51 protein-coding genes, 2 tRNA genes and 2 pseudogenes (1 of these 55 running past the window's edge) are annotated in these 55,676 nt (G+C 68.0%); 14 read left to right on the forward strand and 41 right to left on the reverse strand.

Annotation, left to right across the window (positions count from 1 at the left end; translation table 11 throughout):
- The first annotated feature begins 300 nt into the window (after positions 1-300).
- Positions 301-699, forward strand: coding sequence for a Dabb family protein (locus Q0379_RS21985; protein ID WP_299016755.1), 399 nt, complete (start codon positions 301-303; stop codon positions 697-699).
- Positions 700-707: 8 nt separating this feature from the next.
- Here Q0379_RS21985 and upp read toward each other — a convergent pair whose 3' ends face one another.
- The 3 genes from upp to Q0379_RS22000 are packed head-to-tail and all read right to left on the reverse strand — an operon-like array spanning position 708 to position 4,031.
- Complete coding sequence (upp, locus tag Q0379_RS21990; protein WP_299016757.1) at positions 708-1,337, reverse strand: uracil phosphoribosyltransferase; 630 nt, start codon at positions 1,335-1,337, stop codon at positions 708-710.
- A 55-nt stretch (positions 1,338-1,392) separates the two neighbouring features.
- Complete coding sequence (locus Q0379_RS21995) at positions 1,393-3,567, reverse strand: xanthine dehydrogenase family protein molybdopterin-binding subunit (RefSeq protein ID WP_299016758.1); 2,175 nt, start codon at positions 3,565-3,567, stop codon at positions 1,393-1,395.
- Entirely contained in the window at positions 3,567-4,031 is a 465-nt protein-coding gene (locus Q0379_RS22000; RefSeq protein WP_299016759.1) for a (2Fe-2S)-binding protein, read from the reverse strand. The genes Q0379_RS21995 and Q0379_RS22000 overlap by 1 nt, the downstream gene beginning before the upstream one ends.
- Before the next feature lie 174 nt (positions 4,032-4,205).
- On the opposite strand from Q0379_RS22000, the gene Q0379_RS22005 reads away from it, so the two are divergent.
- The 5 genes from Q0379_RS22005 (at position 4,206) to Q0379_RS22025 (ending at position 8,173) form a co-directional block, all read left to right on the forward strand.
- Complete coding sequence (locus Q0379_RS22005) at positions 4,206-4,850, forward strand: DUF47 domain-containing protein (RefSeq protein WP_299016762.1); 645 nt, start codon at positions 4,206-4,208, stop codon at positions 4,848-4,850.
- 6 nt (positions 4,851-4,856) lie between these two features.
- A complete protein-coding gene (locus Q0379_RS22010) occupies positions 4,857-5,858 on the forward strand; it encodes an inorganic phosphate transporter (RefSeq protein ID WP_299016765.1) in 1,002 nt (333 codons plus the stop codon).
- The gene (locus Q0379_RS22015; protein ID WP_299016907.1) at positions 5,846-6,421 is read left to right on the forward strand and encodes an NUDIX hydrolase; all 576 of its coding nucleotides are present in this window, start codon (positions 5,846-5,848) and stop codon (positions 6,419-6,421) included. Before Q0379_RS22010 ends, Q0379_RS22015 begins: the two co-directional genes overlap by 13 nt.
- A 249-nt stretch (positions 6,422-6,670) precedes the next feature.
- Positions 6,671-7,396, forward strand: a complete 726-nt coding sequence (locus Q0379_RS22020) for an endonuclease III (RefSeq protein ID WP_299016768.1) — start codon at positions 6,671-6,673, stop codon at positions 7,394-7,396.
- Between the two features lie 30 nt (positions 7,397-7,426).
- Positions 7,427-8,173 (forward strand): DUF72 domain-containing protein, encoded by a 747-nt coding sequence (locus Q0379_RS22025; protein WP_299016770.1) that lies wholly within the window; start codon positions 7,427-7,429, stop codon positions 8,171-8,173.
- 133 nt (positions 8,174-8,306) lie between these two features.
- Here Q0379_RS22025 and Q0379_RS22030 read toward each other — a convergent pair whose 3' ends face one another.
- Positions 8,307-9,281: a M15 family metallopeptidase gene (locus Q0379_RS22030; RefSeq protein ID WP_299016772.1), complete on the reverse strand. Its 975-nt coding sequence runs from the start codon at positions 9,279-9,281 to the stop codon at positions 8,307-8,309.
- Between the two features lie 31 nt (positions 9,282-9,312).
- Here Q0379_RS22030 and Q0379_RS22035 point away from each other — a divergent pair.
- Positions 9,313-9,456 (forward strand): annotated as a pseudogene (locus Q0379_RS22035) (hypothetical protein); the annotation flags it as partial.
- On the opposite strand, the gene Q0379_RS22040 reads toward Q0379_RS22035, so the two are convergent.
- The 8 genes and pseudogenes from Q0379_RS22040 to Q0379_RS22075 form a co-directional block, all read right to left on the reverse strand.
- The gene (locus tag Q0379_RS22040; RefSeq protein WP_299016774.1) at positions 9,437-10,933 is read right to left on the reverse strand and encodes a CoA-acylating methylmalonate-semialdehyde dehydrogenase; all 1,497 of its coding nucleotides are present in this window, start codon (positions 10,931-10,933) and stop codon (positions 9,437-9,439) included. The pseudogene Q0379_RS22035 and the gene Q0379_RS22040 overlap by 20 nt on opposite strands.
- A 76-nt stretch (positions 10,934-11,009) precedes the next feature.
- Positions 11,010-11,534: a flavin reductase family protein gene (locus tag Q0379_RS22045; RefSeq protein ID WP_299016776.1), complete on the reverse strand. Its 525-nt coding sequence runs from the start codon at positions 11,532-11,534 to the stop codon at positions 11,010-11,012.
- A gap of 54 nt (positions 11,535-11,588) precedes the next feature.
- A complete protein-coding gene (locus Q0379_RS22050; protein WP_299016778.1) occupies positions 11,589-12,083 on the reverse strand; it encodes a GAF domain-containing protein in 495 nt (164 codons plus the stop codon).
- Between the two features lie 68 nt (positions 12,084-12,151).
- Positions 12,152-12,781: a hypothetical protein gene (locus tag Q0379_RS22055; RefSeq protein ID WP_299016781.1), complete on the reverse strand. Its 630-nt coding sequence runs from the start codon at positions 12,779-12,781 to the stop codon at positions 12,152-12,154.
- A gap of 3 nt (positions 12,782-12,784) precedes the next feature.
- On the reverse strand, positions 12,785-12,958 hold the full coding sequence (locus Q0379_RS22060; protein WP_299016784.1) for a hypothetical protein: 174 nt from the start codon (positions 12,956-12,958) through the stop codon (positions 12,785-12,787).
- A 54-nt stretch (positions 12,959-13,012) separates the two neighbouring features.
- Positions 13,013-14,413: pseudogene (locus Q0379_RS22065) on the reverse strand (HAMP domain-containing methyl-accepting chemotaxis protein); the annotation flags it as partial.
- Positions 14,414-14,651: 238 nt separating this feature from the next.
- Entirely contained in the window at positions 14,652-16,988 is a 2,337-nt protein-coding gene (locus tag Q0379_RS22070; RefSeq protein WP_299016787.1) for a glucan 1,4-alpha-glucosidase, read from the reverse strand.
- Positions 16,989-17,025: 37 nt separating this feature from the next.
- Complete coding sequence (locus Q0379_RS22075) at positions 17,026-18,522, reverse strand: MFS transporter (protein WP_299016789.1); 1,497 nt, start codon at positions 18,520-18,522, stop codon at positions 17,026-17,028.
- 321 nt (positions 18,523-18,843) lie between these two features.
- On the opposite strand from Q0379_RS22075, the gene Q0379_RS22080 reads away from it, so the two are divergent.
- Positions 18,844-19,854 (forward strand): LacI family DNA-binding transcriptional regulator, encoded by a 1,011-nt coding sequence (locus Q0379_RS22080; RefSeq protein ID WP_013080033.1) that lies wholly within the window; start codon positions 18,844-18,846, stop codon positions 19,852-19,854.
- 189 nt (positions 19,855-20,043) lie between these two features.
- On the opposite strand, the gene Q0379_RS22085 is transcribed toward Q0379_RS22080, so the two are convergent.
- Both Q0379_RS22085 and Q0379_RS22090 read right to left on the reverse strand, forming a co-directional pair.
- Positions 20,044-21,684 (reverse strand): alpha-amylase family glycosyl hydrolase, encoded by a 1,641-nt coding sequence (locus tag Q0379_RS22085; RefSeq protein ID WP_299016796.1) that lies wholly within the window; start codon positions 21,682-21,684, stop codon positions 20,044-20,046.
- Positions 21,660-23,459 carry an alpha-amylase family glycosyl hydrolase gene (locus Q0379_RS22090; RefSeq protein WP_299016799.1) on the reverse strand — a complete coding sequence of 600 codons (1,800 nt, stop codon included), beginning with the start codon at positions 23,457-23,459 and terminating at the stop codon, positions 21,660-21,662. Before Q0379_RS22090 ends, Q0379_RS22085 begins: the two co-directional genes overlap by 25 nt.
- A 303-nt stretch (positions 23,460-23,762) precedes the next feature.
- Here Q0379_RS22090 and Q0379_RS22095 point away from each other — a divergent pair, with 303 nt between their 5' ends.
- The gene (locus Q0379_RS22095) at positions 23,763-26,489 is read left to right on the forward strand and encodes a TonB-dependent receptor (RefSeq protein WP_299016801.1); all 2,727 of its coding nucleotides are present in this window, start codon (positions 23,763-23,765) and stop codon (positions 26,487-26,489) included.
- A 70-nt stretch (positions 26,490-26,559) separates the two neighbouring features.
- Here the strand turns inward: Q0379_RS22095 and Q0379_RS22100 are convergent, their stop codons facing one another.
- The 15 genes from Q0379_RS22100 to Q0379_RS22165 form a co-directional block, all read right to left on the reverse strand.
- On the reverse strand, positions 26,560-26,796 hold the full coding sequence (locus Q0379_RS22100; protein WP_299016804.1) for a hypothetical protein: 237 nt from the start codon (positions 26,794-26,796) through the stop codon (positions 26,560-26,562).
- A 27-nt stretch (positions 26,797-26,823) separates the two neighbouring features.
- Complete coding sequence (locus Q0379_RS22105; protein WP_299016806.1) at positions 26,824-27,372, reverse strand: lysozyme; 549 nt, start codon at positions 27,370-27,372, stop codon at positions 26,824-26,826.
- A 33-nt stretch (positions 27,373-27,405) separates the two neighbouring features.
- Entirely contained in the window at positions 27,406-27,840 is a 435-nt protein-coding gene (locus tag Q0379_RS22110) for a hypothetical protein (protein ID WP_299016808.1), read from the reverse strand.
- A 27-nt stretch (positions 27,841-27,867) separates the two neighbouring features.
- Positions 27,868-29,004 carry a hypothetical protein gene (locus tag Q0379_RS24335; RefSeq protein WP_366519344.1) on the reverse strand — a complete coding sequence of 379 codons (1,137 nt, stop codon included), beginning with the start codon at positions 29,002-29,004 and terminating at the stop codon, positions 27,868-27,870.
- Between the two features lie 2 nt (positions 29,005-29,006).
- A complete protein-coding gene (locus tag Q0379_RS22115) occupies positions 29,007-29,402 on the reverse strand; it encodes a hypothetical protein (RefSeq protein ID WP_299016810.1) in 396 nt (131 codons plus the stop codon).
- A 3-nt stretch (positions 29,403-29,405) separates the two neighbouring features.
- On the reverse strand, positions 29,406-30,176 hold the full coding sequence (locus tag Q0379_RS22120; protein WP_299016813.1) for a hypothetical protein: 771 nt from the start codon (positions 30,174-30,176) through the stop codon (positions 29,406-29,408).
- A gap of 4 nt (positions 30,177-30,180) precedes the next feature.
- Positions 30,181-31,329, reverse strand: a complete 1,149-nt coding sequence (locus Q0379_RS22125; protein ID WP_299016816.1) for a hypothetical protein — start codon at positions 31,327-31,329, stop codon at positions 30,181-30,183.
- Positions 31,329-36,080, reverse strand: a complete 4,752-nt coding sequence (locus tag Q0379_RS22130) for a hypothetical protein (protein WP_299016818.1) — start codon at positions 36,078-36,080, stop codon at positions 31,329-31,331. The genes Q0379_RS22125 and Q0379_RS22130 overlap by 1 nt, the downstream gene beginning before the upstream one ends.
- Before the next feature lie 63 nt (positions 36,081-36,143).
- Positions 36,144-36,605 carry a hypothetical protein gene (locus tag Q0379_RS22135; RefSeq protein WP_299016820.1) on the reverse strand — a complete coding sequence of 154 codons (462 nt, stop codon included), beginning with the start codon at positions 36,603-36,605 and terminating at the stop codon, positions 36,144-36,146.
- On the reverse strand, positions 36,491-36,934 hold the full coding sequence (locus Q0379_RS22140) for a hypothetical protein (protein ID WP_299016822.1): 444 nt from the start codon (positions 36,932-36,934) through the stop codon (positions 36,491-36,493). Before Q0379_RS22140 ends, Q0379_RS22135 begins: the two co-directional genes overlap by 115 nt.
- Before the next feature lie 88 nt (positions 36,935-37,022).
- Complete coding sequence (locus tag Q0379_RS22145; RefSeq protein WP_299016824.1) at positions 37,023-38,237, reverse strand: phage tail tube protein; 1,215 nt, start codon at positions 38,235-38,237, stop codon at positions 37,023-37,025.
- 82 nt (positions 38,238-38,319) lie between these two features.
- A complete protein-coding gene (locus tag Q0379_RS22150; protein ID WP_299016826.1) occupies positions 38,320-38,724 on the reverse strand; it encodes a phage tail terminator-like protein in 405 nt (134 codons plus the stop codon).
- 291 nt (positions 38,725-39,015) lie between these two features.
- Positions 39,016-39,699 carry a hypothetical protein gene (locus tag Q0379_RS22155; protein ID WP_299016828.1) on the reverse strand — a complete coding sequence of 228 codons (684 nt, stop codon included), beginning with the start codon at positions 39,697-39,699 and terminating at the stop codon, positions 39,016-39,018.
- A 22-nt stretch (positions 39,700-39,721) separates the two neighbouring features.
- A complete protein-coding gene (locus tag Q0379_RS22160) occupies positions 39,722-39,862 on the reverse strand; it encodes a hypothetical protein (RefSeq protein ID WP_299016829.1) in 141 nt (46 codons plus the stop codon).
- Positions 39,863-39,933: 71 nt separating this feature from the next.
- A complete protein-coding gene (locus Q0379_RS22165; protein WP_299016831.1) occupies positions 39,934-40,371 on the reverse strand; it encodes a hypothetical protein in 438 nt (145 codons plus the stop codon).
- A gap of 178 nt (positions 40,372-40,549) precedes the next feature.
- Here Q0379_RS22165 and Q0379_RS22170 point away from each other — a divergent pair, with 178 nt between their 5' ends.
- Positions 40,550-40,894 (forward strand): helix-turn-helix transcriptional regulator, encoded by a 345-nt coding sequence (locus tag Q0379_RS22170; RefSeq protein ID WP_299016832.1) that lies wholly within the window; start codon positions 40,550-40,552, stop codon positions 40,892-40,894.
- Positions 40,895-40,902: 8 nt separating this feature from the next.
- On the opposite strand, the gene Q0379_RS22175 is transcribed toward Q0379_RS22170, so the two are convergent.
- Entirely contained in the window at positions 40,903-41,136 is a 234-nt protein-coding gene (locus Q0379_RS22175) for a hypothetical protein (protein WP_299016834.1), read from the reverse strand.
- A gap of 237 nt (positions 41,137-41,373) precedes the next feature.
- A tRNA-Ile gene (locus Q0379_RS22180) sits at positions 41,374-41,449 on the reverse strand.
- 149 nt (positions 41,450-41,598) lie between these two features.
- Between Q0379_RS22180 and Q0379_RS22185 the strand changes: the two genes are divergently transcribed.
- Positions 41,599-42,360: an SIMPL domain-containing protein gene (locus Q0379_RS22185; RefSeq protein WP_299016836.1), complete on the forward strand. Its 762-nt coding sequence runs from the start codon at positions 41,599-41,601 to the stop codon at positions 42,358-42,360.
- Positions 42,361-42,486: 126 nt separating this feature from the next.
- Here the strand turns inward: Q0379_RS22185 and Q0379_RS22190 are convergent, their stop codons facing one another.
- The 9 genes from Q0379_RS22190 to glmU all read right to left on the reverse strand — a co-directional run bounded on the left by Q0379_RS22190 (position 42,487) and on the right by glmU (position 52,564).
- Positions 42,487-42,948, reverse strand: coding sequence for a hypothetical protein (locus Q0379_RS22190; RefSeq protein ID WP_299016838.1), 462 nt, complete (start codon positions 42,946-42,948; stop codon positions 42,487-42,489).
- 3 nt (positions 42,949-42,951) lie between these two features.
- Positions 42,952-43,308 (reverse strand): aspartate 1-decarboxylase, encoded by a 357-nt coding sequence (gene panD / locus Q0379_RS22195; protein WP_010920154.1) that lies wholly within the window; start codon positions 43,306-43,308, stop codon positions 42,952-42,954.
- Positions 43,309-43,474: 166 nt separating this feature from the next.
- On the reverse strand, positions 43,475-45,265 hold the full coding sequence (locus Q0379_RS22200) for a long-chain-acyl-CoA synthetase (RefSeq protein WP_299016849.1): 1,791 nt from the start codon (positions 45,263-45,265) through the stop codon (positions 43,475-43,477).
- A 96-nt stretch (positions 45,266-45,361) separates the two neighbouring features.
- Positions 45,362-46,273 (reverse strand): aspartyl protease family protein, encoded by a 912-nt coding sequence (locus Q0379_RS22205; RefSeq protein WP_299016851.1) that lies wholly within the window; start codon positions 46,271-46,273, stop codon positions 45,362-45,364.
- Positions 46,274-46,334: 61 nt separating this feature from the next.
- The gene (locus Q0379_RS22210) at positions 46,335-47,714 is read right to left on the reverse strand and encodes a class II 3-deoxy-7-phosphoheptulonate synthase (protein WP_299016853.1); all 1,380 of its coding nucleotides are present in this window, start codon (positions 47,712-47,714) and stop codon (positions 46,335-46,337) included.
- A 112-nt stretch (positions 47,715-47,826) separates the two neighbouring features.
- Entirely contained in the window at positions 47,827-49,062 is a 1,236-nt protein-coding gene (locus Q0379_RS22215) for an O-antigen ligase family protein (protein WP_299016856.1), read from the reverse strand.
- Entirely contained in the window at positions 49,059-50,459 is a 1,401-nt protein-coding gene (gor, locus tag Q0379_RS22220) for a glutathione-disulfide reductase (protein ID WP_299016858.1), read from the reverse strand. The genes Q0379_RS22215 and gor overlap by 4 nt, the downstream gene beginning before the upstream one ends.
- A gap of 42 nt (positions 50,460-50,501) precedes the next feature.
- Positions 50,502-51,188 carry a ribose-5-phosphate isomerase RpiA gene (gene rpiA, locus Q0379_RS22225; RefSeq protein WP_299016860.1) on the reverse strand — a complete coding sequence of 229 codons (687 nt, stop codon included), beginning with the start codon at positions 51,186-51,188 and terminating at the stop codon, positions 50,502-50,504.
- Positions 51,185-52,564, reverse strand: a complete 1,380-nt coding sequence (gene glmU / locus Q0379_RS22230; protein WP_299016862.1) for a bifunctional UDP-N-acetylglucosamine diphosphorylase/glucosamine-1-phosphate N-acetyltransferase GlmU — start codon at positions 52,562-52,564, stop codon at positions 51,185-51,187. The genes rpiA and glmU overlap by 4 nt, the downstream gene beginning before the upstream one ends.
- Positions 52,565-52,633: 69 nt before the next feature.
- Here glmU and Q0379_RS22235 point away from each other — a divergent pair, with 69 nt between their 5' ends.
- From Q0379_RS22235 to Q0379_RS22245, 3 genes are all read left to right on the forward strand, one after another.
- Positions 52,634-53,347 (forward strand): HAD-IA family hydrolase, encoded by a 714-nt coding sequence (locus Q0379_RS22235; protein WP_299016864.1) that lies wholly within the window; start codon positions 52,634-52,636, stop codon positions 53,345-53,347.
- Between the two features lie 47 nt (positions 53,348-53,394).
- Positions 53,395-53,469, forward strand: a tRNA-Val gene (locus tag Q0379_RS22240).
- 282 nt (positions 53,470-53,751) lie between these two features.
- Positions 53,752-53,973: a hypothetical protein gene (locus tag Q0379_RS22245; protein WP_299016866.1), complete on the forward strand. Its 222-nt coding sequence runs from the start codon at positions 53,752-53,754 to the stop codon at positions 53,971-53,973.
- Positions 53,974-54,195: 222 nt separating this feature from the next.
- Here Q0379_RS22245 and Q0379_RS22250 read toward each other — a convergent pair whose 3' ends face one another.
- Positions 54,196-55,676, reverse strand: the 3' portion of a protein-coding gene (locus tag Q0379_RS22250) for a carboxylesterase family protein (RefSeq protein WP_299016868.1). It continues 85 nt past the right edge of the window; 1,481 of the gene's 1,566 nt are visible here — the last part of the coding sequence; its start codon lies beyond the right edge, outside the window — the gene reads right to left on this strand; its stop codon occupies positions 54,196-54,198.

Genomic DNA, 55,676 nt, shown 5'->3' on the forward strand with positions numbered 1-55,676 from the left:
AGCTGGCCCCCTCCGGCCCTCTGGGCCACCTCCCCCGCATCGCGGGGGAGGATCATGGAATGCGCGCCCTCGCCCATCAGGAACCCCGTCCCCCGAGACGGGAGCCATCCTTACATCTCACGGCGAGACGATCGCAGGGCTGATCAGGTCACTCAAGGATCGCCTCCGGCGACCGCGCCGCGGCGACGCGCAGCGTCGTCCTTGACTGACCTGATCAGTCCTGCACGCTGCAGCCTCCAAGAGATTTAAGGATCGCACCGACCGTGGACGGTCGACGGCGAACAGAGGAGAATCCCGCCCATGCCGCCTTTCGACCGCCGCGTCCTGCTCTCCGGCGGCCTGGCGGCCGGCGCCGCCCTGGCCACGCCCGCGAGCGCCGCGATCGACGCCCCGCTCCTGTTCCACCAGGTCTTCTTCTGGCTCAAGAACCCCGGCGCCCAGGCCGATCGCGAGAAACTGATCGCGGGCCTGAAGGCGCTGAAGGCGATCGACGTCATCCAGCAGTTGCACGTCGGCGTGCCCGCCTCGACCGAGAAGCGCGACGTGGTCGACAACAGCTACGACGTCTCCGAGCTGATGGTCTTCAAGAGCGTCGAGGACCAGAAGCGCTATCAGGACCACCCGCTGCACCAGAAGTTCGTCGCCGACTGCGGCCACCTCTGGAGCAAGGTCGTGGTCTACGACAGCATGGCGGTCTGAGGCCGCCCTTACCGCGTCCCGAACGTGCGGTCGCCGGCGTCGCCCAGGCCCGGCACGATGTAGCCGTGCTCGTTGAGCTTCTCGTCGATCGCCGCCGTCCAGATCGGCACGTCGGGGTGGGCCTCGCGCAGGGCGTCGACCCCGGCCTGGGCGGCCAGCAGGCAGACGAAGCGCAGGTTGGTGACGCCGTAGTGCTTCAGGCGCGAGATCGCGGCGATGGCCGAATGGCCGGTGGCGAGCATCGGATCGACCACGATCACCAGGCGGCCCGAAATGTCCTCCGGCGCCTTGAAGTAGTACTCGATCGCTTCCAGCGTCTCGTGGTCGCGATAGAGGCCGATGTGGGCCACGCGGGCTGACGGAACCAGGTCCAGCATCCCCTCGCACATCCCCAGGCCCGCCCGCAGGATCGGGGCGAAGACCAGCTTCTTGCCGGCGATCTCATAGGCCGTGGCCTTGGCGACCGGCGTCTCGATCTGGACCTTGTCCATCGGCAGGTCGCGGGTGACCTCGTAGCAGAGCAGGGTCGCCGTCTCGCGCATCAGGGCGCGGAAGGTCTTGGTCGAGGTCGACCTGTCCCGCATCCGGGTCAGCTTGTGCTGGACGAGCGGATGATTGACGACGGTGACCTGGGACATGGCGCGGCTCAGCTAGGAACGGGGGAACGCCCCGTTCCTAGCAAGCCTAAGGATTTCAAGCCAGTTGGTCGCCGATCGGCAGGCTGCGGATGCGCTTGCCGGTGGCGGCGAACAGGGCGTTGCATAGCGCCGCCGGGGTCGGCGGATAGGCCGGCTCGCCCAGCCCCGTCGGGTTGTTGTCCGACAGCTTGAAACGCACCTCGACCGGCGGGGCGTCGGCGATGCGCAGCAGCGGGAAGTCGCCGAAGTTGCTGTTGACCGCCGCGCCGTTCTCGAAGGTCATGCCCTGGTAGAGGGCGCTTCCGATCGCGTCGAGGACCGAGCCCTGGACCTGCTGCTCGGCGCCCGCCGGATTGACGATCTGGCGGCCGCAATCGACGGCGGCCCAGGCCTTGTCGACCTTGATCGCGCCGCCCTTGACGCTGGCCTGGATGACCACCGCCACATAACCCAGGTGACTGTAGTGACAGGCCACGCCCAGGCCCGTGCCCTTGGGAACCTTGCGGCCCCAGCCCGACATCTCGGCGGCCAGGTCGAGGACGTCGCGCATGCGACCAGTGTGGAAGCTGTCGCCCTTGCCCGGCTCGCCCAGCAGGCGCGGCGCGCCCAGCATCTCGCGGCGGAAGGCGATAGGGTCCTTGCCCGCGGCGAGGGCCAGCTCGTCGGTGAAGCTCTGGATCACGAAGCCGAAGGCGTTGTTGCCCGGCGCGCGCAGATAGCCGGTCGGGAAGCCCAGCGGCATGACCGAGATGTCGTGGCGGTAGTTGGCCACGGCCCGGCACGGGAACTGGGTCGAGTTCATGCCGGCCGAGGTGTTGAAGGTCTCGCCCTCGCCGAAGGTGACGAAGTGGTCCTTCCAGGCCACCACCGCGCCGTTGGCGTCGAGGCCGGCGGTCAGGTTGTGCCAGCCGGCGGGCCGGTAGAAGTCGTGCTGGATGTCCTCCTCGCGGGTCCAGACCAGCTTGACCGGCGCGGCGACTTTCGAGGCGATCACGGCGGCCTCGACCATGTAGTCGTTCATCAGCCGTCGACCGAAACCGCCGCCACAGCGGATCAGGTGGATCGTGATCGCCGAGGGATCGACGTTCAGCGCCTTGGCGACCAGGGCGCGGCCGGCCTCGGGGTTCTGGGTCGGCGCCCAGATCTCCACCTTCCCGTCCTTGACCTGGGCCGTGCAGTTCTGCGGCTCCATCGGCGCGTGGGCCAGGAACGGATAGCTGTAGGCGGCGCTGACCGTCTTGGCCGCGCCCTTCAGCGCCGCGTCGACGTCGCCGTCATGGTAGGCGGTGCGGTGCGGCGGGGCCTTGGCGAGCTCGGCGGCTTTCGCTTCGAAACCCTTGCTGCTCTGGGCCGACGTCGGGTGGTCGGCCCACTTGATATCCAGCGCCTCGCGGCCCTTGCGCGCCGCCCACCAGCTGTCGGCCACGACCGCCACGCCGGGTACGATGCTCTGCAGGTTGTCGCCGCCCTCGACGACGAAGGCGTCCTTGACGCCCTTGACCGCCTTGGCGGGGACGAGATCGACGCTGGCGACCTTGGCGCCATAGGTCGGGGCCTTGGCGAAGGTCGCGTACAGCATGCCCGGCAGGCGCATGTCGATCCCGAAGGTCGGCGCGCCCGTGGTGATGGCGTCGAGGTTCTGGCTCTTGTGGCTTTGGCCGATGATCCGGAAGGCCTTGGGGTCCTTGAGGGCCAGGCCCTTGGGATCGGGAGGGGTCAGCTTGGCGGCGTCGGCGGCCAGCTCGCCGTACGACGCGCGACGCTTGCTGGCGGCGTGGACGACGACGCCGGGCTCGGTCGAGAGGCTGTCGGCGGGGACGCTCCAGCGCGTCGCGGCGGCCTGGATCAGCAGCGCCCGGACGCTGGCGCCGACCCGGCGCAGGCCGTCGTATTCCAGGGTGGTGGCCATGCTGCCACCGGCGACCTGGCGGCCGTAGATCTTGCTGTCGGCGATGGCCTGCTCGACCGTCACGGCCGACCAGTCGACATCCATCTCCTCGGCGATCAGCATCGGCAGTGAGGTCTTGATCCCCTGCCCCACCTCCGGGACCTTGGAGGCGATGGTGACCTTGCCGTCCGGCGCGATGCGGACATAGGCGTTGACCTGGGCAGCGCCAGCCGCATGGCCCTCGGCGGTCATGGTGAAGCTCAGCAGCAGGCCGCCGCCGACGGCCGCGCCGCTCTGCAGCACGAAGCGACGGGTCGGGTCGCGCAGGATCTCGCCGTCCATCACGCCTTCTCCTGGCCGGCGGCGACCTTGATCGCCTTCTTGATGCGGATGTAGGTCGCGCAGCGGCAGAGGTTGCCGTTCATCGCTTCGTCGATGTCCGCGTCGGTGGGCTTGGGCTTGCTGGCCAGCAGCGCCGAGGCCGACATGATCTGGCCGGCCTGGCAGTAGCCGCACTGGGGCACGTCGATCGCCTTCCAGGCCTCCTGGACCTTGGCGCCGACCGGCGTCTTGCCGATCCCCTCGATGGTGGTGACCTTCCTAGCCCCGATCTCGCTGATCGGAGTCACGCAGGACCGGATGGCCTCGCCGTCCAGATGCACCGTGCACGCGCCGCAGAGCGCCGCGCCGCAGCCGAACTTGGCGCCGACGAGGCCCAGCGTGTCGCGCAGCACCCACAGCAGCGGCGTGTCGCCGTCCACGTCGGCGACGCGCCGCTCCCCATTGACGGTCAGCGTGAAGGCCATCGGCGTCTCCTTCCCTAAGGTGGAGCGATCCTGCCTCAATCGCGTCGTTCGCGCGAGAACTGTCACATAAGTTTCACAGATAGGATTTGACGGCCAAATCCTTCCGTGGTTCCGGTGCGCCGCGCGGCGATCCGACCACGGACGAACGCGATCTCGCAAGGAAAGACCGACACCATGCTGGGCTTGTTCAAGGCCGTCATGCCGAAGGAAGACGCGTTCTTCGACCTGTTCTCCGCTCACGCCCGCACGCTGATCGACGGCGCCGAGGCGCTGCGCGACATGACCGAGGGCGGCGACGCCGTCGAGGAAGCCAGCGCCAGGGTCTACCGGCACGAGGAAGAGGCCGACGACATCACCCGCCAGGTGATGCTGGCCGTGCGCCGCAGCTTCATCACCCCCTTCGACCGCAGCGACATCCAGGACCTGACCACCTCGCTGGACGACGCCATCGACCAGATGCGCAAGACCGCCAAGGTCGTCAGCCTGTTCGAGGTCAAGAGCTTCGAGCCGCAGATGAAGGAGATGGCGGGCGTCATCGTCGAGGCCGCCAAACTCACGGCGGAAGCCGTCGCCCTGCTGCCCAAGATGCGCCAGAACGCCCACAAGCTGGGCGAGATCTCCGTGCGCATTCGCGAGATCGAGGAGCAGTCCGACCACATGTACGACCAGGGCCGAAAGGACCTGTTCCTGGCCAGCCGGAACGGTGACGCCATGGCTTTCATCGTCGGCATCGACATCTACAGCCACCTCGAGAAGGTCATGGACCGCTTCGAGGACGTCGCCAACCGCATCAGCGGCATCGTCGTCGAGCAGGTCTAGAGTCCCGTGGACCCCACGCTCCTGATCCTGGGCTTCCTGGTCGTCGTCGCCCTGGCGTTCGACTTCCTCAACGGCCTGCACGACGCCGCCAACTCTATCGCCACCATCGTCTCGACGCGCGTGCTGTCGGCGAAGTGGGCGGTGCTGTGGGCGGCCTTCTTCAACTTTATCGCCTTCATGTTCTTCGGCACGGGCGTGGCGAAGATGGTCGGCTCGGGGATCATCGATCCGCATATCGTCAGCGACCGGCTGATCTTCGGCGCGCTGGGCGGGGCGATCAGCTGGAACCTGCTGACCTGGTGGGCCGGCATCCCCTCGTCCAGCTCGCACGCCCTGATCGGCGGCCTGGTCGGCGCGGCCATCGCCAAGGTCGGCGGCATCGGCGCCATCCAGTGGGCGGGCCTGTCCAAGACCGCCGCCGCGATCGTGGTCTCCCCCACCCTGGGCTTCTTCCTGGCCCTGCTGCTGGTGCTGGTCGTCTCGTGGACGTTCCTGAAGAGCTCGCCGTTCTTCGCCGACCGGATCTTCCGCAAGCTGCAGTTCGTCTCGGCCGCCGCCTACAGCCTGGGCCACGGCGGCAACGACGCCCAGAAGACCATGGGCATCATCGCCGCCCTCCTGTTCGCCCACGGCGCTACCCACCAGGCCGGCCACATCCCGCTCTGGGTGATCCTGGCCTGCCAGACGGCCATGGCGCTGGGCACCCTGTTCGGCGGCTGGCGCATCGTCCACACCATGGGCAGCAAGATCACCCGCCTGACCCCGATGCAGGGCTTCTGCGCCGAGACGGGCGGGGCCATCACCCTGTTCTTCTTTACCCATCTTGGGATTCCAGTCTCGACGACTCACACGATCACGGGCGCTATTGTCGGCGTCGGCGCCTCGCGCCGGGCCTCGGCGGTGCGCTGGGGCGTGGCCAAGGACATCGTCATCGCCTGGATCGTCACCTTGCCGGCGGCGGCCCTGACGGCGGCGCTGTTCTACTATCTCGGGTTCTGGATGACGTGACCGCCTCGCGAGGCAAGCAGGAAGGACGCAAGTCCGGCGGCGGCGGCAAACGCCGCCAGGTCGCCGCCCTGCCCTGGCGCGGCGAGGGCCAAGCCATGCGCATCCTGCTGGTCTCCTCGCGCGAGACCCGCCGCTGGGTGATCCCCAAGGGCTGGCCGATGAAGGGCAAGTCGGACTTCGCCGCCGCCGCCCAGGAGGCCTATGAGGAAGCGGGCCTCGACGGGGTGATCGCCGACAAGCCGATCGGCGAATACGAGTACCTCAAGCGCCTGAAGAGCGGCGCGGCCAAGCTGGTCAAGGTCGACGTCTTCCCGCTGCAGGTCACCGGCGAGCACGAGACCTGGCCCGAGAAGGGCCAGCGCACCCTGCAGTGGATGACGCCGGTCGAGGCGGCCCTCGCCGTTCAGGAGCCGGCCCTGCGCGACCTGATCGCCCGCTTCGCCGGGGTCGAGCTCTCGGAAGAGGACCACCCGACCCCCGCCCCCGCCCCGACGCCCGTGCGGGTGACGTTCCAGCGCCTGCGCCGCCGGATCACGGCGCTGTGGGGGCGGTACGGGCGGTAGGACAGCTTTCCTCCAAGCCCTCCCGAAAACCCGCCTTCCTCGCCCTTGTGGCGAGGACCCATGACGCCGCCAGGCTCAACGCAGACGGACGCCCGCCGTGGGCGTAGGCGTGCTCACGACAAAGACAGCAAAGCGCTGAACGCTGGGCCCTAGGCACAAGGCCTAGGGAGGCGGGGTGAGTTCAAGCCTGTGGACAACCGCTCACACCATGCATAATGTTCCCATTATGTTCTCGCGCGGCGATATCCCATGCAGTTGTCCCTAAGCCTCGCCCGCTCCCCGCTCGAAGGCGTGCGCGACGCCCTGCTCTGCGAATTTGGTCCGCAGCGGCCGGTCACGCGGATGGATCCGATCTCGCAGCTGGTGAAGTCGTCGATCAGCAGCCGCACCCTGGACGCCGTCTCCTGGGCCGCCTTCCTGCGGCTGCGGGCCGCGTTCAAGTCGTGGGACGACCTGGCCGACGCCCCGGTCGCCGCCGTGACACGGATCATCGAGGACGTCACCTTCCCCGCCGACAAGGCTCGCCACCTGACCACCGCCTTGAAGATGGTGCGCGACAAGGTCGGCTGGCTGTCGCTGAACCACCTGAAGACCCTCACGGTCGACCAAGCGCGGTGGGAGCTGCAGGCCCTGCCTGGCGTCGGGGTCAAGGTCGCCGCCTGCGTGCTGAACTTCAGCGACCTCGCCATGAGGGCCCTGGTCGTCGACAGCCATGTCGACCGGGTCGCCAAGCGCATCGGCCTGGTCGGCGCGGGCGATACGACCCACAGCTACCACGCCCTGATGGCGCTCGCGCCAGACGCCTGGACCGCCGACGACCTCTTCGAGCTGCACTGGCTGATGAAGCGCGGTCTGGGCCAGATGCTGTGCCCGCACGAGGGCCCAAAGTGCGGGGCGTGTCCACTGAAGGCCATGTGCGCCAAGGTCGGGGTCGGCCACAGCGCCGATGTGCTCGAATGGCGGCCGCGCGCCTGAACCTGTCGCAAGCTTGTGCGCTGATGGAGCATGACCATCCGCATCGGCACGGCCGGCTGGAGCCTCTATCGCGCGGGCGAAGCCTTTCCCGCCGAGGGGACGGTGCTGGAGCGCTACGCCGCACGGTTCAACGCGGTCGAGATCAACACGTCGTTCTATCGACCACATCAGCGCAAGACCTACGAGCGCTGGGCGGCCTCGACGCCGGAGGACTTCCGGTTCGCGGTCAAGGTTCCCCAGGCGATCACCCACGAGCGTCGGCTGGTGGGCGTCGACGACCTCCTGGCGCGGTTTCTGGACGAGACCGACGGCCTGGGCGCCAAGCGTGGCCCGCTGCTGATCCAACTGCCGCCCAGCCTGGCGTTCGAGGCCGAACGGGTCGCGGCGTTCCTGGAGATCTGGCGTGCTCGCACCGACGCGCCGACCGTGCTGGAGCCCCGTCACGCCAGTTGGTTCGAGGCGGAAGCGGATGGCTTGCTCGTCGCGCGCCACGTCGCCCGCGTGGCGGCCGATCCGGCGGTCGTTCCTGTCGCGGCGGAACCCGGCGGCTGGCGCGGTCTGAGCTACCACCGCCTTCACGGCTCGCCAGTGATGTACGCCAGCGCCTATGAGCCTGAGGCGCTGGATGGCTTGGCGACGCGATTGCACGGAGAATCCGAGCCCTGGTGCGTCTTCGACAACACCCGCTTCGGCGCGGCGACCTGGGACGCGCTGGCGCTCGCAAAATCCCTCTCTCTTAGAGAGAGGGAGGGGCCCAAGCGAAGCTTGGGAGGGTGAGTGGTTACGCCGCCAGCCGGAGCGCCGGCACATTGCCATCGGCGTGATGCAAAGACGTCTGAGGGCTTCGCCTACCCTCTCACCCTCCCACGCCTGCGGCGCGGGCCCCTCCCTCTCTCCATGAGAGAGGGGTTCAAACTGCGCCGCTCGCCAGTTCCGTGAACGTCTTCGTCCCGATCGGATACCGCCGCCAGTCCTTGAAGTCGAAGTGCCACCACTCCTCGGCATAGACCTCGAAACCCTGGGCGGTCATGGCCTCGCGCAGGACCGCCCGTAGCGCCCGCTGCTTCGTCGTCCCGCCCACGAAGTCGGCATGGGCGCGGCCGGAGAACTCGTCGTAGCGACTGGGCATCTCCACGACCTTTCCCGTCTTCAGGTCGTACAGCGTCAGGTCCACCGCGCAACCGCGGTTGTGGCGCGAGCCCTTGGCCGGGTTGGCGACGAACATCCGGGCGTCCGGGGGCGTCGCCTCCCAGAACATCCAGGTGACGAACCAGGGTCGATAGGCGTCATGGATCAACAGGCCATAGCCCTGGGCGGCCAGGGCGTCCTGCGCGCGCTTCAGCGCCTGGGCCGCCGGTCGCTGAAGGTAGGCCGCCGCCCGCTCATAGAGCGGGATGCCCATGAAGTTGTTCGAGCCCGCATAGCGGATGTCGAGGCGGATGCGCGGATCGACGGTGGTCAGATCGACGAGGTCGGCCGGCAGGAAGTCGCCCGTCTCGACTGGCGGCGTCGCGGCCAGAGCTTGGCGGCGCAGCGCCTCCGGATCAGCCCGCACGCCCGCGCGGATGGCGGCTTCCGTCTCGGCGCCGAAGTCGTGGAAGGCCAGGCGCGTCCCGTTCAGTCGCACGGCCCCCGGCTCGAGGATCAGCTCGCCGCCGCCGGCGATGACGTAGCCGCGGCCGCTATTCGACGTCAGCCGCGCCGAGGCGTGGCCCATCCCGTCGATTTGTAGGAAGCCGTCCTTCTCGAACACCGTCAGCGGTCCGGCCTTGTCGCCGTACTGGCCAATCGCCGCCCATTCGGACCTGGAGAGCGCGAACGCGGAAGGCGCAGCGAAGGCGGCGGCGCCGAGCGCCAGGAAGGATCGCCGTGCGAGACCGCTCATCGCGGATTGCTCCCTCTAAGCCCATCCATTCTCGTGTCATCCCGGCCGTAGCGGAGCGGAGAGCCGGGACCCAGGGGCGGCTCGCGCGGCGTTCCGTCACCCCCTGGGTCCCGGATCACGCCTTCGGCGCGGCCGGGATGACACGGAAATAGATCCTACTTCATCGTCGGAATGACGAAGCTGCTGTCCGCCACGTCGCCTTCCGGCCAGCGGGCCGTCACCGTCTTGACCTTGGTGTAGAACTTCACGCCCTCGACGCCGTGCTGGTTGGTGTCGCCGAAGGCCGAGCGCTTCCAGCCGCCGAAGGTGTGATAGGCCACCGGCACCGGGATCGGCACATTGATGCCGACCATGCCGACATTGACGTTCGCGGCGAACTCGCGGGCGGCGCGGCCGTTGCGGGTGAAGATGGCGACGCCGTTGCCGTACTGGTGCTCGGACGGCAAGGCCATGGCCTCTTCCATGGTCTCGGCGCGAACCATCTGCAGCACCGGGCCGAAGATCTCCTCGTGATAGGTCTTCATGCCCTTCTTGACGCCGTCGAACAGCGACGGGCCGATGAAGAAGCCCTTCTCAAAGCCCTGCAGGTTGAAGTCGCGGCCATCGACCACCAGCTCGGCGCCCTCCTCCTGGCCGATGCGGATGTAGTCGGCGATCTTGGCGCGGTGCTGGGCGCTGACCACCGGGCCGTAGTGGGCGTCGGGATCGGTGGAGACGCCGACCTTCAGGGTCCCGATCTCGGCCACCATCCGCTCGCGCAGGTCGTCGGCGGTCTTCTTGCCGACCGGCACGACGACCGGCAGGGCCATGCAGCGCTCGCCGGCCGAGCCGAAGGCCGCGCCCGACAGGTCCTTGACCACCTGGTCGAGGTCCGCGTCCGGCAGGACGATCCCGTGGTTCTTGGCGCCGCCCATGGCCTGGACGCGTTTCCCGTGCGCCGTGCCCGTCTGATAGACATAGTGGGCGATGTCGGAGCTGCCGACGAAGCTGACCGCGCGGATCAGCGGGTGGGTCAGGATGGCGTCGACGGCGCTCTTGTCGCCATGGACGACGTTGAGCACCCCGGCGGGCGCGCCGGCCTCCATCATCAGCTCGGCCAGCTTGACCGGCACCGTCGGGTCCTTCTCGGACGGCTTCAAGATGAAGCTGTTGCCGACGGCGATGCTGATGCCGAACATCCACATCGGGATCATGGCCGGGAAGTTGAACGGGGTGATGCCCGCGCAGACGCCCAACGGCTGGCGCATTGAATAGACGTCGATGCCGGGACCGGCGCCCTCCGTGTATTCGCCCTTCAGGATGTGGGGGATGCCGCAGGCGAACTCGATGACCTCCAGGCCCCGCTGGATGTCGCCCTTGGCGTCGGCGATGACCTTGCCGTGCTCGGACGACAGGATCTCGGCCAGGGTGTTCATGTCGCGCTCGATCAGGCGCTTGAACTCGAACATCACCCGGGCGCGGCGCTGGGGATTGGTCTGGGCCCAGCCGACTTGAGCCTTGGCGGCGACCTGGACCGCAGCGTCGAGTTCGGCGTCGGTCGCGAACTGGACGCGCGCCTGGACCTCGCCAGTGTTGGGATTGAAGACGTCGCCGTAGCGGCCGGAGGTTCCGACCAGGGTCTGGCCGTTCACGAAATGGGCGATGTCTCGCATGATGCGCTCCCTAACGCTTGTTTTGCGCGTCAATAGCATCCCCAGCTCGGGCCGTACCGCGCGAAATTATGCCGCCCTACTCCGCATCGACATGCACCCGCCGAAAGCGGCCCTGCAGATAGACCAGCGGCTCGTGATCCGGGTCATAGCGCAGCTTGACGACGCGCCCGACATAGACCCGGTGATCGCCGGCGTCGAAGGCCAGATGCGTCTCGCACTCGAAATTGGCCATGCAGCCGGGCAGGATCGGGACGCCGGTGCGCCAGGTCTCGGTCTCGACGCCGATGAAGCGGTCGACGTCCTTCTGCACGAACTGGCGGGCCAGGGCCTGGTGCTCGGCGTGCAGGACGTTGACGGCGAAGCGCCCGGCCGCGTCCAGGGCCGGCAGGCTGGCCGACTTCAGGTCAACGCAGATCAGGGCCAGCGGCGGGTCCAGCGAGACGGAGGTGAAGGAGTTGGCGGTCAGGCCGACGCGGCCGCCGTCGAGACCGATGGTGGTCACCACCGTGACGCCGGTCGTGAAGCATCCGAATGCGTTGCGCAGGGCGCGGGCGTCGTGGACGCCGCCTTCTCCCAGCTCGATCGTAACCGCCCTACTCATCGCCTTAGCAGTGGGCCAAAGCGATGGCCGGGGCAAGCCGGGGCGCGCCGCGCATCAGCCGAACGTCGCCTCGAGGATCTTTTCCAGCCACGCCTGGTCGGTCTCGTCGAAGGCGGCGGGCTTGTCGGAGTCGACGTCGAACACGGCGATCAACTGGCCTTGCGGGTCGAACACCGGAACCACGACCTCGCTCGCCGAGCGGCTGTCGCAGGCGATGTGGCCGGGGAACGCGTGGACGTCGGGGACCAGCTGGGTCTGACCGGTCTCGGCGGCCGCGCCGCAGACGCCGCGCCCGAAGGCGATGCGCAGGCAGCCCAGCGTACCCTGGTACGGTCCGACCACCAGCTCACGCGGCTTGGCCGGATCGACGACGTAGAAGCCGGTCCAGAAATAGTGGTCGAAACTGTTGGCCAGCATCGAGGCCACCGTCGCCATGCGGGCGGTCAGGTTGGTCTCGCCGTCCAGCACGGAGGCGATCTCGTCGGCGACCTCCGCATAGCGGGTCGCCTTGTCGGCGGAGAGGGTGATGTCGTTGAACGCTTCGGCCATGGCGCGGATATAGCGCGGCCGGCGCGGGATGCGAGGGGGAAGTGGCCTGGGCCCTGGCGAAAGCGCCTCTACGCCGGCGGTCCGGCCGTCAGCAGCCAGCCGACGATCATGCGTTCGAAATCGACATAGGGAATGTTCGCGGGGTCGAACTCGAGGTCGGCGGCGAGCGCCGGCAGGTCCGCCGTGAAGGTCTGGAACAGCCGCGCCACCCGGTCCGCGCTGGGCAGCTGGCGCCGCGACACGTTGGCGAGCCAGTCGCGGGTCTTGCGCAAGGCCTCGATGGCGTCGCCGCCATGGCCGTGAATGTCCATCCCGGCGAGGTCGGAGATGAAGCGCTGATAGCGGTAGCGCTCGACGTCCAGGATCAGGAGTCGTTTGGCGCTCTGCGCCTTGCCGCCGAAGCGCTTGGCGCCCAGGAAGAGGCCCAGCTCCAAAGGCATGTTGAACCGGGGCAGTTGGTGGGCGGCGTCCAGCTCGGTTCGCGACAGGTCGTGGATGCCGTATCGGCACTCGCCGATCAGGCCGTACAGCTTGTCGATGCGCGTCTGGCCGCCGTCGTCCAGCTCCATCGCCGACCGCGGCCGGAAACCGCAGGCATAGATGGCGAAGATCAGAGCCCGGAAGGTTGGCCTGTAGGCGTCGTCGAACGGGCAGTTGATGAAGACGTCATCCGCCGATGTCCCCGACTTGGCGGCCAAGCGCTATTTCTTCTTGCTCTGGACGTCCCTGGCGACCCGGCTGGCTTCGCGGATCGTGATCGAGCTTCCCTTCGACGCCGGGCTCAGCACGAACCGCCCGGTGGCCGCGCTACGGCCAGCCACGTGGCTGCCGGGCTTGCCCGCCTTGGGGGACGCTGAGTTGGTCGAGGTCGCCATGTCGAGACTGTGCGTGCTCGCCCCTCAAAGAGCAAGGGACAAATCGCGAACGCCCTAGAACTCCTGCCACTCCCCGGGGCGCGAGCTCGGCGCCACCTTCAGGGCGCTGGAGCCCTGGACGTAGCGCTGACGGAAGGTCTCGCGGGTGGGCGCGGCGACGGTCGGACGCTGGGGCGGCGCGGCCGAGCGGCGCTCCACGCGGGCGGGCATCTCGTGGATCTCTGCGCCGACCTGGTAGCGACCGACCAGGCGCTCCAGCTCGGCGGCCTCGTCGGCCAGGGCGCGGCTGGCGGCGCTCGACTGCTGGACCATGGCCGCGTTCTGCTGGATCACCTGGTCCATCTGGTTCACGGCGTGGTTCACCTCGGCCAGGCCCGTGGCCTGCTCCTTGGACGAGGCGGCGATGTCGCCGACCAGCTCGTTGATCTCGGCCACCTGGACCAGGATCTCGCGCAGGGTGTCGCCGGTCTCGCCGACCAGCTTGACGCCCTTGCCGACCTGGTCGGTCGAGGCGGTGATCAGGCCCTTGATCTCCTTGGCCGCGTCGGCCGAGCGCTGGGCGAGAGCCCGAACCTCCTGCGCCACCACGGCGAAGCCGCGGCCGGCCTCGCCCGCGCGGGCGGCCTCGACCCCGGCGTTCAAGGCCAGAAGGTTGGTCTGGAAGGCGATCTCGTCAATGACGCCGATGATCTGGGTGATCGACTGCGAGGACTTCTCGATGCCGCCCATGGCCTCGACCGCCTCGTTGACCACCGCGCCGCTGCGCTCGGCGGCGGCCTTGGCGGTGATCGTCACCTGGCGCGCCCGCTCGGCGCCCTCGGCGCTGCGCTTGACGGTGGCGGTGAGCTGGTCGAGCGACGCGGCGGTCTGGGCCAAGCCCGAGGCCTGACGCTCGGTGCGTTGGGCCAGATCCTCGGCCGCCTCGCCCATCTCGACGCAGCCGCCCCGGATGTTGCGGGCCGCGCTCAGGATGCCGGACAGGGTCGCCTGCAGGGTTTCGACCGCGGTGTTGAAGTCGCGCGGCATCTGGACGGCGTCGCCTTGGAACGCATCCTCGCGCATGCGCCAGATCAGGTCGCCCTCAGCCAGGCGCTCCAGCCCCTCGCCCAAAGCGTCCTCAGCCCGGGCGTAGGCGTCGGCCTGTTCGGCGGCCTGTTGCGCCTGGCGGCGATGCTCGGCCGCGGTCGCGGCCCACTGGGCCTCACGCTCGGCCTTCTGGCGCTCGCTGTCGGCCAGGGTGTGACGGAAGCCGTCCAGAGCGCGAGCGACCGCGCCGATCTCGTCGTTGCCTTCCGTCCCGTGCACGGCCTGATCGTAGCGACCGGCGCTCAATGCCTCGACCGAGCGCGACAGACCGCCCAGCGGCTTCTTGACCACCGCCTTGGCGGTCATGGCCAGGGCGATCAGCACGACCAGGGTGAAGACCCCGCCGGCGGCCAGAAGGGTCAAAGCCACGCCGGGGCTGCCGCCAGCCTGCAGCGCCACGCCGCCGGCGGCGGCGATCAGCAGCACGCCCATCGTCAGTCCGGTGGCGAGGATCAGCTTCCGGGCGATGGTCGATCGGGACATGAACGAAGGTCTCCGGCCAGAACTATGGCTGTTAACCCTGTCTTTGACGATCGATTCCTGAATCGCCCGTTAACCACGTTTGAAGGGCGCAAGATTCTGACAATCCGCGCCCCCGAACTGGGCCTCAGCGCGCGAAACGCGCCTTCACCGGGGCGTAGCTGTCCCACACCTGACCGTCGCTGACCGAGCGCAGCAGCTTGACGTACTCGGCGTGGCTCCAGGCGAGCGGCGTGGCGGAGTCGGTTCCCTCCCCGCGCTCGTAGCCATGCGGGCTGGCCGCGCCGACGCCGTCCCAGACCTGTTCGGGGATCAAGAGACCGTCATTGGCGAACAGCTCCATGGCGCGGACGTAGGTCGCCCGGATCTTCTTCACGGCCGCCGCGTCCGGCTTGCCAGAGACGCCGGCCAGAGCCAGTTCGTAGTGGCCGCGTTCGCCGGTGAAGATCGGCCACACCCGGCCGCGCTGGCCGGGGCGCATCTGGCCGCCCGCGCCGTAGTTGGCGCCGGTGGCGACGTCCTCGCCATAGCCGTCGACGCCATAGCGCCGCCAGCCGGGGAAGCTTCCGGTCTCGCCCGGGAAGGTGAAGTCGTAGCGGACGCGATAGAGGTCCTCCATCGCCTGGTCGTCCAGCTTGGGCAGGCTGGCGACGATGGCCGGATCGTCGGCCCGGCGCACGCCGTAGCGGACGAGCTCCAGAAAGCCGGCGTCCAGCATCTTGTCCTCGGGGACGGCCGCCTGGCCGTTGCGTTCCTCGACCGGGCTCTTGTTGTCAGGATCCTGGTCGCTGTTCAGGCGCAAATAGTAGTGGCCGTCGCCGAACGATCCTTTGGTCGTGACCATCCGGGCCTCGACCTTGGCCGAATAGTCGTCGGCGGTCTTGCGGTAGAGGTCGGCCGAAGCCTTGTCGCCGGCCGCCTCGGCGATGTCGCCGGCGACCACCAGGCCCGCGATCACGGCGGCGGTCGTCGAGGGCGAGTAGCCGCCCTGCTCCTCCCAACGCTCCTGCTGGGTGAACGGCGGGGTGATGGTGGCGCTGTTCCAGCCCAGGCCCACCTTGCCGCCCTTCACCAGGAAGTCGGCGGCGGGCTTCAGCATCCGCCCATAGTAGGCCTTGAGCTCGGCCTGCGGCAGCCAGCCCAGCTTCCACAGCTTCCAGCCCAGCATGATCGGCATGGCGGTCTGGTCCAGCTGGACGCCGACCCATTCCGGCGTGCCGTCCACATGCGCCTTCTGCAGGAACCAGCCGCCGGCCCCGGTATTGCCGGGCGTCTTCGGACCAACCTGCACCGTCGGCAGATAGTGGAAGGCCGCCAGCGGGGTCTGCTGGTCGCCCAAGGCGGCCAGGGCCATGGCGCACTGGTAGAAGTCGCGCGGCCAGACGGCCTTGTAGCCGGTCGAGGACTGGGTGGCGTCCACCGTGTCGCCCCACGGGTTCGACAGCGAGGCGATCAGGGCGCCGACGTGGGTGCGGTCCTCCTGGACCTTCAGCATCAGGGCCGAGGCCTGGAGCAGCTTGCCGCCGTCCTCCGACGCCTCGCGCAGGCGGGGCAGTTCCGAGAGCGAGGCCAGATAGTCCTCCCAGCCCACCCGCGCGCCCTCGCCGTTGAAGCGGGCCAGCACCTCGGCATAGCCGGTCTTCAGCGTGGCCGAGGCCGTCGCGTCGGCGGCCTTGGCGTCGGGACCAAAGCCGATCGCGAAGTCGAAGGTCGCTTCCTTGGCGACGGTCGGCAGTTGGGCGGTCAGGACGATGGCGCCCTTCACCGAGGTGGAGGGGGCCGAGGCGGTCGTGGCCCTCAGCCCCGCCAGGGCGTCGCCGTTGTCGAGCACGCTGGCCGAGGCCTTGGCGAAGGGCTTGCTCCCCTTGAGGCTGAGGAAAGCCTTGCCCTCGTGCGCGGTCAGCGCCGTCGGCGAGGCCGCGCCCGTATCACCGCCACCGGTGTTGGCCATGTGCGGCTCCAGCACCAGGGTCGGGGTCACGGGCCCCTTCAGCGCCCGGACGATCACCCGCACGAACAGGCTGTCGCGGTCGGGATCGGTGAAGATCCGCTTCTCGATGACGAAGCGACCCTGCTTGTCGGTGGTGGTGATCTTGTAGGCGGGCGACAGCGGCCGGCCGGCGGCGTCGACGTGCAGATATTCGGTCTTGGCGATCGTGTCCGCGCCCTCGACCGCAAGGCCCGTGGGCGTCTGGACGGCGATGCGCATCTGCTTGATCTGGGCCTCGTGGATCAGGCCGTACATGGTCTCGGTCAGCACCCCATCCGCGATGGAGAACCAGACCTTGGACACCGCGCCCGTCGGACCGCCGGTCTTGTAGGCGCCGTCGACATAGGCCTCGTAGGACGCGCCGACGCCGGTCTTGGCCGAATAGGCCCAGGTCGGGGCCGGCCCGGCGGCGTGGGCCGCGCTGGCGAGGGCGGTGGCGGCCGAGGCCAGGGCGAGAAGTTTCAGGCGGCGCATGGCGAGGACCTCGTCAGGCTGAAGGGAAAGCAAGGGATCAGGCCGGCTGGGCGTCGCGAACCGCGAAGGTCGCCAGGGCCGCGATGATCAGCGAAGCCGCGCCCAGGACGAGCGCGTAGATGGCCTGACCGCCGAAGAAAGTCTTCAGCAGCAGGCCCAGCACCGTCGCCGCCAGCAGCTGCGGAATGACGATGAAGAAATTGAAGATGCCCATGTAGACGCCCATCTTCCGCGCCGGCAGGGCGCCGGCCAGGATCGAGTACGGGGCCGATAGGATCGAGCTCCAGGCGAAGCCGACGCCGATCATGCCGATCCACAAAAGACCGGGCTGGCGGATCAGCAGGAAGGACAGCAGGCCCAGCGCGCCCAGCGTTAGGCACAAGGCGTGGCTGGCCTTGCGGCTGGTCGCCTTGACCATCAGCGGGATCAGAAGGGCCGCCAGGGCCGCGACGCCATTGTAGACGGCGAACAGCACGCCCACCCAGTCCGCGCCCTCGTTATAGGCCTTGGAGGCGGCGTCGGTGGCGTGGAAGTGGACCGCCGCGACGGCGGGCGTCGTGTAGATCCACATGGCGAACAGGCCAAACCACGAGAAGAACTGCACCACCGCCAGCTGGCGCATGGTGACGGGCATGCGGAAGACGTCCTCCAGCACCTCGGAGAAGCCGTTGTCGGTGCGGCCCAGCCGCTTGAAGCGCGCCCCCGCAACGCCCGCCACGCCGAACGCCAGCAGCAGGCCCGCCAGGACGTAGAGCTCCTTCTCCAGGCGCGCCAGCCAGACGACCGCCGCCAGGGCCAGGCCGGCCAGCACGCCGCCGACGCCCAGGGCGATATAGGCGTTGATCGAGGGGGCGGGCTCCTGGCGCGGGCCAAAGCCCCGCTCCTCCTCGACCTCGAAGACCCGCAACTGCTCGGGCGGATATTCGCGGGTCGTGAACACCGTCCACATCACCGCCAGCAACAGCCCCGCCCCGCCGGCGTAGAAGGCGATCCGCACCGCGTCGGGGATCTGGCCCGCCGGAGCGGTGTTGGCGACGTGGAACCAGTTGGTCAGCATCCAAGGCAGGGCCGAGGCCAGCACCGCGCCGAGGCCGATGAAGAAGCTCTGCATCGCGTAGCCGGTCGCCCGCTGCTCGTCGGGCAGGTTGTCGCCGACGAAGGCGCGGAACGGCTCCATGGTGACGTTGATCGAGGCGTCCATGATCCACAGCGCCGCCGCGGCGACCCACAGGGTCGGCGAGTTGGGCATGACCAAGAGGCCCAAGGTCGTCAGGATCGCGCCCCAGAAGAAATAGGGTCGCCGGCGGCCCAGGCGGCCCCAGGTCTTGTCGCTGAAATGGCCGATGATCGGCTGAATCAAGAGGCCCGTGGCCGGCGCGGCGATCCACAGGATCGCCAGGTGGTTCACATCCACGCCCAGGGTCTGGAAGATGCGGCTGGTGTTGGCGTTCTGCAGGCCGAAACCGATCTGGATTCCGAAGAATCCAAAGCACATGTTCCAGATCTGCAGGAAAGTCAGCCTCTGCCTGGCCATCCGTCTCCGCCCCGTCGCGACCGGTTGAGCCCGATCCGTTTTCGCAATATTTTGCACAAGCTGCGCGCGACGCATTTGCACATGACCGCTAGCGCGTTGCAACGGGAAACAAAGGAATTATCGATTATTTGCGCCTAAGCGCTCCAAGGCCGCTAGCTGAGCCCCCGCCTTTCAGGTGATTAGTTTGCAGGATTTTTCAGTGTAGCCGAGAGCATCACCCTCGCCCGCGCGACGGTTGCAAATCTCGCCGAACATGGCCTTATGGCCAATGAAAAACTTTGCAGAAATGTTTGCGACGAAGCGTTGAGGGACGGGCGTTAGGTGAGCAGGGGCGCGACACGACTTGAGGACCTGGCCAAGCTGGCCGGGGTTTCGATCTCCACCGCCTCGCGGGCGCTGAACGACAGCCCGGCGGTGAACCAGCGCACCAAGCAGCTGATCTGGAAGCTGGCGCGCGAGATGGACTATCCGTTCCGCCGCTACATGCCGGCCGGCCCGATCGGCGCCGAGGCCACCATCGCCCTGGTCACGCCCCGCCCGCAGGGTCGCGACAGCGGCATGTCCGATCCGTTCTTTCTCGAGTTGCTGGCCGGCGTCGGCGAGGCGGCCAAGGAGCGCGGCTGCGACGTCATCCTCAGCCACATCGCGCCGGCCAATTTCGAGGACCTGGCCGCGGCGATGAACACAAGCCGGGCCGAAGGGGTGATCTTCCTGGGCCAGAGCTCGCTGCACGCGGCCTTCAACCGGCTGGCCGAGACCGAGACCCGCTTCGTGGTCTGGGGCGCGCAGTTCCCGGACCAGGCCTATTGCTCGGTGGGCTCGGACAACATCCAGGGCGGTCGCCGCGCGACGCTCCACCTGGCGCGCCTGGGCCGCAAGCGCATCGTCTTCCTGGGCGACACCGAGGCGCCCGAAGCGATGCACCGCCACCGCGGCTATCTGGAAGCGCTGGAACAAGCCAAGCTGGGCGTCGATCCCGACCTGATCGTGCCCGCCCACTTCGAGGTCGAGTCGGCCGAGGCCGCCGTCGACAGCCTGATCCATCACGGCATCCAGTTCGACGGCGTGGTCGCCGCGTCCGACCTGATCGCCCTGGGCGCCATCCGGGCGCTGAAGCATGCGGGCCTGTCGGTTCCGGGCGACGTCTCGGTGATGGGTTTCGACAACGTGCCGTTCAGCCGCTACGCCAGCCCCGCCCTCTCGACCATCGCCCAGGACACCGCCAAGGCCGGCCGGCTGATGGTCTCCAAGCTGCTGGACAGCGGCGAGCGCGCCAGCCGCTCCGAGCGCGTGCCGACCGACCTGATCATCCGCGAGAGCTGCGGGGGGTAGAACTTCTCAGAGCCCTAGTCAGATTTCGCCTTCCTCGCCCTCGTGGCGAGGACCCATGGCCGGGCCAGACTGCGCCCCACCGACCGGGCGCCGCCAGCGCGGTCGAGTGCAACCCACCTCAACGCGAGCGGAACGCTGGGTCCTGGGCACAAGGCCCAGGAAGGCGGGATTGTTGAGCTAAAAGCGCCCCTACCCCCGCCGCGCGATCAGCCCCGCGCAGACAGGCATCTCGCCCTCGGCGCCCAGGTTGACGCCGTCGAGCAAGGTCCAGCCGTCGGGCAACGACCAGCCGACCGGCTCGTGACCCAGGTTGAAGGCCAGGAGCAGCGCGTCCTCCCCCTCCCCGCGCTGGAAGATCAGCAGCGGGCTGTTGGTGTCGAGAAATGTGATCGCGCCGGTGCGCAGCGCGGAGTGGCTGCGGCGCAAGGCGATCAGGCGGCGGGCGACATGCAGGGTCGAGTTCGGATCCGCCTCCTGCGCATCGACGGCCAGCGCCATGTGCTCGGGATCGACCGGCAGCCACGGCTCGACGGCCGAGAAGCCGGCGTTCAGCGCATGGGCGCGCCAGGGCATGGGGGTGCGGGCGCCGTCGCGCCCCAGGGTCTGGGGCCAGTTGGCGATGGCCTCGGGGTCCTGCAACCGTTCGAACGGGACGTTGGCCTGGGGCAGGCCCAGTTCCTCGCCCTGATAGACGAAGACGTTGCCGCGCAGGCCCATCAGCAGCAGCAGGCACATCTCGGCGAAGGCCTTGCGATCGCGCCCTTCGGCCCAGCGCGACACCGCGCGCGGCGCGTCGTGGTTGGAGAAGGTCCAGGACGGCCAGCCTTCCCCATCCGCGCCCGGCCACATGGCCGCGCCCTGCGGGATCATGTCGCCGGTCAGCTTGTCGGCGTAGAGATAGAGGAAGCCATAGGCGCTGTTCAGCCGGTCGTTTCCGGCCGTGAACAGCTTCATCTCGCGGTCGGCGTGGTCGCCGCCCACCTCGGCCACCGAGAAGCGCCCGCCCGCCGCGTCGGTCAGCGCCCGGATGCGCGACAGGAACTTCGGGATGTCGGCGTGGCTCTGGTTGTGGATCTTGTCCTGGAAGTCGAACGGCCGCGTCCGCTTGCCGCCCGGCGGCAGGGGCGGATTGTCGGTCAGCGCCGGGTCGTGCATCGAGAAATTGATGGCGTCGAAGCGGAAGCCGTCCACGCCCTTGTCGATCCAGAACTGGGTGACGGCCAGCAAGGCGTCCTGGACCGCCGGATTGTGCAGGTTCAGCTGCGGCTGGCTGCTGAGGAAGTTGTGCATGTAGTACTGGCCGCGGCGAGCGTCCCAGGTCCAGGCCGGGCCGCCGAACACCGACTGCCAGTTGCTGGGCGGGCTGCCGTCGGGCTTGGCGTCGGCCCAGACGAACCAGTCGGCCTTGGCGTTGGTCCGATCCTGCCGGCTCTCGGCGAACCAGGGATGCTCTTCCGAGGTGTGCGAGAAGACCAGGTCGATAATGATCTTCAGGTCCAGCGCATGGGCCTTGGCGATCAGGGCGTCGAAGTCGGCCAGGGTCCCGAAGATCGGATCAACGTCGCGATAGTCCGAGACGTCGTAGCCGAAGTCCTTCATCGGCGACTTGAAGAACGGCGACAGCCACACGCCCTCGACGCCGAGAGAGGCGATGTGCTCGAGGCGATCGGTGATCCCCGGCAGGTCGCCGACGCCGTCGCCGTTCGAGTCGGCGAAGCTGCGCGGATAGACCTGGTAGATCACCGCCCCGCGCCACCACTCGCTCATCAACGTCTCCGCACGGGGCTTGGCAAGAACTTCAACGGTCACGGTCGTCCCTCGGAAACGCATAGCATGTAGTCGAGCGGCGCGAGCTCGATGGAATAGCTGCCTGGCGCGGCGGCGCTGGGCGAACAGGCGCCATGAAGCGTCCGCCACGACGCCGAACCGGCCTCGACCGGCACGTTCGTCTTGATCGGCTTGTCGCCGGTGTTGAAGACAGCCAGAACCTCGGTCCCGGCCAGCAGCCGGGAAAAGGCGAAAAGGCCGGGCTGCTGGTCGGCGATGCGCGTCACCTGGCGCCCGTCGCGCAGGGCCGGCGTCGCGGTTCGCAGACGAGCCAGCTCGGCGATGCGGCGGTAGAGCACGCTTTGCGGATCGAAGGCCGATCGCGGCCCCTTTTCGGAGACGCCGATCAGGCGGTTGTCGTTGTAGCTGGCGACCTGGCTCGGAAACATGTCCTCGCGGGAGTCGGCGTAGTCGCCGTCGCCGGTGAAGCCCTGCTCGTCGCCGTAATAGATCGTCGGGACGCCGCGGGCAGTCAGCAGAATGGCGTTGGCCAGGGTCGCGCGGGCCAGCAGCTCCTCGTCGCCGATCCCGGGGCGGGCCTTCGTCAGGAACCAGCCGATGCGGCCCATGTCGTGGTTGCCCAGGAAGGTCGGCAGTTGGCGCGCGGCCGCCTCGCCGCCTTCATAGACGGAGTCCGCCGCGAAGACCCGCGCCAGTCTCTCAGGACCGGCCTTCCCCGTGACGACGTCGGTGACCGCCGCCTGGAAGGCGAAGTCCAGCACCGCCGGCAGCCTGTCGACCCGCGTATGGCTGGCCAGGATCGCGGGATCCGGGTCGAAAACCTCGCCGAAGATGTGGAAGTTCGGGATCCCCCTCGCCTTGGCCCGCGCCAGCATGGCCGGGACGAAGGCTTGCCAGAACGCCGGGTCCACATGGCGGGCGGTGTCGATGCGGAAGCCATCGATCCCGAAGTCGTCGATCCAGCGCCCGTAGACCTCGATGAAGCCCCGCACGACGCGCGGGTTCTCGGTGAAGACGTCGTCCAGGGTGGCGAAGTCACCCAGCAGAGAGCTCTCGCCCGCGAACCTGCTCTCGCCCCGGTTATGGTAGTAGATCGGATCGTTCAGCCACTCGGGCTTCTTGGCGTGCTCCTGGCCCGCCGGAACATAGGGCGAATAGGCCCAGTCCGGCCGCATCAGTTTGCTGAAGTCCTTGCCGTCGAAGCCGGCGTTGATCGCTGGCCCCGCCGTCCCACCCTTCCGCGCGTAGGGATAATCGGCGACGCTCCGATAGGGGCAGTGACCGTCCGGGCATTCGCGATACTGGATCACGTCGGCCGTGTGGTTCACGACGATGTCCATATAGACTTTCAGGCCCCGGGCGTGGGCGGCGTCGACCAGCGCCTTGAAGTCGGCCTTGGTCCCGAAATGCGGATCGACGTCGGTGAAGTCGGTGATCCAGTAGCCGTGATGGGCCGCGGACTCGTGGCCCGGCGCGCCCTGCACCGCCTTGTTCGTGAAGATCGGCGCCAGCCAGATCGCCGTCGCCCCCAAGCCCTGGATGTAGTCCAGCCGGCGGGTGACGCCCTTGAGGTCGCCGCCGTGATAGAAGCCGGCGCGCGTCGGATCGAAGCCGTCGACCAAAGCCCCCCCGTCAGGGCCGCCATGGTCGTTGGTCGAGTCGCCGTTCTCGAAGCGGTCGGGCAGCAGGAAGTAGATCACCTCGTCCTGCGGCTTGCGCTGCAGGTAGGTCGCCGGCGCGGCGAAGGCGGAGGCCGCCAGGGCGCTCAAGCTCAGGGCGGCCAGCAGCGCGCGTCGCCAAGGCGTCATGATCGACATCGCTCCCTCCCCGCGCCCGGTTAGCGCCGGACCGTCATTGCAATTCTTTGCAAGAATTTGCAGGGACGAGCCAGCCGTGTCAATCCGGGTTGTCAGGCCGATTTGCAGCGATTTTCCACCAGGGTACGCAGCGATAAGTGGGACAAAGAAGCCACATATCGCCGCTAGCAAGCGACATCGCGCGACCTTCCAGCGACCGTTTGCACTTTTTTGGGTTGATTACAGCGGATTAATTTGCAGTAATTTTCACCAACGGCCCGCCGCACCATCAAAGCGCAGAGCCGGACAGGGAGGGTGAGACTCATGAGCACTGCAATTTCGCGCCGCCGCGCCTGGCTGATGACCGGCGGAGCCACGGGCCTGGCGCTGACCTTCGCGCTGGCCGGTTCGGCCCAGGCGCAGACCGCCGCCCCCGCGCAACAGGACAACGCCCAGGTCGAGGAAGTCGTCGTCACCGGCATCCGCCGCGGCATCGAAGGCGCCATCTCGCTGAAGAAGAGCTCGACCTCGATCGTCGAAGCCGTCTCGGCCGAGGACATCGGCAAGCTGCCCGACATGTCGATCGCCGAGTCGATCGCGCGTCTTCCCGGTCTGACCGCCCAGCGCCTGGATGGCCGCGGCCAGGTCATCTCGATCCGGGGCCTGGCGCCCGACTTCACGACCGCCCTCTTGAACGGCCGCGAGCAGGTCTCGACCGGCGACAACCGCGGGGTCGAGTTCGACCAGTACCCCTCGGAACTGCTGAGCGCGGTCGTGGTCTACAAGACCCCCGACGCCGGCCTGATCGGCCAGGGCCTGGCTGGCACCGCCGACATGCGCACCGTGCGCCCGCTGGCCTTCGGCAAGCGCGCCCTGGCCGTCGGCGCCCGCTACGAGTGGAATGACATCGGCGCCCTGAACGCCGGGACCAAGTCGCACGGCAACCGCCTCAGCATCTCGTACATCGACCAGTTCATGGACGGTAAGCTGGGCCTGGCGCTGGGCTACGCCCACATGGAGTCGCCCTATCAGGCCGAGCGCTGGAATTCGTGGGGCTATCCCACCGACGCTTCCGGCAATCTGGTGATCGGCGGCGCCAAGCCCTACGTGCAGTCCAGCATGCTCAAGCGCGACGGCTTTATGGGCGTGGTCGAGTTCGCGCCGACCGATCGCTTCACCTCGTCGCTGGACGTCTTCTATTCGGAGTTCAACAACCACCAGATCCAGCGCGGCGTCGAGCTGCCTCTGGTCTGGGGCGGCATTCCGCTGACCAATTCGAAGGTCTCGAACGGCATGGTCGTCGGCGGCGCCTTCAACGGCGTCAAGGGCGTGGTCCGCAACGACGGCAACGACCGAGACGCGACGATCAAGTCGCTGGGCTGGAACAACAAGTGGGAGATGGGCGACGCCTGGACCCTGGTCACCGACCTCTCCTGGTCCAAGGTCGAGCGCACCGACCAGGTCGTCGAGTCCTATTCGGGCACGGGTCGCGCCGGCGTCGGCGCCACCGACAACATGACCTTCATGATGGACGGCGACGGCAAGGCGATCTTCACCTCGACCCTGAACTACGCTGACGCGGGCCAGATCAAGCTGACCAGCCCGCAAGGCTGGGGCGGCGACATCATCACCGGCGGCCAGGACGGCTATCTGAACCAGCCGACCATCGAGGACGAGCTGAAGACCGGCCGCTTCTCGATCACACGCGACCTGGATAGCGGCCTCTCGAGCGTCGAGTTGGGCGCCAGCTACAGCGAGCGCACCAAGGGCCTGGTGAACGACGAGTGGTTCCTGCGCGCCAAGGGTTCGCCGGCCAGCGTCGCCATTCCCTCCTCCGCCATCGTCGGCAACACCTCGCTGGGCTTCATTGGCCTCGGCAATGTGATCAGCTACGACCCGTTCGCCCTGATCCGCTCGGGCGCCTATGACCTGGTCCGCAACCCGAACGCCGACGTGCTGGTCAAGAGCTGGGACGTCGAGGAGAAGGTCGCGATCGGCTACCTGAAAGCCAATATCGACGCCGACCTGGGCGGCGTGCCGGTGACCGGCAACTTCGGCTTCCAGATCGTCCACACCGACCAGGGCTCGACCGCCCTGGGCGCCAGCGGCACCGGCAGCGGCGTGACCCGCGCCAACCTGTCGGGCGGCAAGAAATATGTCGACTTCCTGCCCAGCGTGAACCTGCGCTTCGCCCTGCCGGCCGAGCAGAGCCTGCGCTTCGCCATCGCCCGCACCCTGGCCCGCCCGCGCATGGACCAGATGCGCGCCAGCAAGACCTTCAGCTACGACCAGGCCAAGGCCGGCAACAGCAACATCAACTTCTCGCCCTGGAGCGGGACGGGCGGCAATCCGGAGCTGGAGCCCTGGCGCGCCGACTCCTATGACGTCTCGTACGAGAAGTACTTCGGCCGCCAGGCCTATGTCTCGCTGGCCGCCTTCTACAAGGACCTGAAGACCTACGTTTACGACCAGAGCGTCATCTTCGACTTCACCGGCTTCCCGATCGGTGGCGGACCGGAGCCGGCGACGCGCCTTGGCCTCGTCACCACGCCGCAGAACGGCAAGGGCGGCTCGGTCAAGGGCGTCGAGTTCGCGGCCTCGATGCCGGGCGCGCTGCTGACCCCGATCCTCGACGGCTTCGGCGCAACCTTCAGCGCCTCCTACACCGACAGCTCGATCCAACCGAACCCCAGCGACAAGAGCTCGACCATCCCGGGCCTGTCCAAGACCGTCGCCAACCTGACGGTCTACTACGAGAAGAACGGCTTCTCGTTCCGGATCAGCGATCGCTATCGCTCCAAGTTCCTGGGCGAGGTCACGGGCTTTGGCAACGGCCGCAACTATCGGATGGTCAAGGGCGAGTCCGTCATCGACAGCCAGATCGGCTACACCTTCAACGAAGGTCCGATGCAGGGCCTGTCGGTGCTGGCCCAGGTCAACAACCTGACCGACGAGCCGTTCACCACCTATCAGAACAACGACCAGCGCCAGGTGATCGACTACCAGCGCTACGGCCGCACCTATCTGATCGGCCTGTCCTACAAGTTCTAGCGTCCCATTCCTTCCCCAAGCCTTGAGCCCTCGCCGGACCTGCCCGGCGAGGGTTTTCTTTTGGGCGGGTTCAGGGTTTGGGCTCCGCCGGCCCGGCGTCCGGGGCGGGCGGGCAAGCCCGTGTCACCTTCAGCGCGCCGCCGCCGGGCTGGGCCTTGTCCAGGGTCAGGTCGACGGTGCGCTCGCAGCCCTCGTTCAGGATCTGGACCGCGCGCGCCAGGGTGACGGGATCGGCGGCCAGGCCCGCGCAGCCGGACAACATGACGGACAGGACGAGGCCCGCCATCGGGCCGATGACGTGTTTCATCACAAAGCTCCTGTGAAGGATTGGGGATCAGGCCGCTTGGCCCAGGAAGACGGCGCGTTCGGCCTCGCGCCTGGCGACGAGGCCCGGCAACTCGCGTCCACCGGCGAAGCGCCACAGGCGGAAGGCGTCGGCCGCGCCCTTGATGTCGCCGGCGATCAGCTTGCGGCGCACGCTGCTGTCGGCGAAGTCGGGGCCGCCGCCGACCTCGCCGACGCCGATGTTGTAGGCCAGGCTGACCATCGCCCCCAGCTGAGCGTCGGTCAGCGGCGTGCGGGAAAAGAGCGCGACGACCTTGTCGCACACGGCCTGGGCGTCGGCCTCCAGCAGCGCGTCGGCGTCGACCCGGACCATGCCGGCGGGCCATCGAGCGCGCCAGAGGCGATAGGCGGTTTCACGATCGCGGACGGGCTTGCCGGCGGCGAACAGCGCATGGCCCCAGCCGACGGTGTAGAGTCCGACCGGATCGGCCTGGGGCTCCAGCACGGCGGTCGCCTTGTCGCCATCGTGCAGCCCCTCGAACCGCTTGATCAGCGCGAGCGCGCAGGCGGGAACGTCCCGCGCCGGGGGCGTGGGCATGGGCGGGTCCTTTCTTGTGGGAGAGCTAGGCGGTCAACCGACCGCCGCGGGGGTGACGACCGGCTTGTCGCCGGCCGCCACTTCGAAGTGCTGGGACGAAGGCTCGTCGGCCAGACCATGAGCGGCCAGAACCCGGCGATAAGCCGAGACCTTGGCCTCCAGCTGGCGCTTCTCGCCCTCCAGGAGGGCGATGCGGGCGTCCTTGTCGAGGATCATGCGGCTATGCTCGCGGCGCAGGTCGCCCAGCTCGGCCTCGACCTGTTCGAGACGCTGGGCCAGGCGCTCGGCCTCCTCGCGCAGGGTGTGGATCACCCCCGAGGCGGCGTCCTGCGCCATCTGCATCAGATCCGCCTCGGCCTTGCGGGCCAGAGCCCGCCGGCCGAGGAGGTCCTTGATCACCGCATAGATCCCCGGCGCGGCCACCACGACATAGGGCCACGTCTTGGCGATGACGGTGGGGAGATCCATGGGGTTAAGGCTGGGCTGTGGGCCCGCCTACCACTCCACGACGACGAGGCCGTCGCCGCCACCAAGAACGTTGCCGGTGCTGACATAAACGCCGGCGGTTCCACCGCAGCCACCGCCAAAGCCAGCTTTTCGGACGTACGCGTAGCTAGAAACCCCAAGGGCGGCTCCGCTTCCTCCAAATGGTCCGCCGCCGCCTGAATACGTCGCGCCGTTAGTGTCATAGAGCGCGCCACCGCCAGCGCCCGTCCCGCCAGCGCCGGCGTTTAAATTGTTCTGCATGCTCGGACCGCCGCCGCCCCCCGCAAATCCGTCCCCAGGAAACCGGAATACGGCGCTGCTCGAGTTCACAGTCCCATTTGCGCCGGCGGTGGCCCCGATGGACAACAGATCAAAGCCCCCCTGTACGCCTGAAGAGGGACCGCCCGTCCCAGCGCCCCCTGTGACGTAAACGGAGCTTCCACGGGTAATGCTTCCCGAAGCGGATCCACCCACCCCACCCCCGCCAGTCGCACAGTAGCTAAGAGTACTCCCCGTAATCGAACCCGCGTCACCACCAGTTCCCAATTGAGAACCAGCTCCGCCACCACCTGTGGCCGAGTACCCGCCACTGGCCTCGATAGCGCCGGATTTACCCCCGGAAGCGTTGATGAGGTTCCCCCCCGAACCTATGCCTCCGAGCGCCGCTGATAGAGCTCCTGAGATCGCGCAGGATCCACCCGCCCCGCCTGTCGCGGAAAGATATGCGCCGAACGACGAGGTCCCGCCAGCTCCACCAAGTTGACCAGTTGCCGTGGGCGCACCGCCCTTGCCAACAGTGATCGATACGGTCTGACCCTGGGTCAGCCAAACGGTCCCCATAGCGAAGCCGCCGCCACCACCTCCGGTGGCTCGACCATAATCGCCGTTAATCAGCGCGCCGCAACCGCCGCCGCCCAAAACCCTGACCCGGTAGAATCCGGTCACTGGTGGCGTGAAGATAACGCTATCGAGAAACGTCAAGTATCGCCCGGTATTGAATATGCCGAGCCACCCCAGCGGCGGAATCGCATTGGCGGTAATGAAGGCTGATGTCGTAGTCGCTGAAGCAACCGAGCTACCCGCCGCTCCCTGCGCCGACCCGATCCGTCCCAGTACACCGCGATTAGAACTGCTTGGAATCGGCATGCTTACAGCCCCGCCTTGTGGTGGATGATGTTGAAGGTCTCGGCGTTGTGGGTCGCCGCGTAGAGCTCGGTCGTCGTCCCTTGCAGCGTCAGCCCGGTCAGCGCGTCGACGACCGTTGTGAAGGCCGGCGCCGTGCCGCTGGGCGTGGCGCCGAGCACCGCCGCCTCGGTCAGGAAGAACTTCGACGTGCCGCCGTTCAGCGACAGGAAGAACCGGATCATGCCGGAGGTGGTATTGCCGGTCGCCGTGACCCGCAGCTGCTCGGTGACGATGCCCGAGGCCGTCCCCGTGGCGACCTTGACCATCGTGCCCGTGCCGTCGCGATTGGTGTTGGCGGCGGTCAGTTGGACGATGTCCGGCGGAAGCGGCGTGGCCGCGTAGTTTGGCGTGGTGGCCATGGTTCAGATCCCTTGTTGTTGCCAAGTGAAGAGCGCGCCTGCGGTGTCGAGCACCCACTCAGTGTCGAAATCCACGGCGGACTTTTTGCGCAGCAGCTGGCCGGGCAGACCGCCTGCCGGGAAGCCGGCGCCCGGAACGCCCGGCACGCCGCCGATGCTGATGTTCCAGTTACTGATCGTGCCCGTGGTCGCGGAGGTCTGGGTGACGGCGACGGTCAGCGTCGTGCCGGCGTAGGAGGTGCAGACGCCCACCATGAACCGGCTGGGATCACCGTTGGCCACGGCGTAGATCGGCATGCCCTCGACGAAGCTCTCGCCGGCGTCGACGGTCCAGGTCTTGGTCCCGACGGCGATCGCGTTGGACGTCAGCGACTTGGTGGAAAACGACACGCCCGAGGCGACGTTCTGGACCTGCGCTAAGATTGCGGCCGCGTCGTTAGCCTTGGTCGTGGCGATGCCGGCCTGGGTAGTCGCCAAGCTCACCTGGCCGGCGGCGAGGGTCACCTGACCGGCCGCCAGCGCAACTTGATTGGCCGCGAGCCCCACCTGATCCGCCGCCAGTGAAGCCTTGGTCGTAGCGGTCGCCGCCGAGGCGGCGGCGGCGGCCTTGTCCGAGGTGACCTGGCTCGCCAGACCGTTCACCTCCGTCGCCACGGCGTTCGCCTGTGTCACGAAGGTCGGCATCTGCCCCAGAAAGGCGTCGGCGCGGGTGTTGAAATTGGACGGATCGTTGGTGGAGGGCGGCGTGGGGAGCGCCGTGATTTGGGCTGGCACGGGATCAGACCTCTTCGAGTTCGAGGGAAATCAGGGCGTCCTCGGGCTGGTCCATCGTGATCGTGAACCGCTTGTAGACGCCGACGATGAGCAGGGCCGAGAAGTAGCCGCTGTCCTGGTCGTCCAGGCCCGACCACAGCGCCGGGACGGCGTTGAGGTCGTCGCGCAGCTGCAGGATCCGATCGACGTCGGACTTCCTGCAGCGCAAGGTCTGGACAGTGCGCGGCACCGAGCGGCGCGGCACCAGGGTGGCGGTCCCGAAGTCGTCGCGGTCGATCTTCGAGAAGTTCAGCGCGTCGCTCTCGGCCTCGTGCAGGGTGCGGCCGAGATAGACCGACGAGCCCACCACGACCCCGCCGCAGGTCACGTTCCCATTGGCCCGGGTCAGGGTGATGGTGATGACCGCCCCGGTGTAGGGCGGCAGGTCGAAGCGGGCGAACTCCTGCTGGTAGCGGAACGCGCCGAAGAAGTAGTCGTACCAGCCGCTGGTCGGCCGCTTCAGCAGGTCGGCCGAGGCGGTATAGACGGTGTTCCCAGCCACGCTGACCGTGACGCTGACGGTGTCGGCGACCATGCCGACGACGCCGATCGAGTCCACGCGCTGGCCCGGCGTCAACGAGACCGTCAACGGCGAGGCCGTCGTCGTGCCGGTGTTGCGCAGAAGGTCGAACATCGCCCAGCGGTTGGTGGGGCCGATGTCGATCCACCAGCCGTCGTCGCTCGCCGGGTCGTGGCCCAGGTTCGTCGTGACGGTCGCCGTGTGGACGCCGCTCTGGGAACCGCTGAAGGCGATCGCAGACCCGCCGCTGGCCGTGGCGACCTTGAAGGTGTTCGCCGTGTCCGCGAGCACATAGTAGGTCGTTCCGGCGGTCAGGCCCGACGGCAAGGCGCCGGTCGTCGCAAAGGTGATCGGCGTATTGGCGACCAGACCATGGTTGGCCCAGGTGACCAGACCCGTTCCCGTCGCCAGGGTGACCCCCGCGGTCTTGCTTGAGATCGACTCGTAGGCGCGGTGGGTGCTGGTGCTGATGACCCGGTCCCCGCCCTTGTAGGCGGTGGCGGCGCTCCAGGCGGCCTCCCCCGCCGAAGGCTCGGCGCAGGTGGTGCTGGTCAGCATGGCGGGCGTGATGGAAATGGGGGGAAGCGCGCGCATCAGGCGGCCGCCTGGGTCTGCATGGCGCGGCCGCCCTCGGTGACGTTGGTCAAGGTGCGCTCCATCTTGTCGTTGCTGGTGGCGATGCGGGCGCTGGTCGCGCGCAGGTCGGCGAGCTCCTCGCGCAGGCGCCGCAATTCGGTGACGAGAGGCTGGTCGCCGGCGTCGCCGGCGCGGCGGACGTTGACCGCTTCGCCGGGGGTCAGGGCCAGACTGAACAGCTTGGAGTCCGGGGGACCGGAACCGCCGACTTCGAAGCTGCCCCCGGTGGCAAAGCCCAGAGAATTTCTGATTTCGTAGTAGCCGTTCGGGTCGCGCTCTTTAAACGTCTCCAGGATCGAATACTCGTAGGTGCCTGGCGTGAGCGCGGGATTGACGCCGCCTGGATAGTATTGCGGGTCATGTGAAGCCGTAGTGGCCGCCAAGTTACCCAGGAAGGCGTCGTAATGATATTTGCCGTCTAGCGTTTTGCCGGGATTGGCCCAGTTGGAGCTCGTCTGGGGCTTCGGCGCGACGGGCGCGGGCATAGGCATCGCCGCGACCGCAGCTTGCTGCGCCAGAGCGCCCTGCAGCCCCGCGATCGCGTCGCGCACCGAGACCACGCTGGTGTTGATCTGGATCAGCCCCTCAACCGACTTGTTCAGGGCGTCCAGCTGCTGCTCGGCGATCGAGGCCTGGCGGTCCGCGGTGTCGGCCGCCTCGTCCACCGCCGAGCGGACCAGGCCGACGTCGCGCAGATAGTCCTGGCTGGTCGAGACATAGTCCCGCGACGCGGCGGTGAACGCCTCGCCCTCGGCCTGCAGCCGGCCCATGGCGTCGGGATCGCCCAGACGGGCCATGGCCGCCGTCGCCAGGAACGCCTGCCGGGTCGAGCGGTAGCGACCGGCCAGATCCGAGCCGGCGATCGTCGCCGACAGGCTGGCGCTGAAGCCCCGCAACGACTTCGACAGCTCCGCGAACTTGTCCTTGGTCGCCTGGATGGCGTCGCGTTCGCGGTTGTAGGCCTCGGTCAGCACATTGCGCGCTTCGGCGACCTTGGCGGCCGCGTCCTCGGCGGCCCAGATCTGCTGCTGGTACTGCTTCTGGACCGGGTCCTCGATCGCCGCCAGGGCGAGCGACCGCTTCAGGGCCTTGGCCTCCTCGGTCCGCCCCTGGGCCGCCAGCAGGTCGGCGTACATGTTGGACCGGTCGGTCGCGAGCTTCGCCGCCTCGGCCGCGTCCTGCGCCTTCCAGAGCGTCTCGAGGAACGGCGCCAGCGAAGCGTCCAGCTTCTTGACGGCCTCCATCTCGCGTTGCCGCGACTTGGCCAGCTTGTCGGCGGGCGACAGGACGAGGTCGTCGATCTGGTCCTGCAACGACTTGGCCTTGTCCTCGACCGCCGCCTTGGCGTTCTCCGCCGCCGTGGCGACCTTGTCGAAGGCCGGCGCCAGCGCCATCAGGGCGGCGTACATCTTGGCGCCGTCCTCGGTGGAGACGTCCTGCTTGAGGACCAGGTCCCTGAAGCCCTCGCGCGTCAGGTCGGTCGGCAGCTGCAGCTCGGCGAGCTTGTTGGCGACCGCGTCCTTGACCGGCTTCAGCCGCTCGTCCTCGGAGAGGAAGTGCTCAGCGAAGAAGGCGGCCTGATCGGTCAGGGTGTCGAGACCACCAACCAGCTCGACCAGACGCTCGCGAGCCTCCAGCGAGGCGATCCCGACCGTAGCGAACGTCATGCCGACCGACCTCAGCGTCGTGTCGATCACCTCGTACTGACGCGCCACCCGGACGAGGGTCTCGAAGGCCCCCTCGCCCACCTTCTGGAACTGGGCGATCGCGGGGACCGCCGCCTTGGCCATATCGTCGCCCAGCTTGCCGAAGACGGCGTTCAGCGCCTCTTCGATCTGGGTCCCGGTCATGTCCTTGAACGACAGCTTGCCCAGATCGACCTTGAAGCTCGCGAGCAGACCTTCGACGTCGGTCGCGCCCAGCGCCTTGGCCGCGTCGGCCACGCCCTTGCCCAACGAACCGATCAGCTTGCCGACCTGGTCGAGGAAGTCCGCGTCCAGCGATCCGGTCTCCGTGATCACCTTGCTCTTGCTTGAGGTGGTGATCCCGAAGGCCTTCTTCTTGGTGGTCTCCAGCACCTGCTGATAGGTCGAACCAGACAGGCCCCCGGCGACGATGTCGGCGAGGCTGGCGGCGTTGAATTCGATCCCCTGGTCCTGCAGCGTGCGGGTCGTCGTCTTGCCAAAGCCCAGGTTCGACAGCGACGCCGCCGTCCCGGACTTACCGAGGTTCAGCCCCTCGGCGCTCAGCATGCCGCCAGCCCCGAACGAGCGCGCCAGGGCGGCGGCCACGGCGCCGATCTGGTCGTCGATCGACTTCAGCGATCGGACCATGGCGTTACCGTATTCCAGGTCCTTGTTCTCGTAGGCCTGGGCGTGGGTCAGGGCCTTTTCCAGGCTCTCGGACTTGCCCTTGGAGTCGCCGAGGACCGAGCCCGCGCCCTGGGCGTCCTGGCGGGTCTTCATGTCGTTGGCGCCAGGGACGGAGCCGCCGCTCGGCTTGCCCTTCATCGCCGCGCCGACCTGGACCAAGGCCGCGAGCACCGCCGCGCCGGCGAGGAGGTTGAACGGGAACGGCAGGCTGCTGAGCGTCTTGGCGTAGGCGGTGGCGCTGAACGCAGCCTGTTTGGCGGCCTCGCCCGAGACCGCGCTCGCGGTCTCCGCGCCATGGAGCGCCATCGACTTGATGGTGTTCAGCGTCTCGATCGTGTGGAATGCGATCTCGGCGACCTGCATGGCCTTGTAGCCCTCGGAGTTCTCCTTGAAGAACCCCTTGGCGGCGCCGGCCATGGCTCCGTAGCTCTTGATCGTCGTTTCGACGCGCTTCTCGGTCGCCTGCGCCTCGGTGATGTCCCCTTTTTCCAACTGCCGCTTAATGTCGGCCATGCTCGCGCCGTAAGCCGCAACGCTGGTCGTGAGCGTCGCCAAGGCTTTCCCGGGCTTTCCAAAGGCGGCTTCAAGCTGCGCGCCCATGTCGGTCGAGAGTTTGCCGATCGCCTCGAACTTCTCGATCAGCGTGTCCAGTTCCGGAGTCAGCTTTTCAACGACGGGGATCTTGTTGAGCTGACCTGGGTCTTCCGGCTTATACGCTTGGAGGCTTTCGGGAAGTTCGATCTCTCGCGCATCCCGAACACTGGGTTCGGCGCGCCCGAAGGACCCGACCTTCTCGGTCGCATCGCCGCCGCGGCGGCTCACATTCGTCGTGTTGCTGGTGACATTCTTGACGGACGTCGGGCAGTCGCAAGCTGACTTGGCGATCTCGGTGGCCTTGCCAGCCTCCTTCACAACGCGTTCGTCGCGCGCCTCCACGACATTGGCGATGAATGACTTGGCCAAGCCATCGAAGGCCGCGCCACCGGCCGCTGCGCCGTCAGCGGCGCCCTTAGCCATCGCCTTGCCGAGATTAGCCGCCGCGCCAGCATACTTGTTTTCCAGGCGGCCGATCGACACCGTGTCGAGCTCGGGCAGCTGGATCGGAACGCCAAACTTGGCGGCCGCCTGGTTGGCCATGCGGATGAGATTGTTGACGATATCAATCGCGCCGTTTGCGAGCTTCTCAAGACCTTCGGCGGCCAGGTTGACGGCGCTGAACACAAGGTCGGCGATGGCCGGCGGCAGAGCCGTGAACGCCGCCTTCATCCCGCCGACGAAGGCGCCGACCGCTTGGAAGCTGCTACGGACGAAAGAGACGACCCCGTCCACGGCGTCTTGATAGAGCTTGCCAAACCACTGGCCGATGCTCTCCAACGCCGGCCCGAAGGCCGCTGTCATCGCATCCGAGACAGTTTTCCAGACGCCCATGAGCACGTCACCCATGGTGACGCCCTTGTCCTTCACGCGCGCCAGCTGCTCTTCGGTCAGATGCAGGTGATCGAGGTTCTCACCGACGGACTTGCCGATCTGCTGCGCCGTGACCGCGAAGGCCGCGCCGATGCCGACGGCGGCGACCGCGACACCGGCCAGAACCGCGCCGAACGGCGTCAGCAGAGCCAGTTCGGCTGCGCCTGCGACAGCGCCCTCCCCGATCGCGGCCGTGGCCGCCGCCGCTTCCCCCGCGCCGGCCGCAAGCATGGAGAAGCCGGCGCGTGCGGCTCCGGCCTCCTTGGCGACAATCTTGATGACGCCCGTGCTGACGCCCAACCGCTTCAGTTCCGTTCCGAAGCCGACGCCCTCGAGCGAGGCCTCGTGGAACATCTTCGCGACGTCCTTGCCCAGGCCAAGCATGACCTTCAACGGCTCCTCGCCGCTGGCCAGGGCGCTGATCGCTTCGACCGTCGAACCGCTAAGCGCCTCCGTCTCCTTCTTGGTCAGTCCGCCGACGGCGCTCTTGTTGCTCCGCGTCTTCGGCTCCTCGGAAACTTCGTTCTTCGGCGAGGGAGCCGACGTACTGGCGGCGGTGGGCTGGGGACCGTATGGCCGTTTGCCGGTCGGCGCGGCTTTACTGAGCCGATCGTAGGCGCGCGCCAGATCGTCAGCAGCCTTGACGGCTTGCCGCATGAGGTCGGTTTGACGCGAAAGTTGCTCACCGACGTCCTTGAGGAATCTGACGGTCGGATCCGACTTGGCCAACAGATCACGGATACGCCGCTCGAAGATCTCGACGGACTTGCTGGCGTCGTCAGTCTTGTCGCTGACTTTGTCGAAGGCGTCGGCGGCGTCTTCAAGGCCGTCCGTCAGGTCCTTGAGGTCCTTCAGCTTGAAATCAGCCACAACGGCTCTCCCAAAAGGTTCGGGCCGCGCGCCCCGTCAGGGGGCGCAACGGCCCGGTGGTGGTCAGCCGCCCTTGGCGGGGGCCGTCATCGTCAGAAGGTGTTCGGCGTCGAGGGCGATCAGGGCCCGGCGCTCCCAAGGCTCCAGCCGCACGCCTTCGTCGCGCTCCCAGGCCTGGATCTCCAGGCGCGAGAGGCGCGAGGGACCAAAACCGCCGCTCTGGCGGGTCTGGCAGAGGTCGGCGTACCAGGCCCACAGGTGGGCCACGTACGGCGACAGCGGCGGCGGATTGGCGAGCCGCCAGGTCGCCTCGGGATCGCCCTGGCGCGCCAGGCTCTCGAGGTGGACCCGCAGCGGCTCGCCGTCGTCCTGCCGCCCGGCGAGCTCGAACTGCTCGCGGGCGTGGGCGATCAGGCCGCGGACTTGCCCGGCATAAAATTTCCGAGGTTGTTCGACGCCGTGGTGACCTGCTCGGCGATCTCGGAATTGCGGCTGACGAGGCGGTAGGCGTTCTCGGGCGACCACTCCTGCTTGATGCCGCGCCAGCCGACCAGGCGGACGGCGGTCAGCCGGTGGCCGAAGGCGATGTCGTCCTCGATCGGCGTGAAGTCGGCCTTCTCCGGATTGGCGCGGCCCGTCATCGCCGCGGCCACGGCCTGCTTCTTGCGGCGGTCGTTGACGAGGCGGTTGACCTCGGCCTGGACCTTCTCGGACTGGCCGCCCAGCACCAGCAGGAACACGCCGGAGCCCGAGCCGTCGGCGCGGACGTATTCGACCTCGAAGGGCGTGTCACCGGCGGCGACGGCGTCGAGATCGTTGAGGTCGAACAGGGTTTCGGCCTGGGTCTTGATCATGGGTCTGTCCTTGAAAAGGACGGCCGGGCGCGACCCGGCCGTTGAGTTGGGGGGACTTCGGGAGGGAGAAAGAGAAGGGCCGCGCCGGTTAGGCGGCGCTGTCCTGGATGGCGATGATGGTCGGGTCGGTGGCCAGGGCCGCGCCGCCCGCGCCGTTGATCTGGGCGGTGAACGGATAGGTCCGGATCACCGCCTTCTCGCCATCGTCGGGGGTGTCGCCGGTCAGCTTGATCATCGGCAGGTTGATGACCACGAAGTCGGCGTTGGCCGTGGCGTCCTCGGTGATCGCCAGCACCAGCGACGTGGTCGAGCGATTGTCGAAGATCGTCTGCAGCGTCACGCCGTCGAACTTGGCGGTGAAGCTGCCGGAGACAGCCAGGCGGCCGCGCTGGATATCGTCGACCACGTTGGAGCCCACCACGGCGTCGCTATGGGCGGCGTTGCCGTTGATGGTGATCTGGACGCCGGTGACGTTGGCGACCGGTGCGCCGTTGACCAGGATCACACCGTTCACGGCCGTCAGGATGTCGGTGACGGTCTCGGCGGTCGGCGAGGTCAGCACCTGGGCGGCGCCCAGCGTACGGGTGCGGCCTACGGTGTCGAGGCTGATCGTGGCGTTGCCCGTGGCCGGAAGGTTCAGCGCGGCTTGGCCCACCTGCTGGTCGGCGTAGGTTTCCGAGCGGCCCAGGTCGGGATACCACTCTTCGAAGGTGTAGTAGTCGTTGGTGTGGCCGCTGAGGGGGACGAGCGACTTCTTGCCGGTGACGGCGAGCGTGGCGCTGGCGATGTTGGTCTCGGCCGCCAGGGCCGTGCCGTTGACCACCCGCACCGTGGCGACCGTGGCCGTCAGGGCGACGATCAGGAGGTTCTTCTGCGTGTTGGCGGCGTTGAACGCGCCAGCCGTCAGGCGGACCACGTCGCCGATCTTGAAGCCGTCGGTCAGGTACGAGCCGGCGGCCCGGGTCAGGGTCCAGTTCTGGCCCGAGGCGGCGATGCTGATCGTCGCGCCGGTGGCCGAGACGCCCGTGGTCATGTCCTTGCGCAGCAGCGAGGCCAGCAGGGTAGCGTAGGTGCCCGGCGACAGCAGGCCGTCGATCTTCCCGGCCGGCTTGACGACGCCCAGGCCGACGCCGGTCGACTGCTGGTGGCCGACGATCTCGTTGCTTTCGAAGGTGTCGGGCGGGGCCTGGAACACGCTCGAGGTGCGACGCACGACCTGGCCGCCCGCGCCGGAGGCGGCGGCGCCAAGGCCGGTCTGTTTCTTGTAGACGGTCTTCTTGTTGATGCCCTGGGCGACAGCCATGGGGATCTGCTCCTTGAAAGTGATCGGGAGGGGTGGGGTCAGACGAGGCGGAAGGGCCCGTCCCATCGGGCGGAGACCGCCGTCAGCTGGTGATCGTGGCCAGGAACGGGACCTGGACGGGCGTGACGTAGCGGTCGCCCTCCAGCGTCGCGGCCAGGATGAGAGGCGTGCGGGCGACGCTTGTGGTCAGGCCGTCGGCGGTGAAGGCCGCGCCGCGATAGAAGACCGCGCGCAGCAGCTCGATGCGCGCGGCGATGTCGGCCACGCCCGCGCCCTGCGGCCAGCACAGCGAAACGACGAACATCCCGCCCTGCTGGAAGCCGCGGCCGTACTCGGTGTTGACCGGCTCGGCGAAGGCCATCGACACGCGCTGATAGGGCGTTCCCGCCGTCGGCGTGTAGGCGCTGTTTTCCCAGGCGGTGGCGAGCGGCGGGCTCATCGCGGCCAGGGCGGTCTCCAGCGCGGCGCGGATCTTGGCGACGCTCATCGGCGGCTTGCCTGAACAAAGGCGCGCGGAGACAAGCCGGAAGCCGCGCGGCTTCCGACAGGGCGGATCAGGATCATGGGGCTTGGCTCCCGAAACGGGCGAAGACGTGTGGCCGCCTTCCACGAAAGGCGACCGCGCGGAGCCTGCTCACGCGACGCGTGAAGAGGACAAAGACTGGGAAGGTTTGGGAAGGTCCCGAAAGTCTTCGGAAGATCAGAGCGCCGTCTGAAGGCGCATCTCCGAGACTGACTGGATTAGACCTTTTACCTGCCCGGCCGTCAATCTATTTGTTCACGAATTGTTCTTATCTTTGCGATCGCGGGCGATCTGCTTGGAGAGGCTCACGACCAGCGCCAGCGCTTGGACGAACACTTGCCGGTGAAGGACGAAGGCGCGACCGGCGCCGAACGAGGACAGGCTGGCGCCCTCCCCGGCGACGGCGCGCAGCAGGCGCAAGGCCATGGGCTTGTCGGCCAGGCTCATGGCGACGGCGCGGTCGGCGCGGATCACGAAATCGAGGCTGCGGGCGCGGCGCAGCCGAGCCGCCACGAAGCGATCATTGTCATGGCCCCCGCCCCGGCCGGGCTCAAGGCTGGCGGCGCGCAGATCCCGGCCGCGCGCCTCGAAGCCCTGGCGATACAACAGGCCGACGGCGTACTGCGCCTCGTCGATGTGACCGGCCTCGCGCAGGCTGCGCAGACCGTCGCGGCTGGAGACCCTCAGCTTGCCGGCCGAGGTCTCGACGCGCTCTCCCCGCGCCCGAGCCAGGGCGAAGGTCTCGACCAGGCCGGCGGCGACGTCCGCCTCGCCGCGCCTGGCGGCTTGCGCGCCGACGATCCGCTGCATGGTCTCGCGCGCGGCTTGGCGGGCGGCGGGACTGAGGGCCAGCGCGGCCGCGCGATCGGCGCGGGCCAGGTCGCGAAGTTCGGCCGAGGTGAGCCCTTCCGGGCGGAGGACTTGGGCGGAAATGATCAATCCCCTTGTGCTCGAAGATGGGTCAGCGCCCGAAACGGACGCCGCGACGGTTCTGGGCCAGGGCGTGGCGGCGAGCCTCGCCGGCGCAGACCTGGGCGACGAAGTCGTGGCCTTCGCTCTCGGCCAGCATCCGGCCGGCGGCGCGGATGATGGCGCACAGCATCGGCTTGCGCGGACCCTAGGCGCGGACGGCCTGATCGATCGCGCCCTCGGCTACCTCGTCCTGGAGGCCGGTCACCCGCCCGCCGCCTCCAGGGCGGCGCGGCCGGCGGTGGTCAGGCGGACGCGGCAGGGCCGTCCGCCCAGCCGCTCGACGAGACCCAGCCCGCGCGCCGCCTGCGCCCGGTCGCCGCCCGCCGAGAGGCTGACCGCCATCTCGTCGGCCAGGTCAGCCAGGGTCAGGGCGCCGTCGGACAGCGCCTCCAGCACCGCCAGGACCTTGGCGGGAACGGCGGGCTCGTCCGGCAGGGCGCCGCATAGCCGGGCGCGGATGGCGTCGGAGAGGGCGAAACGGTCGGGGCGCGGGTCGCCCATCAGCCAGGCGGTCAGCACCGCCCGGGGTCGTCGCCGGTCCGCCTCGGTGCGCCGGGCGACATAGGCCGTATGGGGGGCGTGGAGCGAGGCGCGCGCGGGCGCATGACCGGGCGAACCGGTCGCGAGGATCGGAATCATCTGGAGTTTCCTGCGGCCGTGGGCCGGTGGAGGGGATTGGGCGGAAATCCGGCCCGGCTCGCGTAGCCAAGGGCGCAACTTCCGGAATATCCAATTTGTACCAAATACAAATTTGCATAGCAAGCAAATTTTGTGTTTAATGCGTGGATATTCCCCTTTCGCTCCCGTTGGAATTTGCATGACGACCGATCGGCAGGCCAAGGCGCAGCGGCGCGGCAAGACCTTCATCCGCGCCTGGCGCAAGCACCGCGGCATGAAGTTGGAACAGGCCGTCGAGCGCCTGGACCTGGAGGTCGGCTACCCCTACTCCGTCGCCCAACTCTCACGGGTCGAGCGCGGCGAGACCGGCTATTCCCAGGACCTGCTCGAGGCCCTGGCGACCATCTATCGCTGCGAGCCGGCCGACCTGATCATGCGCGACCCGGAAGCCTCCGAGGCGATCTGGTCGATCTGGGACCAGCTGCAGCCCGTCCAGCGAATCCAGCTGGTCGAGATCGGCCAAACCCTTAAAAAGACAGGCTAAATTCCGTTCTAATCCAGCGCCAGGATCTCGCCCTGGCGCGCGATCAGCTTGGGATTTTCCCAGAGCCCCGAGAGCGGCTCGCCGCGCACGCGATACAGCGCCACGCCCGACGAGCGCCGGGCCAGGACCTCCATCTCGCGTCGCGCGTCCTCCTCGAAATAGCACTCCCGCACTTCGGTCGGCGTCAGCGTTCCGCTCCGTCGTCCGAAGGCCTGCACGCAGAACCGCGTCACCGCGAACACGACAACCTCCGCCTCTAACGGGCTCACTCTGCACGCGTCCTGAACGAGAGTCGATCAGCCCGCTCACCCAATGCGTCCGCTTCTGACGCATGTTAATTTTTGCACCACACGAGAACTGCGCTTTTGTTCCGCAATTGCGCCAGGCGCAAGCGGAAAGCTTGCGCCCAGGGGCGGATGCACACCAGTTCGGACGAAGATTCCGGACCGCCATCCGGTGATGTGAGCGATCAGAGGCGGTGGTAGGCCCGGAGGGACTCGAACCCCCAACCAGACCGTTATGAGCGGTCGGCTCTAACCATTGAGCTACAGGCCCGCGCGGAGTCGCTTCGAAGCGCACGCGAGCGGGCGGATTAGCACGGGCCGAACGCGGCTTAAAGGTCCGGTTCAGGTTCGAGCTGTCATCAGGGAACCATAGCTGTCCGGCCACGCTTCGCCTGCGCCGGACAGATCTGGAGAAAAATGATGACCCACACCGCCCGCCGTCTCGCCAAACCGATGGCCGCCTTCGTCGCCCCCGCCCTGATGGGCGGCGCCCTCCTGATGGGCGCGGCCGCGCCGGCCCTGGCCCAGACGAGCGCCGACACGGCCTTCAAGGCCACCACCTTCAACCTGTCGGCCTATGGCGAGACCCGCGTGGCGCCCGACATGGCCACCATCACCCTGGGCGTGCAGACGGAAGCGCCGACCGCCGGCGAGGCCCTGACGGCCAACGGCGCGCGGATGAACCAGGCCCTGGCGGCGCTGAAGAAGGCCGGGATCGCCGAGCGCGACATCCAGACCTCGAACCTGAACCTGAACGCCCAGTACGCCTATGAGCAGAACCAGCCGCCGAAGCTGACCGGCTACCAGGCCTCGAACCAGGTGACGATCACCGTGCGCGACCTGGCTAAGCTGGGCGCGACGGTCGATGCGGCGGTGGGCGCCGGCGCCAACACGGTCAACGGCATCAGCTTTGGCCTGACGAACCCGCAAGCGGCCGAGGACGCCGCGCGGCTGGAGGCGGTGAAGGCCCTGCAGGCCAAGGCTGAACTCTATGGCCGCGCTACCGGCTACAAGGCCGTGCGGTTGGTCAACCTCAGCGAGGGCGGCGGCTACACACCCCCCTCCCCGCCGATGCCGGTGTTCGCCATGGCCAAGCGCGAGATGTCGGACGCGACCAGCATCTCGGCCGGCGAGCTGAAGGTGCGGGTGGATGTCAGCGCGGTCTATGAGGCGGCGAAGTAGGCTTTCCATCCCGTGTCATCCCGGAAGCGCGTAGCGCTATCCGGGACCCAGGGGCCACCGCAGCGCCACTCGCCCCTGGGACCCGGGTCGGCTTCGCCACCCGGGATGACACGAGCTTTTGGATTTCTAGAACCCAGCCTTCTTGAAGTCGTGCTCGACCCGTTCCTTGATCTCAAGGCCCGGCAAGGCGCGTTCGCCTTCCATCACCGCGACATAGGTCAGGTTGCGCGACGGCTTGCCCTCGCCGGTCGGCACCGGGCCCACGGCCCAGCCGACGGTGTTGGCGCCGGTGGTCGGGCAGCTGGTGAAGCGGGCCGGCTTGCCCAGCCCCGCCTTCAGCACGTCGGCCGCGGTCGTCGTCTCGCCGCCCTGGCAGGTCGGCAGGTTGCGCGAGCAGGTGATATAGCCGCCGCCGCGCCACACGGTGCGCCCCTTGTCATCGGCCACGATCACGCAGGTCGAAGGCGAGCCAATGGACTTGCCGATCGCCTTGGTCAGGACGGCTTCGTCGACATCAGCCGGCAGCTTCGGAGAACAGGCCGACAGACCGGCGGCGGCGAGAACGACCAGGACGAGGCGGCGGGCCATGCGTCAGGCCGCCTTCTTGATCAGGTTGCCTTCGTCCAGCAGCACGACGGTCGGGGCGTAGTTGCGCGCCTCTTCGGCCGGCATCTGGCAGTAGGTCACGACGATGACGAGGTCGTTCTTCTGCACCAGGCGCGCGGCCGCGCCGTTGACGCCGATGACCTTGGAGCCGCGGGGGGCCTCGATAGCGTAGGTGGTGAAACGCGCGCCGTTGGTGATGTTCAGCACGTCGACCTGCTCGTTCGGCAAGATGCCCGAGGCGTCCAGCAGATCGCGATCGATGGCGATCGAGCCTTCGTAATCGAGGTCGGCCTGGGTCACCGTGGCGCGGTGCAGCTTGGCCTTCAGCATGGTGAGCAGCATGGCGGAGAAGCCTATCCCTTTGACTGGAATGAGATATTTAGGGCCGCCACACACAAGGCCCAACGATCAGCTCCCGCCATATAGCCATGACGCCAGCGCGATTCAATCGCACCGCAACATGACGTAACGGCAGACAGGAAGGCGGGCTGAGCGGTGACGCGTTGGCCTACAGCTTGTAGCCGCCCGCCTGGAGCTTGGTGAAGACCGCCTTGGTGATCTTCACATAACCCTTGTTCGGATCGCGGAAGTACAGCGGGTCCTTGGTCCGTGTCGGGTCGAAGCCGTCGCCGACCAGGTCGACCTTGCGATACTTGAAGGTCCCGGTCGTCTCGATCGCCTGCTGCAGCCGCAGGAAGATCGGCCGGGCGTAGCTGGGCAGGTGCTCGTCGACATGCTGGGCGAAGGCCACTAGGTCGAATTGCGGATCGGTGACCAGGGCGGCCATGCCGGCCTTGCCGTCCAGGTCGCCGACCGGGACGCCATAGACATTGACCTCGAGCACATGCTCGACGGCGGCCAGGCGCTCCGCCACCTCGCTGGTGGCGACGTTCTCGCCCTTCCAGCGGAAGGTGTCGCCGATGCGGTCGACGAAATAGATGTAGCCGTCGCTGTCCACCCGCATCAGGTCGCCGGTGCGGAACCAGGAGTCGCCCTTCTGGAAGACGTCGCGCAGCACCTTCTTCTCGGTGGCGGCCTTGTCGGCGTAGCCGACAAAGTTCGAGCGGGCGTCATTGGCGATATGGCCGATGCACTCGCCGACCTCGCCGGGCGCGCACTCGATGCAGCAGCCGTCGGGGCCGCGCACGGGCGTCTCGGTCTCGACATCGAACTTGACGACGCGAATGTTGAACTTGCTGCGCAGGTAGCCTGGCACCCGCCCGATCGCGCCGCGTCGACCGTCGAAGTTGAACAGCGAGACATTGCCCTCGGTCGCGCCGTAGAACTCCAGCACCTCGCCGACCTTGAAGCGGTCCAGCATCTCGTCCCAGACGTCGGGCCGCAGGCCATTGCCGAAGATCAGGCGAATCTTGTGGGCGCGTTCCTGTTCATGCTCGGGCTGGTTCGCCAGATAGCGGCACAGTTCGCCGATATAGACGAACATCGTGCAGTTCTCGGCGACCACCTCGGGCCAGAAATGGCTGGTCGAGAACTTCTTGCGCAGAACGATCGAGCCGCCGTTCAGGAAGGCCGCGCCTAGAGCGCAGAGACCGCCGGTGGCGTGATAGAGCGGCAAGGTCACATAGATGCGATCGCTCTCCTTGGCCCCGGTCGAGCCGGCGAAGCCGCGCATATAGAGCTGGGCGCGCATGTGCGTGATGCGCGCGGCCTTGGGCATGCCGGTGGTGCCGCTGGTGAAGATGTAAAGCGCGGTGTCCCGGGCGGTGATGCCTTCGCGCGCGGTGACCCGGTCTGGCCGCAGCTGGCTGCAGCTCTTCAGCGCCTTGACCAGATCGCGCTGCTCGCCATGGACCGGCCCCAGCACCCATTGCTGCATATGGCGCTCCAGGCGGCCCTTCACGTCCTCAAAGCAGGGCGAGGTCTCGGGATCGACGATGCAATGCAGCGCCTGCGAGATGTTCAGGCAGTGAGCCAGGGCCGCGCCGGTCAGCTGGTTGTTGATCAGGGCCGTGGCGACCCCGACCTTGGTCAGGCCGTACCAGACCGCGAAATATTCCAGGCGGTTGGGCATGAAGAGCGCGACCGTCTGCCCGCGCGTCAGCCCCTGCCCCTTGGCCCAGTGGGCGTAGCGGTTGGCCATGGCGTCCAGCTCGGCGTAGCTGATCGTCTTGCCTTCGAAGGTGATGGCCGGGCGATCGCTCCACTTGTCGACGGCCGCCTCGATGTCGTCGCAGATCAGATTGGCGCTATCGGGAGCGATGGAGTTCACGCGCTTGAGTGTCCGGACCAACCCCTTCAGGAACTTGACCTCACGACGGATCTTCTGGCGCAAACGCATTCGGCTCTCCCTTCAAACAACCATTGGAGAGCGCCGCGCGAGCGGTCAAGCGGCCGTTCGCCGCATCGCAAACCGAACGCCGTTCTGGGTTTGCCGTCATCGGCCGATCCGGAACCGAACCTCGTTTCGCTTCAGATCCAACGCGACCTTGTCGAAGTTTCGAAGCACGTCGACGCCGATCACGAGGGCCGGACGGTCCTGCAGCCCCCAATATTCGAAGGTGTGGATCGGCCCGATCACGATAGGCAGGCTGCGCAGCGTCATGGGTCCGAGCTTGAGGCGCGAGAGCACGGCCGAACGCCCCTGGAGGACCTGACCGGTCACGCTGACCAGATCGGACGGTCCCACGCCGCCCACCAGCCCGTTTGCGCGGCGCGCGGCCTCTAGCAGGGCGATGTTGCCGGCGGTCGTCGTCGAGCCGCTATCAATGAAGGCGATGACCCGGTGGCTCGGGATCGAGGCGTCGACGAGGATCAGGCCGCTGCGCAGGAGCTTGGACTTCACGATCACCGTCTGTTCGTCCGGGATCGGCAAGGCCTCGCCCACGACCATGCGCCGTCGTCCGAAGTCGAGCAGCAGGCTGGCCTGGCCCAGCCACTCCAGTCCGAGCACTCCATCCATGCGCAGCTGGGCGCGCGGCAAGACGGCGACGAGCATGTCGCGGCGCTCGCGCTTGCCGACCGAGAGGCTCGAGACGCGCACCATGCTCACGGCCTGGGCTCCGGCGATGCTGTGAAGCCGGCCGTTCGCCTGACGCGCCAGGCCCAGTTGATCGGCGAGTTCGGTGGAGATCACCGATGTCGTCGAGCCGGTGTCCACGAGAAAGGCGAAAGGTCCCTGCCCGTTGACGAAGGTCTCGACGGTCAGGCGATTGGCGGCGTCCAGATAGCGCAGCGGATCGGCGTCATCGGCGCCAGGCCGCTGGAGCGCGCGAGCCGCGCCGGTGGGCAGCGCCGTCGCCGCCAAGCCGCCGATCAGCGCGCGGCGCGCCGCATCCTGCAAATCCATGCGCTTCCTCCCGAGAGGAAGCTATCGTCCCGGGACGGACGACGCCAGATAGCGCCGTTCTCTAACCGGCCGCCAGGCGGCGCTGGTCGTCGCGAGCGGCCTTCAGCTTCTCGGCCACCAGGAAGGCCAGCTCCAGCGCCTGCTCGCCGTTCAGGCGCGGGTCGCAGTGCGTATGATAGCGGTCGGCAAGCTCCGTCTCCGAAACCGCGCGGGCGCCGCCCAGGCATTCGGTGACGTTCTGGCCGGTCATCTCCAGGTGGACGCCGCCGGGGTGCACGCCCTCGGCCTGGGCGATCTCCACGAAGCTCTTCACTTCGGAGAGGATGCGGTCGAACGGACGGGTCTTGTAGCCCGTCGAGGCCTTCAGCGTGTTGCCGTGCATCGGGTCGGTGGCCCAGACCACCGAACGGCCGGCGCTCTTGGTCGCCCGCATCAGGCGCGGCAGGCGGTCGGCGATCTTGTCCGAGCCAAAGCGGCCGTACAGGGTCAGGCGGCCCGGCTCATTGTTCGGGTTCAGCACGTCGATCAGGCGCAGCAGGTCGTCGCCTTCCATGGTCGGGCCGCACTTCAGGCCGATCGGGTTCTTCACGCCGCGCATGAACTCGACGTGGGCTCCGTCCAGCTGGCGGGTGCGCTCGCCGATCCACAGCAGGTGGGCGCTGGTGTCGTACCAGTCGCCCGAGGTGCTATCGACGCGGGTCATGGCTTCCTCGAAGCCCAGCAGCAGGGCCTCGTGGCTGGTGAAGAACTCGACGCGACGCAGGTCGGGCTGGGTGTCGGGCGTGACGCCGACGGCCGCCATGAAGGTCAGGGCCTCGGAGATCTTCTCGGACAGTTCGCGATAGCGCGCGCCCTGCGGGCTGTCGCCGACGAAGCCCAGGGTCCAGCGGTGGATGTTGTAGAGGTCGGCGTAACCGCCGCTGGCGAAGGCGCGCAGCAGGTTCAGGGTCGCCGCCGACTGGCCATAGGCCTTCAGCAGGCGATCGGGGTCGGGCACCCGCTCGGCCTCGTTGAAGTCCATGCCGTTGATGATGTCGCCGCGATAGGACGGCAGGGTGACGTCGCCCTGGACCTCGGTCGGCTCGGAGCGCGGCTTGGCGAACTGGCCGGCGATGCGCCCCACCTTCACCACCGGCTTGCCGCCGGCGAAGGTCAGCACCACCGCCATCTGCAGGATCAGGCGGAAGGTGTCGCGGATGTTGTCGGCGTGAAATTCCTTGAAGCTCTCGGCGCAGTCGCCGCCCTGCAGCAGGAAGGCCCGCCCCTCGGCCACGTCGCCCAGCAGGCTCTTCAGGCGTCGCGCCTCGCCGGCGAAGACCAGCGGCGGCATCTGGCGCAGCGTCTGCTCGACCCGCTCCACCGCGCCCGCGTCCGGATAGTCGGCGGGTATGTGTTTGGCGGGTTTGGCTCTCCAGGCGGCGGGGGTCCAGCGGGCGGTCATGACAGGCTCAACAGCAACAAGGGGCGGCGTAGATACCGCGAATGGAACCGAAAGGCAAAATCGTGCGACCGATGCGCGCCGATCCGCCCAGATAAGGAATTTCGTTATCGCGCTATCGCGACGAAGCGCTGGATTTTTGCGCAACACCGCAGGCGATGACGGCTAAAGCGCCGAGGGCCAGCCACCACTCCTGCCAGACCCCGAAGCTGAAACCGCTGACCACCAGATAGGACACCGCCGCGCCGGCCGCCATGGCCCCGTCGCGCCGGTTCGTTTCGGTCCAGCTCAGGACGCCATACAGGATCCAGGCGTAGAAGGCGGCCGCCATGGCCGCGCCGAACGCGCCCAACTCCAGCCAGATCTGCAGGGGCGCGTTGTGGGTATGCAGCGGGATGGCCGCGCCAAAGGTGCGGCTGGCGTCGATCCCCCACCCGCGCATCGGGTGCTCCAGGATGCGGTCGGTGGCGAAGGCCCAGATGTTCAGGCGATGATCCCACGAGGGCGGAACCAGCTCATGCAGCCAGGCGACAAGGCCGGACTTCTCGCCCCACAGCATCGCCATCGGCGCGAAGATGAAGGCGGCGGAGACCAGCGGGATCAGAATCCGCACGACCGGCTTGCCGATCAACCGCACGCCCAGCCAGACCAGCCCGCCCAGCAGCAGGGCGGCGACCGGGGCGTCCGCGCCCGTCAGGTGCGCGCCGACCAGGACCAGCACGAACAGGATCGCCGTCAGGCTGTTGCGCCCCTTGAGGGTCGAGGCGCCCAGCACGCGCGCGCAGGGCCACAGCAGGAGGACCAGCGGATAGGTCCCCATCGACACCTTCACCATCGCCAGATCCGCCGTCAGGGGATCGCCGCTGGCCTTGCGGATCGCCTGATAGATCTTGGCGCCCAGCACGCCGTCCAGGCAGGTGACCAGCGCCAGCAGCGCGGCGCAGACCAGCATCACTCGGGAGGCCAGGCGCGTCGAGCGCGTCGACATCTGGCCCAGCATGGCGACCGCGGCGCCATAGAGCCCCAGTTGCAGGAACAGCTTGAGGGCCGTGAAGCTCTCGACCGCGCCGAACTTCTTGAGCCTCGCCGGATCCGGCAGGGCCGGCGTCCAGTTCAGGCTGATCAGCGACCACAGCGCCAGCAGCGCCAGGGCGAACATCGGCAAGAGCGGCGGCCGCGATCGGAAGAGGCCCGGCGCGGCCAGCAGGCCGACGAGGCTGAGCAGAGCGGCGAACTGCTTGGGCGCCAAGTAGCCCAGCAGCGGCGTCATCACCATCATGAAGACGGCGAGGCCGCCCAGCCAACGGGTGCGGCGCTCCGCAGCGTCCGGCAGGACGCCCGCCTCAGTCATCCCACCCCGCCGACTTCGACCGGCACGTATTTCTCGCGCATCGTCACCAGCTCTTCGGCCAGCGTGGGGTGCACGGCGCAGGTCGAGTCCCATTGCGGCTTGGTCACGCCCATCTTCACGGCGATCGCGGCCATCTGGATGATCTCGGGGGAGTCAGGCCCCACCACGTGAACGCCCACCACCTTCTGATCGTCGGCCTTGACGACGAGCTTGATCAGGCACCGCTCCTGCCCGCCGTAGAAGGTGATCTTCATGGGGCGGAACACCGAGCGATAGATGTCGACCGCGCCGAACGCGTGCCGGGCCTCGGCCTCGGTCATGCCGACCGCGCCGACTGGCGGCTGCGAGAACACCGCCGAGGCGACCATGTCGTGATCGAAGGTCGTCGGGTTGTTATGGAACTCGGTCTGGGCGAAGGCCGCGCCCTCGCGGATCGCGACCGGCGTCAGGTTGATCCGGTCGGTGACGTCGCCGACGGCCCAGATGCTGTCGACATTGGTCTTGGAATAGGCGTCGACGGCGATGGCGCCGCGCTCGTTCAGCTTCACGCCGGCGTTCTCGAGGCCCAGCCCCTTCACGTAAGGCTCGCGGCCGGTGGCGAACATCACCGCCTCGGTCTCGAAGGTCAGGTCGTTGTTGAGGACACTGAGCAGCGTCCCGTCTTCCTGCTTCTCGATGCGGGTGTGCGCGCAACCCAGCACGACCTTGATCCCGCGCTTGCCCAGCTCGTCGGCCAGGTGGGCGCGCACGTCGTCGTCGAAGCCCCGCAGGATGTTGGCGCCGCGATAGAGCAGCGTCGTTTCCACGCCCAGCCCCGCGAAGATGCCGGCGAACTCGACCGCGATATAGCCGCCGCCGACGATCATGATGCTCTTGGGCAGCTTGGGCAGGTGGAAGGCCTCATCCGAGGTGATGCCGAACTCGGCGCCGGGGAAGTCGGGCTTCACCGGCCGGCCGCCGGTGGCGATCAGGATCCTGCGGGCGGTATAGGTTCCGGCGTCGTTCGAGCCGTCCTTGGGCAGCACCTCGACGGTATGGGCGTCCACGATCTGGGCGCGGCCATGCAGCAGGTGCGCGCCGGCCTTTTGCAGGTTGGTGACATAGATGCCCGACAGGCGGGCGATCTCGACGTCCTTGTCGTGGATGAACTTCTTCCAGTCGAACTTGGCCTCGCCGATGGTCCAGCCGTAGCCTTTGGCCGTCTTCAGCTGGCTGGTGACCTCGCTGGCGTAGACCATGAACTTCTTGGGCACGCAGCCGCGGATCACGCAGGTGCCGCCGACCCGGTACTCCTCGGCCACGCCGACCTTGGCGCCGCTCATTGCCGCCAGGCGGGCCGCGCGCACGCCGCCGGAGCCCGCGCCGATGACGAAGAGATCGTAGTCGTAGTCAGCCATCACCGGCCTCCGAACCTAAAGCGTGGGGCTGTATGTAGGACGTCAGGGGACCAGGCGCACCACGCCCTCGTCCGTACCGACCAGCGCCTCGTCGGCGAGGTCGAGGAACAGGCCGTGGTCGACCACGCCAGTCACGCTCTTCAGCGCCGTGGCCAGGGCGGCCGGCTCGTCGATGCGCCCAGAGGCCATGTCGTAGATCAGGTTGCCGCCGTCGGTGACGACGACGCCCCGCTCGGCCGTGCGCAGGCGCGGCGGCGGCAGGTCGAACTCGGCGGCGATGTCGGCCAGGCGGTGGCCGGTGTGAACGTGGCCGAAACGCACGACCTCGATCGGCAGCGGGAACTTGCCCAGGGCCGGCACGCGCTTGGCGGCGTCGGCGATGACGACGCAGCGGGTCGAGGCTTCCCAGACCAGCTTCTCGCGCAGCAGGGCCGCGCCCCCGCCCTTGATCAAGCTAAGGCCCGGCCCGATCTCGTCGGCGCCGTCCACGGTCAGGTCGATGGTCTTGACGTCATCGAGAGCGACCAGCGGGATGCCCAACTCGCGCGCCAGGGCGGCGGTGGCGTCCGAGGTCGGAACGCCCTTGATGTCCGCCAGCTTGCGGGCGGCCAGCGCCTTGACGAACCACGCCGCGGTCGAGCCCGTGCCCAGGCCCACCACCATGCCGTTCTCAACGAGTTGCGCGGCGGCCTCGCCCGAGGCGCGCTTCTGATCGTCGGCGCTGCTCATTTCGTCTTCGCGTCCTTCTTGGCTTGCTTCAGGGCGCGGAACTTGGTCGCCCACCCCGCCTTGATCGTCTGTTCCGGACGCGCCAGGGCCAGCGCCCCGTCCTCGACGTCCTTGGTGATCACCGAGCCCGAGCCGGTCATGGCCCCGTCGCCCACCCGCACGGGCGCGACCAGGGCGCTGTTGGACCCGATGAAGGCGCCCTTGCCGACGTGGGTCTCGAACTTCTCGAAGCCGTCGTAGTTACAGAAGATGGTGCCAGCGCCGATGTTGGCCTTCTCGCCCACCGAGCCGTCGCCCAGATAGGAGAGGTGATTAGCCTTGGCGCCCTTGCCGATCTTGACCTTCTTGACCTCGACGAAGTTGCCGATGTGGGCCTCGGGGCCGATCTCGGCGCCAGGGCGCAGGCGAGCGTAGGGGCCGATCAGGGCGCCCTGGCCGACATGCGCGCCTTCCAGGTGGCTGAAGGCCTTGATCACGGCGCCGCTCTCGACGCCGACGCCGGGGCCGAAGACCACGAACTGCTCGACCACCGCCCCGCCGGCGATCTTGGTGTCCCACGACAGGTGGACCGTCTCGGGTGCGGGCATGGTGACGCCCTCGACCATCAGGGCGTTGCGGCGGGCCTTCTGCCAGACGGCCTCGGCGGCGGCGAGTTCGGCCTGGGAATTGACGCCCTGCACCGAGGCTTCGGGCGCGAAGGCCGCGCGGGTGACCAGCTTGCGGTCATGCGCCAGGCCGACGACGTCGGTCAGGTAGTACTCGCCCTTGGCGTTGTCGTTGCGGACGTTGGCCAGCAGCTCGAACAGCACCGAACGATCAGCGGCCAGGACGCCGGAGTTGCAGTGCTTGACCTGCTTGGTGGCGAGGTCGGCCTCCTTTTCCTCGACGATGCGCAGCAGCACGTGGCCGGGCGCCAGGATCAGGCGGCCATAGCCAGTGGGATTGTGAGCCTCGAAGCCCAGCACCGCGACGTGGGCGCCCTGGGTGATCAGGTCGAACAGCGGCGCGATCACGCCGGCGGTGGTCAGCGGGCAGTCGGCATAGGTGACGACGACGTCGCCGTTGAAGTCCGCCAGGGCGTCCTTGGCCGCCAGCACCGCGTGGCCGGTGCCCAGCGGCGGGTCCTGGATCACGGTGGCGTTGGGGCCCAAGCGCTTGCGAGCGGCTTCGCCGACCTGCGGACTGTGCGCGCCGACCACGACGATGATCCGCTCGCAGCCCAGCCCCTCCGCCGCATCGATGGCGTGGTCCAGCAGGGTCCGCCCCGCCAGCTTGTGCAGCACCTTGGGCGTCGGCGACTTCATCCGCGTGCCCTGGCCGGCCGCCAGGATCACGGCGGCGCGCGGTCGCACAGGCTTCGAGACGGGGACGGTCATGGCTCTCGCGACTCCCTAGAGGCGAACCAAAGTTGCATTAGCCGTGCAATTGGCCGAAAGGCCAGACCCATGCACGCGCTTCATGACCTGAACGGGGCGACCATCGCCTTCGACCTGGACGGCACGCTGGTCGACACCGCGCCCGACCTTGTCGGCTCGCTGAACGCCATCCTGGCCGAGGAATCCCTGCCCGCCCTGCCCTTCGACGAGGTGCGGCTGATGGTGGGCCGGGGCGCGCGAGCCCTTTTGGAGCGCGGTTTCGCCGCCGCCGGCGCGCCGCTGGACGCCGAGCACGCGCCTCCGCTCGTCCAGCGCTTCATCGACCTCTATCTGACCCGCATCGCCGACGAGAGCGCGCCCTTCCCCGGCGTGGTCGAGACCCTGGCCGACCTGAAGGCCGCCGGCGCGCGGCTGGTCGTCTGCACCAACAAGCTCACTCACTTGTCGGTCGCCCTGCTGGACGCCACGGCCCTGACGCCCTTCTTCGACGCGGTGGTCGGCGCCGACAGCGCCCCAGCCGCCAAGCCCGACGGCCGCCACGTCGCCGCGGCGGTGGCCGCTGCTGGCGGCGAGATCGCCCGCGCGGTGATGGTCGGCGACAGCATCAACGACGCCCTCGGCGCAAGGAACGCCGGAGTGCCCAGCGTGCTGGTTTCCTTCGGCTACACCGAGGATCCGGTCGAGACGCTGGGCGGCGATCTGGTCGTCCACAGCTTTTTGGACGTGCCGAACGCCTGCATGACGCTTTTGGCCTCTTGCCCCGCGCCGAACACCGGGCTATAGGCCCCCTCCTCTCGCGGATCGGTCCGTTTCGGACCCCTCCACACGGCGGATGCGTAGCTCAGCGGGAGAGCACCTCGTTCACACCGAGGGGGTCACAGGTTCAATCCCTGTCGCATCCACCATTTTCCCCTTATTTCGCAATGGCTTGTGCCGCGCAGAGCGCACCATCTGTGGCGCTATCGCCTCAGAAACCCCAGTTTCGAGCCCTCCAACCCGCGAGGCGAATACTTGCGAGGACTGGATTTCCGAGGCTGTGAAGAAATCGGCGCGTCCGAAGTGTTCTCTTACTTGGAAAGGCCACTTCCCCAGCTTCTCACCGCGCGCTGTGCGCCTGAGCTTCTTTCTCATTCCCAGAGTTTCCACGGTGACTTGAGCGTCTATCCGGCGGCGACTCCTCACCTAGGTTGAACATCGCTCGTGGGCCGGCACCCGCCGGCGTCATTTGCGAGTTCCGCCATGCCGTCACGCCGCACTGGGTGCGTCACACGGCCTCCGCCCTGCTTATGCAGGCCAATGTCGATATCTGGCTGGCGGCCTCCTACCTGGGCATGAGCGCGATGACGCTCGAGCGTCACTACGCTCACCATCGAAAGGATTTCCAGGGCGTCGCCAGGAGGGCGCTCTAGGTTGCCGCAAACGGCACGGGGTGGCTCCTCCGCGCCAGGAGCCGACGTCGGATCTGGTCCAGGAACAAGACATCTAAGAACCAAGCAACGCCGCTCAGCCGTTCGCTTGTCAGCCTAAGGTTCGTTTCAAGGAAGGTCGTTCACGCGCCGCAGGCGGCCTTGTAGTCGCCGGCAAGGCTTCGCACATGCGCCACGCCTGGTGCACGTCGACAATGACCATCATCACCGCGTGGTCGCCTCCACCAGATCGAGACGCGCCCGGAGCGGATCGGCTTCCGCCTTCGGCCCTTGCGCGGCGAAGTCCATGATCTGGTCGGTGGCGGCCTCGTAGCGCGGCCATGCTGGCTGGCCCGAGGCGCTGGGGACGCCGCTCTTGGCGAACCCAACCCAGTAGGCGTGGGCCGCTTTGGCCGCGGTCGCGTCGGCCTGAGTCAGCGCTGCGCCATAGCGGGCGTCGACCGTGTCGAACACAAAAGGAATCTCGGTGGCGTGCGGCGCGCCCCACCACTGGCTCCGCATGCTCTCGGCCACGTAGGAGAAGCGGAACTGATAGACGGGCGCGCCCTCCTCCGCCATCACGCGCGCCACCGCGCGAGCGGGCTCGATGAACATGCGGTCGCCGGCAGCGGCCCAGCCGTAGACCTTGATGTCGCCATCGCCCTTGGGATCGTACAGCGCCTCGGCCTCAGCCCGGCGCGCGCCAAATGGCGCGAAGACCTGGTCGCGACTTCCGCCGAAGAAGAAGCCATCGGCGCTGGTCGCTCCGACCATCACCGGCATCTTCGTCCAGGCCCCGGCCCTGTAGGCCGCCAGCGGCTCCCGGATCATGATCTTGCCGTCCAGCATCGGCCCGCCGCCCCAGGTTGGGGTGTTCGAGGTCGCCATGTTGAGGCCATCGACCACCGTCTCGGCCGGCAAGGCGCGAAGCGCGTCCAGCGCCGCGGCGTCGGTCCCGGAGACGCCCGCCTTGGCCGCGAAGGTCAGGCCCGCCGCTTCTGCCGAGCGCTGCCCCGCCGGCGCGGTCAGCGGCAAGGTCGGAAGCAGGCGCGGGCGTCCACCGCCAGACTGGATGATGGCCTTGTGGAACAGGCCCTTGGCTTGGGGCGCGGTCAGCAGGGCGTGAACAGACATGCCGCCGGCCGACTCGCCGAAGACCGTGACGTTGTTGGGATCGCCTCCGAAGGCGGCGATATTGTCGCGCACCCATGTCAGGGCGGCGATCTGATCCATCAGACCGTAGTTGCCGAGCATCCCGCCATCGGCCCCCGCCGCCGTCAGGGCCGGGTGGGCGAAGAAGCCGAAACGGCCGACACGGTAGTTGAAGCTAACCAGCACCACCCCGTCCCGGGCGAAGCGGTCGCCGCTGTAGACGGCCGGCGAGCTGCCTCCATTGACGAAGCCGCCGCCATAGATCCAGACCATCACCGGTCGCTTGATCTTGTCCTTAAGCGCCGCCTCGGGCGTCCAGACATTGGCGTAGAGGCAGTCCTCGGCCGGCTTCACGCCCAGCGGCGCGGCGTCGCCGGGGAACGGATTCTGCATGCAGTCGGCGCCGTAGGCTTTGGCGTCTCGCGGCGCGGTCCAGACCTTGGGCGGCTGGGGCGCGCGCCAACGCAGCGGGCCGACCGGCGGCGCCGCGAACGGCACGCCCTTGAAAGCGGCGACACCCGTGGAAGCTTCCCCGACGACGGGGCCGAAGGTGG

It is taken from the genome of uncultured Caulobacter sp. (assembly GCF_937900395.1).
Lineage (GTDB): Bacteria > Pseudomonadota > Alphaproteobacteria > Caulobacterales > Caulobacteraceae > Caulobacter.

Excerpts from the sequence above, each read along its gene's own strand:
- Q0379_RS21985 (WP_299016755.1), top strand. The coding sequence starts at position 301 with ATGCCGCCTTTCGACCGCCGCGTCCTGCTCTCCGGCGGCCTGGCGGCC.
- upp (WP_299016757.1), bottom strand. The coding sequence starts at position 1,337 with ATGTCCCAGGTCACCGTCGTCAATCATCCGCTCGTCCAGCACAAGCTG.
- Q0379_RS21995 (WP_299016758.1), bottom strand. The coding sequence starts at position 3,567 with ATGGACGGCGAGATCCTGCGCGACCCGACCCGTCGCTTCGTGCTGCAG.
- Q0379_RS22000 (WP_299016759.1), bottom strand. The coding sequence starts at position 4,031 with ATGGCCTTCACGCTGACCGTCAATGGGGAGCGGCGCGTCGCCGACGTG.
- Q0379_RS22005 (WP_299016762.1), top strand. The coding sequence starts at position 4,206 with ATGCTGGGCTTGTTCAAGGCCGTCATGCCGAAGGAAGACGCGTTCTTC.
- Q0379_RS22020 (WP_299016768.1), top strand. The coding sequence starts at position 6,671 with ATGCAGTTGTCCCTAAGCCTCGCCCGCTCCCCGCTCGAAGGCGTGCGC.
- Q0379_RS22025 (WP_299016770.1), top strand. The coding sequence starts at position 7,427 with ATGACCATCCGCATCGGCACGGCCGGCTGGAGCCTCTATCGCGCGGGC.
- Q0379_RS22030 (WP_299016772.1), bottom strand. The coding sequence starts at position 9,281 with ATGAGCGGTCTCGCACGGCGATCCTTCCTGGCGCTCGGCGCCGCCGCC.
- Q0379_RS22040 (WP_299016774.1), bottom strand. The coding sequence starts at position 10,933 with ATGCGAGACATCGCCCATTTCGTGAACGGCCAGACCCTGGTCGGAACC.
- Q0379_RS22045 (WP_299016776.1), bottom strand. The coding sequence starts at position 11,534 with ATGAGTAGGGCGGTTACGATCGAGCTGGGAGAAGGCGGCGTCCACGAC.
- Q0379_RS22050 (WP_299016778.1), bottom strand. The coding sequence starts at position 12,083 with ATGGCCGAAGCGTTCAACGACATCACCCTCTCCGCCGACAAGGCGACC.
- Q0379_RS22060 (WP_299016784.1), bottom strand. The coding sequence starts at position 12,958 with ATGGCGACCTCGACCAACTCAGCGTCCCCCAAGGCGGGCAAGCCCGGC.
- Q0379_RS22070 (WP_299016787.1), bottom strand. The coding sequence starts at position 16,988 with ATGCGCCGCCTGAAACTTCTCGCCCTGGCCTCGGCCGCCACCGCCCTC.
- Q0379_RS22075 (WP_299016789.1), bottom strand. The coding sequence starts at position 18,522 with ATGGCCAGGCAGAGGCTGACTTTCCTGCAGATCTGGAACATGTGCTTT.
- Q0379_RS22085 (WP_299016796.1), bottom strand. The coding sequence starts at position 21,684 with ATGCGTTTCCGAGGGACGACCGTGACCGTTGAAGTTCTTGCCAAGCCC.
- Q0379_RS22090 (WP_299016799.1), bottom strand. The coding sequence starts at position 23,459 with ATGTCGATCATGACGCCTTGGCGACGCGCGCTGCTGGCCGCCCTGAGC.
- Q0379_RS22095 (WP_299016801.1), top strand. The coding sequence starts at position 23,763 with ATGAGCACTGCAATTTCGCGCCGCCGCGCCTGGCTGATGACCGGCGGA.
- Q0379_RS22100 (WP_299016804.1), bottom strand. The coding sequence starts at position 26,796 with ATGAAACACGTCATCGGCCCGATGGCGGGCCTCGTCCTGTCCGTCATG.
- Q0379_RS22105 (WP_299016806.1), bottom strand. The coding sequence starts at position 27,372 with ATGCCCACGCCCCCGGCGCGGGACGTTCCCGCCTGCGCGCTCGCGCTG.
- Q0379_RS22110 (WP_299016808.1), bottom strand. The coding sequence starts at position 27,840 with ATGGATCTCCCCACCGTCATCGCCAAGACGTGGCCCTATGTCGTGGTG.
- Q0379_RS24335 (WP_366519344.1), bottom strand. The coding sequence starts at position 29,004 with ATGCCGATTCCAAGCAGTTCTAATCGCGGTGTACTGGGACGGATCGGG.
- Q0379_RS22115 (WP_299016810.1), bottom strand. The coding sequence starts at position 29,402 with ATGGCCACCACGCCAAACTACGCGGCCACGCCGCTTCCGCCGGACATC.
- Q0379_RS22125 (WP_299016816.1), bottom strand. The coding sequence starts at position 31,329 with ATGCGCGCGCTTCCCCCCATTTCCATCACGCCCGCCATGCTGACCAGC.
- Q0379_RS22140 (WP_299016822.1), bottom strand. The coding sequence starts at position 36,934 with ATGATCAAGACCCAGGCCGAAACCCTGTTCGACCTCAACGATCTCGAC.
- Q0379_RS22145 (WP_299016824.1), bottom strand. The coding sequence starts at position 38,237 with ATGGCTGTCGCCCAGGGCATCAACAAGAAGACCGTCTACAAGAAACAG.
- Q0379_RS22150 (WP_299016826.1), bottom strand. The coding sequence starts at position 38,724 with ATGAGCGTCGCCAAGATCCGCGCCGCGCTGGAGACCGCCCTGGCCGCG.
- Q0379_RS22160 (WP_299016829.1), bottom strand. The coding sequence starts at position 39,862 with ATGCTGTGCGCCATCATCCGCGCCGCCGGCCGGATGCTGGCCGAGAGC.
- Q0379_RS22165 (WP_299016831.1), bottom strand. The coding sequence starts at position 40,371 with ATGATTCCGATCCTCGCGACCGGTTCGCCCGGTCATGCGCCCGCGCGC.
- Q0379_RS22170 (WP_299016832.1), top strand. The coding sequence starts at position 40,550 with ATGACGACCGATCGGCAGGCCAAGGCGCAGCGGCGCGGCAAGACCTTC.
- Q0379_RS22185 (WP_299016836.1), top strand. The coding sequence starts at position 41,599 with ATGACCCACACCGCCCGCCGTCTCGCCAAACCGATGGCCGCCTTCGTC.
- Q0379_RS22190 (WP_299016838.1), bottom strand. The coding sequence starts at position 42,948 with ATGGCCCGCCGCCTCGTCCTGGTCGTTCTCGCCGCCGCCGGTCTGTCG.
- panD (WP_010920154.1), bottom strand. The coding sequence starts at position 43,308 with ATGCTGCTCACCATGCTGAAGGCCAAGCTGCACCGCGCCACGGTGACC.
- Q0379_RS22200 (WP_299016849.1), bottom strand. The coding sequence starts at position 45,265 with ATGCGTTTGCGCCAGAAGATCCGTCGTGAGGTCAAGTTCCTGAAGGGG.
- Q0379_RS22205 (WP_299016851.1), bottom strand. The coding sequence starts at position 46,273 with ATGGATTTGCAGGATGCGGCGCGCCGCGCGCTGATCGGCGGCTTGGCG.
- Q0379_RS22210 (WP_299016853.1), bottom strand. The coding sequence starts at position 47,714 with ATGACCGCCCGCTGGACCCCCGCCGCCTGGAGAGCCAAACCCGCCAAA.
- Q0379_RS22215 (WP_299016856.1), bottom strand. The coding sequence starts at position 49,062 with ATGACTGAGGCGGGCGTCCTGCCGGACGCTGCGGAGCGCCGCACCCGT.
- gor (WP_299016858.1), bottom strand. The coding sequence starts at position 50,459 with ATGGCTGACTACGACTACGATCTCTTCGTCATCGGCGCGGGCTCCGGC.
- rpiA (WP_299016860.1), bottom strand. The coding sequence starts at position 51,188 with ATGAGCAGCGCCGACGATCAGAAGCGCGCCTCGGGCGAGGCCGCCGCG.
- glmU (WP_299016862.1), bottom strand. The coding sequence starts at position 52,564 with ATGACCGTCCCCGTCTCGAAGCCTGTGCGACCGCGCGCCGCCGTGATC.
- Q0379_RS22235 (WP_299016864.1), top strand. The coding sequence starts at position 52,634 with ATGCACGCGCTTCATGACCTGAACGGGGCGACCATCGCCTTCGACCTG.